Source organism: Alteromonas sp. HB246098, from assembly GCF_054890645.1.
In genome coordinates this window covers 57,672-115,342 of the sequence record NZ_JBTZUG010000005.1, presented here as the reverse complement: position 1 = coordinate 115,342, position 57,671 = coordinate 57,672, and the positions used below count along the sequence as shown (strand labels likewise).

Sequence of the window (57,671 nt, the reverse complement as noted above, 5' to 3'; positions counted from 1 at the left end):
CAGACTCGGCGCTCATCACTTTGTAGCCTTCCACTGCTGCACCTATATTAACGATACCCAGCGTATCGAATAGGGCTTGGGGCACAGTATTTTTACCCGCAACCGTTATTCCCCTGTCATTGTTCGCCACCACAAAGAGCGCTTTAATTGGCGTATTGAACGCTAAGGTTTTATCTGCGTACCGCGCTTTTTGTTGCTCTACCTTCTTTTCAATATCGTGAACAAGGGTAATGGCGTTATCACTTGCCGATAGTTTTTCACCAATATCCTGTACTAGGCGCTTTAGGCCACTTAAGTTTTTGTCTACGTTAAAGGTAGTAACCTCTACGCCAGAATGGGCTATTTGTTCAAGCGCAACATTCGGGCCTGTCGCCTCAGCGCCTAATAGCATTGTGGGCTGTTGGGCCAATACTCCTTCAGTGCTGAGCTGACGGAAGTACCCAAGCTTAGTTAAACTTGTCGCTTCTTTTGGGTACATACTGGTACTGTCAGTAGCAATTACCCAATCGCCACGTCCTAACGCGAAAACAATTTCGGTAATGCTGCCGCCAGCGGTTACTATTCGAGGCGGCGCAGTTTGCGTTTCGTTCAAAGGGGCGCTAAACGCCCCTACTGCGAACAAACTCAACCCTGCCATCACCGCAGAAATAGCTTTTGCGGCTATCGAAGAAAGTGAAAGAGCGTGTTGCAACATTGTTTACTCTCCACTTAAAGGATCAGCGCGGAAACTATAGGCACCAGATGCCCCCTCTTCATCGTAATAGCTGGTAATTTGAAGCTTGTAGGTAGAGTCGCCAGCCTGAATTAAATAAACCCCAAACTGTGAGTAAAGTAAGTGGCTGGTACTGTCGTAGAAATACCAGTTGTGTGAACTCATCGCGTACTCACTCACTGTCTCTTCACTGAAACCATAGAACTGCGCCGCTTCAGTATCCACGCCATCATAAGTTTCAGCGTCGGTGCGAAGTACGGTAGCGTCATCAGCAATAGAAAGGGTAAATTCCCCCGCCCCGTCTGCACATGGAATGGATAAGTCCCAACCGTCTGCTTGTGTAACTACTTGCTGCATATCGAAGTCAACGTAAACGGCGTCACTACAACCCACCGCGTCAACGGTCAGTGCGATTTCATCAGCAAAGGTGGATTGCCCGTCAAGAACGCTTTGATGCATAACGCCAAGGGTAATTTCGCCAATACCTCGCCCTTCAGTAACAATATCGGTAACGTGGAATTTTGTGTAGTTGCTGTCAGAGGACACAATGTAATACGTCTCTTCATTTGGCGTTACTACGTGAGTAGTAAAGTCGTAGTTGTAAAAGGTATCGCCGATCACTTGGGTTTCTGTATCTGTGCTGAACGCTTCAGCTTCTGGTATATCGCTTTGAGTAACAGCTAAGTAGTCGTCAAGTTCGCTATCAGCCGTAGCATTTAGGAACAATTCAGATACTGGCGCGCCCGTATCATCGTAAAAGTCGCTGTTATTTCCGGTGAAATAAAGACTAACAGCGGCTTCTTGGTGTGTATTTAAAAACACACTGGTACGTTTAAAACCAATATCCCATGTGGTATCTGTTGCAGCTTCTTCTTCAGTAAGCGTAAGCTGCGTTTGTGTATCCAAATCAAAGTAAACGGCAACAGGCTCTGATGTAGACCCTGTACTAAAAGGCCCGTAAATTGTTGCCTCTTCGTTTTTGCCGTCACTGCTTCCGTCATCTGAATCTCCACTGCCATCGGTTACTTGATCAGGCGTTTCAACTGAGGTGTCATCGCTACTTGAACCACCACAAGCAGTTAAACCGAATGTCATGGCAAGCAATAGCGCCAAATACGTTTTGTTCATGTGTTTTCCTTTTTTTAAAGTTCGCCGAATTAGCCAGCGGTTTTTAGTTGTTGGTTTGGGATCTGCCGTTAGGTAATTTTTGTTTTGATCTCAAACGCTGTTTTCTATGTCGGTACTTTCGTTTATGTTTTTTTCAATACTGGTAACTCACGCCCAAAAACAATCGCCTTGCAGCGATAGGTCTTGCGTCAAAGGCCCCCGCCAAAAGAGCGTCGGTTGAGCGATGTTCATCTGTGAGGTTTTCAAGCCCGAGGCGCGCTTGCCACTGAGGCGTGAACTGGTGCTGTACGACTGCGTTTAGCGTGGTAAAGCTGTCTTTGAAAACTGATGTATAGCCACTGGAAGGCGACACATTTCCCTCATGCACTCCGTAGAGCTGTAGGCTGGTATCGGTTTGGCTAAACTGATAGGTAACGGATGCTTTAACTAAATGAGTAGGGCGTTCAGGCAAGCGCTGTGAGCTGCCATCTTCAGCAATTAAATAACTGTAATTCAGTTGCCACTGCCAATTGTCGTTCTGCGCGCCGGCGCTTAAATCTGCACCGTAAAGGATGGCTTCATCGAGGTTCTGATAAACTGAAATATCTAAACCCGCCTCTTGCGATGCAGCCACGTCTACCGCCGTGGTGATGAAGTCATCAGCTTTAGTGTAATGAAGGTTAATATCAAGGTGATATAACCAGTCACCTTGGGTCGGTTCTACTTGAAGGTTAGCGCCTAAGTTTGCATTCAGCGCGGTTTCAGGGGTAAGTGCGTCGTTGCCTAGCACCATATAACCCAAGTTACTGTGGTCAAATATGTAATAGCGTTCCTTAAGGTTTGGCACGCGATAACTACTGCCAGCCCCTGCGCGAAGTTGCCACGAAGTATTCTCAGCACTAAATGACTGGCTTGCATTTGCTTTAAATGCAGCATGCCAACCAAAATCAGAATCGTTTTGTATTCTTGCGCCCGCTAAAAGCTGGGTGTCATTTTTCTGCCAGTTTCCTTGTAAATAAAGCTCGGCACTTTCACGACTTACATCGTCGACTTCAACCGTGCCCGTGCTGAGGTTTTGTTGGTCCAGCGTGTCGCCATGTAAAACAAGGCCGCCTACCCACTCAATATCTTTGGTGGAATAAATCTTTTGCGCTTCTAATTCCGCAAGCTGAATATCGGTTTGACGCAGCCCGTTGCTGTTACCGCTTTCTTCATTATGTGAAAGATAGCGTGTGTTGATATGCCAATCGTATTGCTGCTCAACGCGAATATCGTGCTGCCACTGGGTAACGTCAGAAAAATAGCTAATAATGGTGGCTTGGCCGGGTATTGATGACTGTGGTTTGTCTTTTTGCTCGTCCAGCCATTGCCCTTTGTATTGCACGCTAACGCTATTTACCAACGTCGATAAGGACATTTGCACAAAGGATTTATCTACCGCGCCACCATCTTGTGATGTAGTTTCGCCGTCGTAATCAAAGCCCGGATTGGTAATGCTTTGAGCCGTGATGCCAAGCTGCCAATCGCTTACTGCTTTGGCTGCAGTGACCCTTGACGTATGCCCGAATTCATCACCGTCAATTGCATCATCGGTAAAATAAGATGCCTCGTAGTCTGCTGAAAACTGCGACCCTTCTACCTTTTCGGTAATGATATTGATAACGCCGCCCATGGCAGAGCTGCCGTAAAGCACAGACGCAGCGCCTCGCACAATTTCAATTTGCATAATATTGGCAACGCTAATTTGGTCAAGGTCGACAGAAGAGCCTGTGGGTGAAATGATGGGCTGACCGTTAATCAACACTAATACGTGATCGCCATTGAAGCCATTTAGCTGAACGTTGTACCCGTCTTTTTGACTGCGTCTAACCACAACACCGGGCATCACTTCAAGTACTTGGCGTAAGGTACCTTTACTTAACCGAGCAATCTCGTCTTTATCAACTACGTCAACCTTCACCGGTGAAGAAGCCAGTAATTTCGGCGTCCTAGTACCAGTTACGACAACGCGCTCTAGGTCATCTTCCGCTAAAACTGAAAAAGCCAAAGGAAGTGTGGCGGCTATAACAAGTGAAGGTACAACGTAGGCTCGTTTCATTTATTCTTCTTTTAACGCAAATGATAATGATTTGCGTTTGATCTTATTTATTTAGAAACGTTTTGCAAGGCAAATTGTTAAATGCGTTTGAATGAATCTGATAAGCATCTAATAGATATAGCTTTTTAGTTAACACCTGATGGAAAAGAAAAGAAATGGAGCCGTTGAATAAACTTGGCAAGATAATTGATTTGAAAGATAGATATTAAGGTAATAACAACGAGATTTTGACACTATGCGCCTACCTACTAAACAACTTATCAATAAAATCGAAAATTTGTCTAATGGCCTAACGCCAGAGCAGTTATCAAGCTTTTTAGATATTATTGACGCCATGACGGCACTGGTTGAGGAAGCTGGAGAGTTGAAAGCTGATAACGACACCAAAACTAATAGCACCAGTACAGAGCTTTCTTTATTCCACTAGACTAAGCTTTACAGTGTTCACTTCCTTTAAGTAAGAGCGCTATAGGAAACCAAGAACGATGAATATTCGTTTTTGCTCATTTGTAGTTCGTTTATGTTCGTTTTATGATGCGTCCCAATTAAACGTACATGGGAAGCTGCGTCAGAATAAGAACTAAACGGCCTGTTAGTTAGATGAACAGTTAATACAATATTGCGCAAAACAAAACGGTTTCTGCCTTCATTTTCCCTAACGTAACTCTGTCGTTTCTTTTTCTGCACAACGTGTTGTACTGGTTAAAGCTTTAAAGGACGAATTATGTTACCTCTCAAGGAACCAACGCTTTTCCGCCAGTGTATTGCTGAATTCATAGGCACTGCAATTCTGATTTTCTTTGGAGTTGGTGCAGTCGCAGCATTGGTATTAACAGGCGCTTCTTTCGGTCAATGGGAAATAAGTATTGTCTGGGGGTTCGGCGTAGCTGTTGCCATCTATTGTACTGCTGGGGTTTCGGGTGCACATATCAATCCAGCGGTAACCATTGCGCTTGCGCTTTTTCATGGTTTTGAAAAGCACAAAGTAGCCCCCTTCATTCTTTCCCAGTTTCTGGGAGCATTCGCTGCTGCCGCACTTATCTACGGGTTATATCATCAACTTTTCATAGACTATGAACTGACTCACAACCTCTCACGCAATAGTGTAGAGGCTTTAGCAACAGCCAGCATTTTCTCTACTTTTCCTCACGAAGCACTTTCATTCTGGGGGGCCTTTGGCGTTGAATTTGTTATAACTGCAGTGTTGATGTTCGCAATTCTGGCGCTGGGCGATGAAAACAACGGTGCATCACGTGGAGCCATGAATCCGCTACTTATTGGTATCGTCATCGCTGTCATTGGCTCTTCTTTAGGGCCGTTGACCGGTTTTGCCATGAATCCTGCTCGCGATTTTGGTCCAAAGCTATTTTCCTATATTGCAGGATGGGAGCATGCGCTTGATGGGGCTAAAGACATTCCTTACTTTATTGTACCTATTGTTGCGCCTATATGTGGTGCATGCTTTGGCGCTTGGCTGTACACTATATTAATAGGTCATTCTCTTTCCCAGGATAGTCGCGCCTGCACTATTGCTAACGATTGCGAAACCTCCGTTGTTACACAAACGTCTCAAGCGAGTTTCGATAGAGGATGAACTGACTGTTGATATGCAAGCGGCGATAGCCTATTTTACGCCGCAGTTGAATTTATAAAGAAGCATAGCGCGTGTTTTATTTAATAGCAGTTACTGCCCTATGGGCATTTTCCTTTTCGCTTATTGGCGAGTTTTTAGCCGGCTCAGTAGACAGTTATTTTGCTGTCTTGACACGCATTGTGCTCGCCACACTGGTTTTCCTCCCCTTTCTTAAGTCGGCATTATTAAACCTTAAACAAAAGGCAGTTCTGGCAAGTTTAGGAGCCGTGCAGCTGGGCTTAATGTACATTTTTTTCTACCACGCATTTTTGTTTTTAAGCGTGCCAGAAGTTTTGCTTTTCACCATTTTTACGCCGCTTTATGTCGCCATTTTGAACGACGCCCTGTTTAAGCGGTTTACCCCGTTTTACTTGTTATGTGCACTTGTCGCTACCGCAGGGGCAGCCATAATTCGTTTTGACGGAATTACCGATAACTACTGGTTTGGTTTTGCCATTGTTCAAGGTGCTAACCTTTCCTTTGCGCTAGGACAGGTGGGTTATAAAAAACTGACCTCTACTGTTGAAGGCCAAATTTCCTATCACAATGTATTCGCGTGGTTTTATTTAGGCGCGTTAGTTGTAGCCTTGCCCGCGTTTTTCCTATTCGGCAACCCAAGTCAACTACCGCAAAATATCGAGCAATGGGGAGTGCTACTGTGGTTGGGTATTGTGGCTTCAGGGCTTGGCTATTACTTTTGGAATCAAGGCGCGCTAAAAGTCTCTGGTGGTACGTTAGCCATAATGAATAATGCGCTTATTCCGGCAGGGCTTGTGGTTAACTTACTGCTTTGGCAAAAAGACACCGATTTTACTCGCCTTTTTATTGGCGGTGTCATCATCGCTTTTGCGCTTTGGATGTCTCATCAATACACCAAAAAACAGAAGCAGATCTAGGCCTAAACAAAGCCAACGCTACGCAGGGCTATATTCACTTACCATAGTGTAGTCTTTGCGCGGCCCAATCACCTTCCATGTAGAGCGCCACACGGGCCAAGTAGAGAAGTCATAGCGCACTACGTAGTTGTCATCGCCGCATAGATGTTCGGCGTTCGGGTTGCTCGCGCTAAATGTATGAAAATAACGTTCATCTTCAAACAACACTTCAAACAAACCGCTTTGAGGTTGCTGCCAGAAATACCGACGTTCAGCGGGCATTACGCCCCCGTTAGGCGCAGTTACCTCCCCTTTTTCGTTATACGCTAAGGTGCTTTTTTCTTCCTGTACGCTGCCTTCCAGCCAGCTAAATTCAGCCTCGCCAGAAAAGGTAAATACATCGCCGTTTCGCTGGATAATTTTGCGCGTTAGCGACCATCGTCCAGCGAAGTCGTTTAAGGTTTTAGGAGAGTTAACGGTCATTGCGCCTCCCTTACCAAAAATAGGTAGCGGTTGCAGAGTATTGGTCGCCACGACCCGGCGTACCAGGAATTTCTTCAAAGCGCTCATCCCACAAGTTATCGACTGCCAATACCAGACTTAACCCTTCAATTTGAGCTGGTGAATACGTAAGAGCAACATGCGAGAAGAATGCTGAGTCACCGCCGTTTCTAAGCGCGTTGGTTTCTTGTTTTCGCCATTCATTGTCAATGCGCACTTCAATTGTATCAGTTGCAAACCACACCAACCCAAGGGTTGCACGATGCGGCGGATAGTTAAGTGCGTAAAAGCTCGCATCTACCTCATCAATTCGATAGTCTTCAGACTTGTCTAAGTAGGTATAGCTTGCCACCACATCTGCGCTATCAAAGCGCTTAACTGCAATCAACTCAATACCTAGGGTTTCAATATCAACCGGGTTTGCGCTGCGCGCCGAGGTAGAATCGAAGCTATAAGTCCAGTCTGTCAGTTCATTATCCCAACGATAGAACAAGGCGGTATCAACCTTAAAAGAGGATTTATCAAAAGACGCCCCAAACTCTAGGTTTTTGCTGACTTCTCGCTGTAACTGGTTGTTACTTCTAAACAGACCGCTTGAGGTACTGCCGCCTACAGCTGTGTAGCCAGCCACCTGCGTCGCTTCTGCATACGAAAGATAGAGCGTACGCGAGGCATTGCTCCCTGTTTGGGTAACCCAGTTAATATCACCCACAAAAGACAATCGGTCGTCGTCGCGATTCGTATCGTCAAACGCCCCACCTAAACGAACGGTAAGCGATTCATTGCTGTTCAACTGAGTTCGATACTCGGGTACTAGGCTTATTTTGTAGTAGTCGCGAGAGGTAAAGTTGTTCTCTAGCGTGGTTGAAGTGATATCGTCTGCAGTAAGCTGTGCTGCGTAGTTGATACCAAATTCTTGCGATACATTATGAGTACCAGAAAGCGCAAATGACTTCACTTTGGTTTCGTGAAACGCCTGAAACGCTTCAGGGTTTTCACGTGAGAATACGTAATGGTCGTCATTCTCTCTGTAGTAAGCAGAAACCTCAATGGTATTTTTCATGCTCTTTTCGCCGTAGCGCTGTTTGTGATTTAGCATAACCAAACGAGTTTGAATATCTTCTGTTTCGTTTACGTTGAAAGGCGTGTACAAGTTAGGCCAGCCAAAGAACTTTTGCTGGAAGCCATAAAACAAATCAGTTTGTGAATCGTCACTTGCTAGTTGGATACGCCCTGACGCACGTTCGAACTTATGATCGCCATTGGCAATAGTGCCATCGCTCTCAGAGCGAGAATACTCGCCTTCAATTCCTACGGACCAACCGGGTAAATCACTAAGCGCGTACTTTACTGCACCGTGTACACGCTGCAAATTGAAGTTGTTATTACCTACTCCCACGGACATACTGCCAGCAGTTTGGATAGGGCGCCAACCATAAGACACCGTACCTACAGAGCTATTTACGCCGTAAAGCGCGTTATCTACGCCCGTGAAAATACTCGGTTTCGTCAACATTTCTGGTGCAATGGGAATTTCAGCGAAATAGTGCCCCGTTTGCGGGTCAATAAGCGTTGCGCTTCCTATGCGAAAACCCGTGTTTTCGAATATACCGCCGCGAATAGTGACGTCAGCCTGCGCTTCTGCCATGTTCCTTGATTGCAAATCGACACGAGGGTCATACTCTAAATTTGAAATAGGTGAATTAAACGTGCCTACTGGCTTGTTATTCGCCGTCGCCGCCCCTTCAATCGTAATTTTTTCTACGCCTTTTTCGTTGCTGTCCACGCCAGCGTTAGCGCTTGAAGTATCAACACTTTCAGCGGCCATCGCAGCAAAAGGTACAGTACAGAAGAGTAAAGAGAGTGTTGTATGACGCATTTAGTGTCCTAGTTCAAATTCACGGGTAGCCAGCAATAAGGCGTAACAAAAACGCGAAGTGTATAGCATTGGCAGGCAGAGGAAAACGCTGCGCAGGTGAGTTTAGACCAGTAAGTTTATTTTTACTTACAGCTCTGCACAATTCTATTTATCAATAGAACAGCCTGAATATATCTCTAGCACCCCGCCAAAATCATCAGTCTCATTTTATTGTCTGCTTACCTTCCTTGCCAAAAGAAACGAGATAACATAACATTCGCAAACTCTACAAAACCTGCCAAAGACACGTAATACTTTGCTTATGCTTGACCTTAAAACACCGTTTATATTTTCTTTAGTTGCATTATCAGTAAGCGCCGCTGCGCAAAGTGATGAAAGCTCCCTTCAAGGTGCTCATGATGAACTTGAACACATTGAGGTAAAAAGACACTTTCAGCCATACCGTGGTAATGTACCGCTAATCGACACCCCACAAGCAATCGACCGAATTACTGCTGATACCTTAGCGAATGAAGGGATCACGCGCTTCATCGATGCGTTAGATTTTGCGCCCACCATTGTTAGACAAAACAACTCTGGCGGCATGTTCGATAGCTTTGCGATCCGAGGTTTTTCTGGCGATGAAAATAACCCATCGGGTTATTTAATAAACGGCTTCAACGTGCGTGGCTATAGCGGTAATAGAAGCACGGTTAACGTTCAAACCATAGAAGTAATGAAGGGTCCGGGATCAGCCTTATATGGTCAAGGTGAACCTGGCGGTACCATTAACGTTATTACCAAAAAACCTCAGTTCGAAGAGCAAGGCTATATCCAGGGTACCGTAGGTAATTTTGATAAAAAACAAGTAGAGTTCGATTACACGAACGGCATTAATTCAGACATGGCGTATCGGGTTAACGGTTCATACGAAGACTCTGATACTTATCGCGATAACGTGTTTTTCAAGAATTTGAACCTTAACCCTTCATTTATTTGGAACATTTCTGATCACACCAGCTTAAGCTATCAGATGGAAATATTGGATCAGGAAAAGCCGCTTGACCGTGGTGTGTTCATATTGAATAACGACTTTGACGCCGTAGATGCCGAAGACTTTTATGGTGATGTTAGAGACGGAGCCCATGAAGTTAAAGCCTTCGGACATCAGCTAGTGTTAAATCACGAGTTGAATCACAATTGGCATTTACTCAGTGGCTTCGCCTACAGAGACTCTTTTTTTGAAGGGCAGTCTTCAGATACTGAACTATCAGAAGGCCGTCAGCTTTTGTATACCGACCCATCTATACTTTCAAGGCAACGCAGAACCCGTGACTATCAGGCGCAAGACTTATCACTACGCTTTGAATTAAGTGGCGTGTTTGACGTGGCAGGCTTCGTAAACAACGTCTTATTTGGTTTGGACTATTACAACTACCACATCGATACCGACTATCGTCGTTGGCGCCCTGCGTGGGGTGCAGGGGATACCACTTATAGCATCGACCCTGAAAATCCAAACTACACTATTTTCAGACCTGACGTTACGCCCACTACACTTACAGCTGAAAAGCAAAAAGGGTTAGGTTTCTACGCACAAGATGTTATAGAACTTAGCGAAGCAACCAAGCTTTTGGTTGGCTTTCGCGTGGACAAATTCGAGCAAGACATTCTTAATAAGTTAAGCAATGAAGGGCAAGAACAAGACCAAACGGAAGTGACGCCGCGCTTTGGTTTTGTGTATGAAATCAACGATTCTGTTAGCCTTTACACTAGCTACGCGGAAGGTTTCAGACCCAACCCTGGTCTTGATTCTGACCGCAACGCGTTTGACCCTGAAGAGACCACCTCTTTTGAGGTAGGTGCTAAGTGGGAAAACATTGCTGATATGTTTTCAGGTAGCGTCGCTATTTTTGATGCTGAAAAGACTAATATGCTAACCGCTGAACCGAACACTGGCTTTTCAGCTACACTCGGTGAAGTTGAAAGCCAAGGGGTTGAATTTCAGTTAACGACCGACCTTACTTCAGACATTCGCCTTGATATGGCCTACGCATACATAGATGCTAAAACCGCGAATGAAGTCAATAACTTGGATTGGGGCGTGCCTATTCCTAAAGGGTCGCGCTTAATCAATATTGCCAAGCATTCGGGGTATATCTCGCTTAAGCATTTCACCAGCGTATTTGAAAAAGAAGCGTTCTTTGGTGTGACCATACGTTACGTGGGCGATCGCTTAGGGCAAACCACCGATCCAACATTCATTTTGCCGTCTTATACCCTTGTGAACTTAGCAGGGTCGGTGAATATTAGCGATGCACTTTCTATGAAATTTGACGTGAATAATCTGTTCGACAGAGATTATTTTGAGAACTCATACCATCAACTTTGGACCATGCCGGGCTCACCGACTAACTATACGGTAAGTGTTAAGTACCAGTTCTAATGCCTAGCTGAAACAGCGTTACTCGCTTAACGGCGTAAGTGTTCTTAAGCAATAAAAGCCAGAAAGATAATATCTTCTGGCTTTTATTATTTACAAATTCAAGCTAAGAATTGTGGACGTAGAAACTTACAAACTCTCTAAATCAAATGCGCCTTGCTTTGAGAGCTTTTCGTTCAATGGCTTCACTTCTTCACCAAATAAGGTTTCTAGCTGTACTTTGTACTGCTGCCACTTTGCGTTTAAGTCTTCCAAACGTTTTAGTGCACCAGCTTGTGCAGGCGCCCCTGTTCTGTCGAAGTTATCCATTAAGAAGCGGACTTGTCTGTCGAGCATATTCGGCCAGTTAATGTCATCTTCAAAAGTTTGATGTTTGGGCTGAATAACCAGCGCTTCCCAGTCGTCGATTGCACTAACAATGCGCTCGATTGAAGCCGACACATCGCTTGCCAGCATTACGTTATCTTCAGACACACCGTTTAATTGCGCTCTAACATCACGGGCTTTTTGCAGGTGAGCAAACAAATCATTCAGTAAGGTTTCTGTAGCCTGAATGCTCTTTTCAACCACTTGAAGTTGCGCTTTATCTGCTTCTTCCCTTGGGTCTGGAAGTACTTTAAACGCGCGAGTTTGTGCAAGTTCACCTACTGTGATTTTCGCTTTGTAGTCTCCAGGCATAACACGGGCGCCTTTCCAACCACCAAACAGTTTTACGTTTTCGATGCAGTTCAACGGCTCACGTCGAAGATCCCATACAAATTCGTTGTAACCCGCTTTTACTGCAGGGTGTTTAAATTTGATAGGGCTGCGAACGTCTTCGTTACCCTTCGCACACTTCTCAAATGCACTAGGTGCAGATGACAGTGTGCGAACAAGCTCGTTATTGGCATTAAATATATCAATGCGTAGCGTTTGCTCTTCTTCTAGCGCGTCTTTCAGGTAATAACGAAAGGTAGCGCCACGTGGCGGGTTTTTCGCTTGTGGCTGGTCGGTCATACCGCCGCCAGATAGCAAGCGAATGCCATCTACGGGTTCAAATTGAAACAGCGCTTCGTTATCTAACGACTTGTGCACTTCACGTAGCGGACTCATGTCGTCTAATATCCAAAAGCCTCGCCCTTGGGTTGCAATGACCAAATCATCACCTTTAACTTGCATATCGGTAATCGCCACAGGCGGAAGGTTTAAGTCTAATTCTTGCCAGTGTTTACCGTCGTCGAAACTAATAAACATACCGCTTTCTGTACCCGCGAACAGCATACCTTCGCGCTCTGTGTCTTCACGCACTACACGAACAAAGGCATCCTCTGGTAGGCCTTCGTCAATACGCTTCCAGCGCTTGCCGTAGTTGTCGGTTTTGTAAATGTAAGGCGTGTAGTCATTTAATTTATAGCCTGCTACCGCAACGTAAGCTCTGCCTTGTGCATGAGGGCTAAGTTCTATGGCATTGACCTGCGCTTCTTTTTTATGAGGGGTGATATCTTTCCAGTTTTTGCCCTCATCACGGGTTATATGCAGCTTACCGTCATCGGCTCCAACCCAAAGCTCGCCTTTGTTAACTGCCGATTCGGCAATATAGAAAACCGTGTTGTAGTATTCGGCCCCGGCTTGTTCATTGGTGATCGGCCCGCCGTTCAGCCCCTGCTTTTCAGGCTCGTTACGGGTTAAGTCTGGGCTAATTTCCTGCCAGTTCACACCGCGATCTGTGGTTTTTAAGATCATCTGCGTGCCATAGTACACGGTGTGAGGATCATGCTTTGACACTACCACAGGGGCATTCCAGTTGGTGCGGTACTTTTGATCACGTGCGTTTCTGCCAAACACATATTCAGGGTAAGGCATAATGGGCCGCGTTAGCCCAGTATCGCGGTTGTATTCGGTTAATGTACCGTTGATTGTAGTGGCGTAAATCAGCGTTGGATCGTCAGGGTTAAACGCAATATGCGCGCTCTCACCGCCGCCCACGGCAAACTGATCTTCTATTCCCATGCCGTCACCCCAGGTTTGAGAAGGCGTTGCCATGGTTGAGTTATCTTGCTGTCCGCCATACACATAGTAAGGGTTTAAATTGTCGGTAATAACGCGGTAAAACTGCGCTGTTGGCTGATTGTAAATGCTTGACCAGGATTCACCGCCGTCGAAGGTGATCGTTGCGCCACCGTCGTTAGCGTTGATCATGTTTAAGCTATTTTCAGGGTTTATCCACATATCGTGGGTATCACCGTGGGGCAGAGATTTAATTTCGAAGGTTTTACCGCCATCAATGGATTTATGCAGCTGCACATTCATCACATACAGGGTATTTTCGTCGTTAGGGTCAACTTTGATGTGGTTGTAGTACCACGCGCGGGCTTTAAGAATATTGTCGCCGTTCATTAACGACCAAGATTTACCCGCATCATCACTGCGATAAAGGCCGCCTTCATCAGCCTCGATAATGGCATACAAGCGCTTCGGATTAGACGCGGCAATATCTACACCGACTTTACCTATAAGCTTAGGGAGCCCTTTTTCTAACTTGTCCCAGCTTTCACCACCGTCTGTTGACTTATAAAGGCCACCACCCTCGCCGCCTGACTTAATAAACCAAGGCGTTCTGCCGTGATGCCACATGCTGGCATAGAGAATTCTAGGGTTAGATGGGTCGATTGCTAAGTCAGCGGCGCCGGTATCGGCGTTTACTTTTAACACATGCTGCCATGTTTCACCGCCGTCTATCGTTTTGAATATACCGCGCTCTTCATTAGGCCCCCAAATATTGCCCTGTACTGCAGCCCAAGCTATATCGGGGTTGGTGGGATGTATGCGAATTTTAGGGATTTGACCGCGTTTATCTAAACCTACCAGCTTCCAGGTTTCACCGCCGTCTGTAGATTTATAAACACCTTTTCCGTGGCTAGTGGTTACGCCTCGAATAGGGCCTTCACCAGTCCCTACATAAATAACGTTAGGATCTGAAGGAGCAACGGCGATAGCGCCAATACTGCCTACTTTGAATGTTTTATCGGATATGGCTGTCCACGATAAACCCGCGTTTTCGGTTTTCCAAACACCGCCACCGGCGGTGCCCATAAAATAAAGGTTGGTATTACCTTCAACTCCAGTAACCGCTACCGAGCGCCCACCGCGATAAGGCCCAATAAAGCGATACTCCATTTTATCGAAAAGCTCAGGGTTAACGGTATCTTCAAGTGCGAATGCAGAATGCGAGAAACTAGAAAGTGTGCTTACGCAAATAGCAAGCGCAGCCACCATTTTCCCAGAAATCAGTCTCTGTGAAACCATAAAAAGTGCCTTGTCGTGTTTTTATTTTTTATAAGAAGAACTTCTTATACTGCGTTGTTGAGGGCGTTATGGCAAAGTTTTTGTTAGAGAAAATTGGGCATTCAATGATAGATATATCTACTAGTAATCCCTTAACACACACTCGCTGTTGGAAAGTTTAGCGACAATTCGGTCGCCAAAACCAGGGAAAAACTCAATAGTAAGAGAAACCCCTTCGCCTCGGCTTTCCATTGGAAAGCCACTTAACCACTTGAGGTAGGTTTCTACTTCGCTATCTGTTAGCGCCATCGACTTATTTAGGTCATCTTTGGTTGATTGGATAGTTTCTCTGTCAAAGTCACTGCTACTATCATCTTGTTTTTCAGGCTCTGCAGCATCATTCGAATTCATATGTGGCTGTTTTTTCATGGTGCATTCTTAAAGTCATCACTACAGACTAGGTGTTTCTTTGTTATGAATATTCAGATTAAACAAAGAAACGGGTTGCCTGAATAAGCCGTTGTCTTAGCCCATTTACGATTTCGTTGTTCATCTGCTGCCTCAGCCCTTACAATGAATACATTCTGTTGTTACGGCGTTAGCATTAGTGACTCGCGCTGTTTTATTCGACACCTAATTACTAAAGAGACTTTTTTATGAGAATTCTACTTTCTATAGCTTTCGCTATTACGCTTGCAGGCTGTGCAACCCTTTCTCAATTGGCGGTTTACACTGTGTCTAATGCCGAGTTAGAACAAGTGCTTGATAGCCAAGTAAGTAAGCTTCAAAAACAAACCTCACTTGCTGGTATCCCTCTTTATTTAGATGTGGAAGATATGACAGCGACCATTGGGCCAGATGGTAGAGACGTGGTTCAGCTAGGCGCAATTGCCACGGCTCGCGTAAGTGCCTTCGGTTTGAACTACCCAGCTAAGGTCAGCCTTTCATTAGAAGGCACGCCTTATTACGACAGTGAGGAAAAGGCGATATTTGTGCGCTCGTTGTCGCTACTTGATAGCACCATTGATGCAGGCGGTTTTAAAGGTAACTTAGCACCTGTAAGCGGCGAATTTATGCAGCTTATCAACGGTTATTTAGCATCGAACCCGGTTTATCGCTTAGACCCTGCAAACAAAGCAGTAAACGTACTTTCAACCGTGCCTCTACAGCTAACCGTTGAGCAAGGTCAGCTTGCACTTCGACCTAAACAATAATCATTGTGTAACCGTACCAATTGTCGTGTACCGAGCGTCGAGTGTTTCAGCCATACTAAGGTAGACGAAGCCTCGACGCCGAAGAACAAACTTCCGCTTTAGTAAAATAGGCAGGCATAGTGACAGAACGTATCAAAACGCTAGATGAATTTGCACAGCACGTAGATTACTCATTGCTTAATACCCTTACTCCAGACCCGCAGTCGACGTGCGATGGCAACGACCATGACCCGCGCCAAGTTTTCTCGGGTCACTATGTGCCGGTTACTCCGACCCCATTAACTGCACCGACATACATTGCGCACAGCAAAACGCTATTTGCCGAATTAGGCTTAGACGACAGCTTGGCTACATCAAAAGATTTCACCCAGCTTTTTTCAGGTGATATGTCGGGTGTACCCGCCCCAATGAAACCTTACGGCTGGGCAACTGGCTACGCACTTTCCATTTATGGGACGGAATATACACAGCAGTGCCCCTTTAGAACGGGTAACGGCTACGGTGACGGCCGCGCAATTTCTATCGTTGAAGCAGTATTAAACGGCAAGCGTTGGGAAATGCAGTTAAAAGGTGCTGGTCGCACGCCTTACTGCCGTGGCGCAGACGGGCGCGCCGTATTGCGCTCTAGCGTGCGCGAATTTTTAGTCCAAGAACACATGCACGCTTTGGGAATTCCCACTTCCCGCTCTTTAAGTTTGTTTATGTCTGAATCAGACACGGTAGACAGGCCTTGGTATCGCGAAGGTTCTCATTCCTATGAACCAGAAGTGATGGTAGAAAATATAACGGCCATATCCACCCGCGTCGCTCCTTCCTTTTTGCGCGTTGGGCAAATTGAGCTTTTTGCTAGGCGTGCACGCTGCAACGAACACAGCGAAGCGTTAAACGAACTAGAAGCCATTGTTAAACACCTTATTGAGCGAGAGTATTCAAGTGAAATAGACACTACAGCGCCGTTTGACGAGCAAGTGGTAACGCTGGCTGAGCTATTTAGAAGCAGGTTAACTCGCCTAGTTTCTAATTGGGTTCGCGTAGGTTATTGCCAAGGCAATTTTAATAGCGATAACTGCGCCGCAGGAGGCTTTACGCTGGATTATGGGCCATTCGGCTTTTGTGAGTTTTTTGAAGCCGACTACCAGCCTTGGACAGGCGGTGGTCGTCACTTCTCGTTTTTAAACCAGCCCATAGCTGCGCAAAAGAACTTTGATATGTTCTGTCGCTCACTGATGCCGCTACTTGAAAGCAACAGTAAACAGCTATCTAAGCTTAACGAGATCAACGACGGTTTTTCTGGCGTGATGGAACGCGCCATGGAGAGTATGTGGGCAACAAAGCTTGGCATTGCCAGCTACGACCACGACTTGCTTATCAAGCTGCTGCAATTAATGCTGCGCACAGGCGTGGACTACAGTCTGTTTTTCCGAGAGCTATCGTCAATGCCTGAAGATATTGCGGGTTTGACGAAAAGCTTTTACTACCCACCTAAAGCAGAGGTAATGACAGAATGGAAAGCGTGGTTACAAACCTGGCGTGAGCGTATTGAAAAGGACGCAGAAGCACACGATGATGTGGCGAACGCTACTGCTGCTGTAGCAGAGAATATGCGCAAAGCTAACCCTAAATTCACTTGGCGCGAGTGGCTTATTGTGCCTGCCTATAAAGCCGCCGAGAAAGGTGACTTTACCCAAATTCACGAACTACAGAAGATACTTACCGCGCCTTACGATGAGCAGACAGAAGAGGTAGAGAATAAGTATTATCAACTGCGCCCACTTGAGTTTTTCAGTGCTGGTGGTGTTGCACACTACAGCTGCTCTTCGTAGAGCTTTGGTGCAAAAGACCTTTGCATTTTGTTTTAGCAAAGGTCTCCCTTGTTGCCGATATAACTACTTCAAATATACGGTTTTACCGGTTTTGGCACTTTCTCTAGCCGCATCAAGAATTTCTACTACCACCATATTGTTTTCCAGCGCAGATAGGTCATGAGGTGATATAGAAATTTCCTCGTTGATGAGTGCTTTGAAATAGTGGAAAGGGTCGTTATATGGCGCAGCTCGTTCAGGCAGGGTAAGTGTTGTTTCTTCAAAGTCGTCGTACCCTTTCGCAATGCGCATTCGGTAGTTATGACGATTGTCGGCATATACTGCGCCTGTCTCACCGTAAATTTCCATATCTTTGCGCCCTATTGGCCAGTTCCAAGACCCTTGCACAATGGCATTGGCGTTTTCATAGCCTAGAATAATGATAGATTCGTCATCTACCTGAGGGTTGTTTTCTGCTTGAAGCTGTTGAGTGATTGCCGTTACGCTCTGCGGTTTTCTCCCTTCCATCAGCCAAGTCATAAGGTTTGCACCATAGCAACCGAAGTCGACAATCGCGCCGCCTCCGTTTTGCTTCGGATCAACAAGCCAGTCTAAAAACTCACTGTTAATGCCAAGTTTCGCTGGCCCCTTATGACCATCGCGTACTATGACTTTGCGAATGTCGCCAACTTCGTCATTCTTTATTGCTTCATACGCTTTGTGATTGGTGGGATACCACGTGGTTTCATAGTTGGTGAGTAGATGAATGTTGTGCTTTGTGGCGAGGGCTTCCATTTCCGATGCGTGTTCCATATTAATCGCAAGGGGCTTCTCAACCATAACGTGAACGCCGCGCGGCGCCGCCTTTTGCACGACTTCTAAATGCTCGTAAATGGTACCAAACGCAGTGACTGCCTGAACGTCTTGTGCGGCGAACATGGCGTCCATCGAATCATACACTTTGTCCATGGAGTAGTTGTGCTGCGTGGCATAACGCTGAGCCAGATCTTTGTTTTGCTCAACAATGCCAACAATCTCAAATTCTCCATGCTTTTCGCTTTCGAAAATCCAATGAACATGGGTGTGGGTTAACCCAACCACACCTATTTTTAGCTTATCCGAAGCGTGTGCACTGCCAAAAGACAACGCAACCAATAGCGCACTTAAAAACCTGCCCACCGTTTTTCTCATCTTTATTCCTTTAAATGTTTTTTAGACGCTACTAAAGCGCGTCAATCGATTCGCTAGGCTCAGTAAACCACACAGGCCCTTCGTCGGTCATATAAAAGTGATCTTCTAAGCGAATACCGAACTCGTTTGGCACCACTATCATAGGCTCGTTACTGAAACACATGCCAGGTGCTAGCGGGTGAGGATTATCTTTTACTAAATACGGCCATTCGTGAATATCCATACCGATGCCGTGCCCGGTTCGATGTGGCAAGCCTGGTAAGTTATAGTCTGGCCCTAATCCGTCTTTTGCTAAGCTGTCTCGCGCGGCTTTATCCACATCGCCACAGGGAACACCAACTTTTGCAGCGTTAAATGCAGCAAGCTGCGCGCGCTTTTCGCTTTCCCATAGTGCTCGTTGCTTATCGGTTGGCTTACCAAAACAATAGGTTCGAGTGATATCAGAGAGGTAGCCATGAACCTTACAACCGGTATCAATCAATACTAAGTCGCTTTTCTTTAATACCTGCGGGTCTTTAACGCCATGGGGAAACGAGGTCGCTTTCCCAAAAAGCACGATGCAAAAATAGTTACCGCTGGCCCCTACTTTTTTATGTGCATCATTTATAAATGCTTCAACTTCTGTCGTGGTTATACCTTCATAAAGCATACTGGCTGTGGCTTTGTGTACAGCAAGGGTCATGTCCATGGCTCGCTGAATGAGCGCGAGTTCATTGCTGGATTTGTGCATACGACAGTGCGCAGTTACCTCTGCACCATTGATGATTTGCCATGGTTGTTCAAGCGCTTTATTAAAGCCATCTACAATAAAAAACTGGGTTGATTCATCAACACCCAGTTTGCTGCCACCCTCTGTATCCAGCTCACTTAACATAGATATGGCAAGCGCGTATGGGCTTTCATGTTCTTGCCAACCGATAATCTCGCCTTCTACTAGTTTAAGCTCGTTTAATGAATCTATTTCAAACGTAGGGGCCAGATATACAAGGTCACCTTTTGCAGGCAAAAGCGCGCCAACTAAACGCTCACTGGCGTACCACTGCATGCCCGTAAAATACGCTAAGTTAGTACCCGCGTTTAGATATAACGCGCCAATGCCATGCTGCTGCATGTAATGCTGCGCCTTAGCAATGCGGGCTTTAAATTCTGAAAGTGGGATGGGTGTTAGGTCACCAGTCATGTTGCAAAGGCTGTCCAGCGCCTGCTGCGGTGTTTTTGTACCTATTTCCGTGCTTATTCTTGCGCTTAGCTGTGTTTCTTTCGGAGTGCTCATACGCCCGCCTTAACTATGAATTTATTAAAACGGGCACACTGTACAATAATGGGTAGGAAAGTCGAGATAAGCGAGGGTAGCGATGCCTGTTAAATGGCGTAACTAATGCTGAACACTCACTTACTACAACTGAATTTTACAGGGCACTTTCCCACGCAGCTTCTGGAAGTAAGTACAAACCTTTCTCGCTTGTTGCACCTTCATTCACAATATAGCCGATGCCTGCAGCCATAACGGCCAAGGTTACGTCGAAGGCATTAATACTGTCACCATAACCCGCCGTTAAGTTAAACATAGAGCCATCAGCGAGAAGATACAGCGTTTTATCGCCTAGCTTATAAGCGTTAACATAAGGCATTGGCACACTGTGAGTAGCGTTATTTTTTAGGTATGGCACATCAATTTCTTGTGCCACGTGGCCTACATTTAGAATAAATGCGCCATCTTTCATGCTGTCTAAATGTTTTGAATTCACCACGCCATACGCTCCAGTTGCAGTGGCAATAACATCAGCTTGGCTAGCAGCTTCATTCAAATCGACCACTGGCCAGCCGTCGTATTTCGCCTGAAGCGCTCTTGCTGGGTCAAGTTCTGCAACTTGAACCTGTGCACCAAACGCCTTTGCCGATGCAGCAACGCCCTGCCCTACCAAACCATAACCAATAACAACCACTACTTTTTCGTGCAGGGTTAAGTGGGTGGTTTGGAAGAAGGTTTGCCATGCGCTTAAGCCCACCATGTGCCTGTTGTGAAGCCCTTCTTTAACTGGCAAGTCATCCCAGTTAAATATCGGGTAGTGTGGCGCCATACCGTTTAAGCGGTTAATGCCAGATCCTGTTGCTTCTAGGCCCGATACAATGCTTGGAACTGGCTTATTTGCTTTTATATTTTCGTGAAGTCGGGTAGTTAGATCAGCGCCCATTTCACACAAGTGGGTGGGTTGCCACGCCAACGCTTTATCGAATGACTCAGACCAGTCAGCCTCGCTCATATCACGCCACGCATGGGCCGTTGCGCCTTTATCAACAAGGTAAGCCACCACGTCATCTTGCACTGTAGTGGGGTTACACGTGGTAAGAAAAATGTCGCACCCTCGTGAAAGTAGCCCTTCAACCAAAGGTGCCATTTTCAAATCTAAATGCATGTTGCAAGCAAGTTTAACGTTCGACAGATCGGGAAGTGATGCGATGGCTTTGCGAGTGCGCGGCATATGCAGGCTGGCCCACGCCAACTCTGCTTGAAAATCTTGGTACATGAAAAGGATACTCTGAGAAATCTAAGAACAGCAATACTACGTCAGGTATCCTGCAATTCACAAGTTGTGATTATAAAAGGGCTTTTTGTATAAAAGCCCTTTTAATGATTTTATTGGTAGCTAACGTTTTTAACGCTGTATTCTTCGTTGTTAGCCCTAATTTTAGGCGTATTGTGGTGCGATACATTTTCAATAACGGTAATTGGTTCGCCGTTAGTTAAGTAAAGCGAAATTGGGGCACTGTCTGTAAGCGTAGTATCGTCGATATGAAGATTTTGTACGCCGTGGAAATACATAGATGCGCCAGTCCTATGGGTTTTACCTTTCCCGACGTTTTGCAACGTATTACCTTTAACACTTACCATTGGGCCAAATGTGCTTTCATCAAAGCCACCGCGGTACACGGTTACTACTTCCTCTTTCACATCGGTGAAGGTATTGCCTTCAATCGTAAGGTTTTCAACACTGTAAACCCCTAAATCTTCCGTTTCTTTATTCAACGAGAGTATAGCCCCTGTGATATTGCTCATGTCAGAGTTGGCGATAACAATTTCATCAGCAAACGTGCCAGGGTAAGCCTTAAAGAAGTAAAAGTAGCCGTTGATGTTAAGGTCTGTCACTTTCACATTATCTACAAGTAGCGAATAGTTGATATTCATTGAAGAGCGACTGGTTCTGATAATGCTATTGCCTTTGTAATCGGGTGAAGCGGCGCCATCAAACCAGAGGTTGTTCAGCGTTAAAGCCCCACCATTGCGAATAACGATAAAGCTTGGTTTCTCTGAACGGATAACAGGTTTAGCGCCCGGCTTTGCCATCACCGTAACCGGGTGGTTAATATTCGCAAAGCGGGTTAACAAATATTCGCCACCATTTTCCAGCACAAGCGTGTCGCCTGGCTTGCTATTTTCAAGGGCATTAGCAAGGGTGTCTATGCCCTGGCTAACCGCAATTTCTTTGCCGCTTCCAAATGCAACTTTGCCGTCTTTTTTATCGTAGTAAGGCGCACCCACCTTATCTTTCGTAACAGGCAGCTTAATTTCCCCGAAATCAATATCATCAATTAAACTTTGCTCAGGGATCATTAAGCCGTACTCGTTCTTCATTACCTTATAAGGGGCTGTCGTAAAGCCTTTGCCAATTGGGTTTTCAGACGTTTGCGTTAACACATTACCTTTAAAGTTTATGCCTGATACATCATCAAACACCGTAATGGGGGTATCGTTGTATTTACCCAAAATAATATTGTTTTGCATTTCAGAGCTTTTAGGTGGTGCTGAGCGCTCTTCATCTGCACCCGCACCTAATTGAATATAGTCACTGTCGATCACGATATTATTATTCATGACAGACTCAATTACTGGGTCGTAACGGTTAGGCGGTGAATTAGGTACGCCGTTCATAATGACGAGTGCGCCGCGAAAACGTCTGCCGGTTAGGCCATATAGGTAGTTGTTCTTTACAGTTTGGTGTTCGTTAATGATGCGAATACCGCCGGTATTTGGCTTTCTATTACCAAGAAAGTAATTATTTTCAACCCGTGTATAATGCCCATGGCGCATTGTTAACGTGCCCTGAGCTTCAAAAAACACATTGCCTAAAAAGGTGTTTCCACTCGATTTGTTAGAAATAATTTCGTGTTCTCCGCTGGTGCGATCGAAATAGTTGTATTGCACTAGTGTATTGGCATATTCGCGGGAAAAGTGACTGGTGCCTATGCGTAAGGTTTCACCACCATTAGCACCAAGCACCTGCCTTGGGCCAAAGTAGTTGTACTCTATAACGTGGTGATTCTCTCTACTTTCTTTCGAGTTCATTCTCACCGCAACTGTTACGCCACGGTTACGTTTATTAATAAACGAGTTATGGTCGATACGATTGTGTTTACCATAAATAGCAAGCCATAAATCTGAAAGCTCACGCTCTGGGTGACTAAAATCGTCAATAACAACATTCGTTAAACGGGAATAACTTGCCAGCTCTGTAGGCGAGGTTTTAAATGCAATCACTTCGCCTGTAGGTGTATGCCCGCGGGTAAACACAAGCCCATCAACCACTAAATATTTGCCCGAAAGACTCAAGTTAGACTGCCCGGTAATTATTACCTCACCGGGGGTTTGTGCATTTAAAGTTATAGGTTTGCTTTCAGTGCCTTCACCTTTAAATACAAGTTCAACGTTTGCCCACTCACCGTTCGCAAGGGTTATAGTGTCGCCTGGTTTTGCCGTTTCTACTGCTTGGTTAAACGCTTCGATATTAGAAACAAGAGTGGCAAATGCTGAGCTACTGAAAAACAGCAATAGCGCTACACCCAGAATATTTAGTCTACTTACCAATATATGATTCATTTTCTAACCTTGTTATTAACAACGCTGACAGCCTTAAATGGTTAAGGCGTTAAACATTTCGATTTATAAATTTGATAGCACTATGAACAACTTCTTCTACCGGCATTGCCACATCTATATGCTTGCCATAGTAAGGCAACTGGAAAGTATTTAGCTGCGAACGCAGTAATTTGGGATCGAAAAAGTGATCGTTACGAGAAGAAAGTCTTGAAGCCAACAAAGCCTCACTACCTGTAAGCACTATCCAATGAACAGGCAACGTTTTATTCGCACTTAGTATATTGCGGTAAGCTTCTTTCAGTGCCGAGCACGCCAGCACTGCCCCTCCAGCTTTTTCATGTTCAATAAGTAAATTGGACAGCGCTTCTAACCATGGAAATCGGTCTTCGTCATTGAGCGCTTTTCCCCGCTGCATTTTTTCTATATTTGCTTTAGAGTGAAAATCATCTCCGTCGAAAAACGGAAGTGAGTAATGCCCGGCGAGTGCTTTACCCACGGTTGACTTACCTGTACCCGACACACCCGCAACTACAATCAACATATCAAAGCCTTATACTTGTTCCAAAAGCGCTACCACGCCGTTAGCTGAAATAATCACCGCAAAAATAAAAGCCATTACTAGTAGTGTATTTAGCAACCTTCCTGGCGCATCTTTTTTCATTAAGGCTTTTTTGTTTGCCAAAATTAAGATGCCTAAAGTGACTAATGGCAATACAAACACATTGAATACTTGAGAAAGTATTTGCCCTTTTATGGGGTTGAAGCCGAACACGGGAATAATGAGTGCCACCAAACAAGCAATACCTGTTATCACTTTGAACTGTGTTGATTTGGTATCTAGCTTACCAGAGCGATAATCTGCAATAAGAAGAGGGGCTATTAGCAAACAAGGAAACACGGAAGAAAGCCCTGCAGCTAGCGTCCCGAAAAAGAATACGGTTAATGCCGTTTTGCCTGCTATTGGCTCAAGGGCATTCACCATGTCTAATACATGCGTAATCTTTTTCCCTTCGTGAAACAGTGCACCATGGGCAACAGCCATAACCGATGCGCTTATGATAAATACCAAAATGGCAGCAACAATTGCATCTTTCTTTTGCTGCCCCTGATTAGCCATGCCCCAGCCTTTGCCCTGAATGAACAAAGGGCGAGATAAAAACGTGGCAGCGGCCATTGTTGTGCCCACAAACGCAGCCACCATCATCTTTCCGCCTGGTACATCGGGTATTGAAGGTACAAAGCCAGCAACGACCTCGGCAGGAAGCGGGCGGACAACAAAGAGCGAGAATACGAAAGAAATTCCCATGCATGACACAAACATCACCAGTATTTTTTCAAAAAGCGAATATCTACCGATGAGCATAATGGCGTACATAATGCCGATGACCGACACTGCAATGCCTAATACCAACTCGTACTTATATTGGTTAAGAGCGGGGGAATAAAGCGCCAGCATCTCGAATATGATGTTTGACGAAATACCAAGAATGCCCATGAGGGAATTCCATTGCCCAAATGTCACGCCGACTATAATTAAGATGGCGATAGTACGTCCGAACTTAAGATGCTTTTTAAACGCGAAAAGTGCTGTTTCGCCAGTGACTATGGCGTAATTGCCATAGGCATATATGAGCGCTCCTGAAAACAGGCAACTTAAAAACAAAACCCACAATAGTGACATTCCGTAAGTACTGCCCGCCACTATCATAGATGTAACGCTACCTGTTCCTATGGTGTAACCTATTGCAAAGAACGCCGGCCCGAATGCCATTAGCTTTTTGAGAATCGGCAACATTGTACTACCTCTTTTTATAATTTATTCGGCACGCATCAAGCTTCGCCAGGCTTACGCCATGTATACGCCACCGTTGATGTCCAAGGTGGCGCCTGTTATAAACCCGTTGTATTCCGATGCTAAAAAGGCCACTGCGCGAGCTACATCTCGGGGATTTCCCGCACGCTTCAACGGTATTTCGCTAATGGTTTTGTTCGCTGATTCGTCGGTGGTGTGAGTTGAATGAAAGCGCGTCCCTAATATAAGACCAGGTGTAACCGCATTAACTCGAATACCTTCGCCTGCAAGTTCAGCAGCTAGTGAACGAGTGAAGGTGAGCACCGCTCCTTTTGACGTTGAATACGCAAGCGAGCCTCCATGGCCTCCCTTTCTTCCCGCTAAAGAAGACAAATTCACTATCGAAGCCCCATCGTCTGCCGATTTCAAAAGGGGAAGGAGTACACGACTAACCATCATGGTTGAGGTGACATTCACCGCCATGACCTTTTCCCAGAACGCATTGTCTATATCGTCTAGCGTATGGCGTTCTACAAGATCTCCGGTGTTATTCACTAAAATATCCAAAGAAGACGTTAAAGAGAGGATCGTTTTAGCAAACTCATTCACAGCATCTTCGTTCGTTAAATCGGCTTGGACAGGGATTATTTCTCCCACACCCGATTCCAAAACTTCTTTTTGTAGCTCTTTTACCGCATCTTCAGAACGGTAATAATGAACAATAACAGTTGCGCCTTGCGCCGCTAGTTCAGAAGAGATTGCTCCCCCAATACCACTTGCACCGCCAGTGACTAGGGCTTTTTTTCCAGACAATGAATTCACTTTGACTCCTTATTTTTATCAAATAATTTTATTGATAAACCGTTTTAGTACCTTTTCAAATTAACACAGCAATATGCCATGTCAACAAAATAGAAACACAAAAATAACATTTTAAAAAAGCGAAAAAGTGATATTAAAAATAAAAATAAGCTTAAATTTCATAGATTTAGATTAAACCTTAAAACAAGTTTAAGAGGCAAACAGCGTTATACTTTTGGCTAAAGCAGTGTCTTTTAATGCTTTAGAACGAAAATAAAAATTAGAAAATCAAATATTTATCTATTAAATACCCAGTAAGAAAGAAAATTATTCGGTGAAAAAGAAAGAATAATGTTGACTAGATTAAACTAAAGTGTAACTTTAATGTAAACATCCTGCCAGGCGGGATTTTTTATTAACATAAAACTAAACCGGTTTAGTTAACAAAAGAAAACTTCACATGAAATTTTTAATTCGGGGTTTGTGAGGTATAAAGCGGACCAGCTTTCGGAGAAGCGAAATGAATAATAAATTATCTAAACTCACTATTGCCATTCTATCTGCCTCTAGCGTGGGCTTTGCATCACAGGGGCTTGGTCAAGAAAATCAAGAGCTTGAACAAGCCGATGACGTTGAAGTTATAGAAGTACGAGGCATTGCCAGTAGTATTGCCGAGTCAGCCCGTCTTAAGCGATACGACTCTCGCATTGTAGACGCCATTGTTGCCGAGGATATCGGAAAACTACCAGACAACAACATAGCCGAAGCACTGCAACGTATCACCGGTGTTTCTATTAGCCGAGAATTCGGTGTGGGCGAGTCTGTCACCATACGAGGCATCTCACAAAACAGAGTGGAACTAAACGGCCGTTCAACTTCAGGCAGCGGTCGAGGTGGTATTAGTTTAGATGATTTTCCGTCGAGTTTTCTGAAAACCGTTGAAGTGGTGAAGTCCCCTACTCCAGAGATGATTGAGGGTGCGTTAGGTGGAACCATAAATATGACTACGGTCAGACCGCTAGAGCTTAATGAACCTCTTGTGGCTTTCACTCTCGATGGAGAGTACGCCGACAAAGCGGAAAACTGGGCACCTATATTCTCCGGTGCTGCTGGCACCAATTGGGATTTAGGTGATGCCGGTACCTTTGGCGCTTCCGTGGTTATGTCGTATCAGGACCGTACTTTAAGAAGGGACGAATTTTTCAACCTTGTAACGCCTACCGAACTGGATCTAGATGGCGATGGTACAAGTGATCAAGCGAATACTCCTAGCGGAAATTACCTTGTACGCAGCCAAAATACTGTAGAGCAAAAAACGGAGCAGCGAGAGCGAACCGCTTACGGTCTTTCGTTGCAGTGGGCGCCTAAAGATACCGATGCATTTGTTTATTTAGACATTAACACCACCGAGCTTGATGGTGGCCAGGAAGCCTATTCTGTACTTAACGATAGTAAGGACTATAGCGACCTGATCCTTGATAACGCTTATGGTGATGCGGAAGGACAACTCAATGACTTTGGTTCAGGTAGTGTATTTGTCCAACCTAAAACTTGGGCTGACTTTACTACCAATGAGACTTCTTCTAACGCACTGGGCGGGGAATGGTTTGTTACGGATAAGCTTAAAATATCAGGTGAAATTGCTTATACAAAATCTGAAAGTTTGCGAACGAATTCAGAATTTAACCTACGTCCAATATCTAGAGCGCAATACGAGGAAGACGGTACCGTTACAGAGCACCTGTTTACCCTGACAATGACAGGTGATGGCTCGCAAGTGCCTGGCATCGCTTTTTCAGATCCTGACGCGTTATTAAACCCAGATAACCTTGCTATAAGGCAGTTCACACACCAACGCTACTACGAAGAAAACGAGGAAACCGCCGTCCGCTTTGACGTAGAGTACCTTGAGCCCATTCCAAGTTTTAGCTTTTTAACCAAAATAAAGGCCGGTGTACGCACTACAGACAGAGATTATGAGCTAGACAGATACGACCTGCGAACCAATGGTAGTGAACTGAAAAACCTACAAACCAGTGTTACATATGATGGTGTACTTCGACCAACTTGGGTAGATGAATTTAATGAATCATTTGGCGGCTTTAAAGAAGTTAACCATAGTAATTCGTTCGATCAATCCGGTATTTCGGGTAACAATGCTCTTACCCATTACTATGTGTACGATGGTGCAGCGCTTGCCTATGATATAGACGGCACCTATGCCCGTGTACAACAAATGCTTGAGGGGAGTAACTATGAACTCGTCGGCAGTCTTGACGATAACATGGTTCGCAACACTGGCTCTTACGCACAAATTAACGAAGAAACGCAAGCGCTGTATACACAGTTTCATTTAGATTTCGACAAACTGACGGCGGTAGTGGGTGCAAGGTATGTCAAAACAGATCTCGTTTCAAATACGTTTGATCAAAGTGGCGAGTACGATTATTCAGACTTTCTGCCAAGCTTAAATGCCACGTATTCACTAACAGATGAAACTATTCTTCGCTTTGCGGCCGCAAAAGTGATGAGACGACCTGAATTTGGCGAGTTAAGTCCTGCGCTTAATGTCGACAACTCATTAGTAACAGGTACGCAAGGCTCTTATCAGTTAGACCCCTATCGCGTTACTCAATATGATTTTTCAGCGGAACACTACTTTGGTGACGGCGGTATGGTGTCTGCGGCTATCTTTTACAAAGATGTTGAATCCTTCACCGTTGCTAGCAGTTCATGTCAAGCAGACCCGAACACGATAGAAGGGCAAAACGTCACTGAGTATGTAAACGTATGCTTGCTTGATACCGCGGGTGTTAGCCAAGCCGATGTGAACTACGTAACGGGCGACCAAGACCTTGCTTATGTTGAAGCTCAGCGTGATGCAGGACTAACAGGTATTGTTATAGATACTGACGTAAACGGCGGTAGTGGTGAAGTTACAGGTATCGAGCTTGCCTACCAGCAACAGTTCAGCTTTTTACCTGGCATGTGGTCTGGGCTTGGCATAAGCACTAACTACACTTACGCAGATAGCGAACAGCCCGACGGTAACCCTTTGTTAGATATTTCTAACAATACATTCAATGGGCAAATTTATTGGGAACACGCCGGCTTCCAAGTTCGTCTTGCTTACAACTGGCGTGACAAATATCTAGACTCTCAGGATGAAAAACGCGTTCGTCCAGTTGGCGCACTAGCCACAGGTATTTACAACAGAACTAACCCTGACGAACCTTTCTTCGATCCGACATTGGGCAATAATTACCGTGAAGCTAGAGGTCAATTCGACTTCTCAGCGAGCTACGATATAAACGAAAACATAACGTTAGTCGCCAATGCGGTGAACTTAACTGCAGAACCCATTACTCAAGTAACAGAGTTGGGCAGTATTTGGCAGTACAGTGAAGCAGACCGTCGTTTCACATTCGGAGTAAGAGGCCGCTGGTAAGAAGCGCGCCACCTTTATTAGGCGCTGTAGCCTGCTGCAGCGCTAATTTCTCTCTCCCAATCTATAACGAACACCCTAGGTTAATTCTATGAAAATAAGAACGCCATTGGTTGCGGCTAACATACTTATTACTTTCACTATTGTGGGCTGCAATGGCAACGCACTATCTGAAGACAAAGGGGATTCCGAGCGAGTACCCGGTGATAAATTCGATTTGAGTGGGTGGAATATTATGCTTCCCGTTGATGAAGACGGTGATGGTGCTGCAGATCGAGTTAACAATGACGCACTCAAACATTATCAGCACGATACATTCTTCTACTTAGATAACAATGACGATATGGTATTTGTGGCCCCTAACAAAGGCTTCACGTCACCCACTTCAACAAACACACGTAGTGAACTTAGACAAATTTATACCAGCGAAAATGGGCAAGTACCGAGTTATGAAAGCCCTCGTAATTACTTCGCGTTAACCTCCACACCGAATAGTGAAAACTTTGCTGCTATAGGCGGGCGAATGCAAGCCACACTAAAAGTTAATCACGTGTCGTTAAACGCAAAGTATGCCGATAAACCACCCGCCTATTCCGTGGTAGTGGGCCAGATACATGCTGCCAAATTAAATGATGAAAAATCGGAAGATGCTGGCTTTGGTTGGGGTAATGAGCCTCTAAAAATTTACTACAAAAAGTACCCCAACCACGAAACAGGAACCGTTTTCTGGAATTACGAGAGGAATCTTCCTGAGAGCCATCCAGAGCGCATTGATATTGCTTATCCGGTGTGGGGAGATGGTTGGAACGATGACACTGACCCTGGCAGCGAAGGCATAGCCTTAGGTCAATCGTTTAGCTACGAGATTAATGTTTATGGCGATACCATGTACCTTACATTTTCAGCTGCAAATCACCCCACAGTGAAACACCAAATAAACTTGGCAGATAACGTAGATGCTAAAGGAAGTGTTGATAAGCACGACGACCCTATTGGATACAAAAACGATTGGTTGTTTTTCAAAGTTGGGGCGTATAACCAATGCAGCACAAAGGATGCGCCAACGTTTCGCTACCCTGCATGCCCCGGCACGGGAAATTGGGAGCTAGATAAAAAAGCAGGTAACTATACCAGTGTTTCATTTTCTTCTTTACAATTAGGCGACGCGGTAGCGCCTAAGTAATGCGGAAAACTATTTGTTACGTAAGCAGTTAGAGAACATAAAATGAATAAAAACAAAGTAAGACTCGTAGACGTTGCGACAAAAGCAGGCGTTTCAAAAAGTACCGCATCTCAATTTTTAAACGGTCGCTTCGATTTCATGTCGTTAGATACCCGCCTTCGTTTGCAAAAAGCAGTCGAGGAATTAAATTATGTACCTAACAATATTGCGCGTAGTTTAAAAACCAATAAAACCCGAACACTGGGCGTGATTGTTCGCGATATCGCAAGTTATTACACAAGCCAAGCGATACGAGGAATGGACGATTACTGCAAAAAGCATGGCTACGATCTGTTTATTTATAACTCTGACTTCGATCCAGCTACAGAGAAAAGTGCACTAACAACGCTATGCCAGCTTAATGTCGATGGCGTTATTATTGCGTCCTGTGGTAACAATGCGAAGCTAATCGAAGATATTTCCAACAATACTGTTCCTGTAGTTCAGTTTCAGCTTGAGCATGATGATTGCGATACGGGTATTGTTGTTGCTGATTACAAACGATCATCGTTCGAGGCTACCGAGTATCTTATCGAACTAGGCCATAAAAATATTTGCTTTGTCACTCAACAGTTTGAAACAGTAAAGTCTCGCCATGAGAAATATCAGGGCTTCGTGGACGCTCACAACAAACACACCCTACCGGTTAAAGAAGAGTTAATCCTCCATTGGAGCAGAACTGAAGGACTAGCCGCATCGCCGGTAGAGCTTCTTAAATCCGAATTAGCCCCTACCGCTTTTTTCACTCAACAAATTGCCATTACCGTTGATGTGTTGAAGGCGCTAGAACAAGCAAACATTAATATTCCCGGCGACGTCTCTTTATTAGGTTTTGAAGAAATACCTATGGCAGAATTTTTCAGAGTTCCGGTAACCGTGGTAAGACAGCAACCGTATGAAATAGGCAGTGAAGCAGCGAGTATGCTATTGAACAAGATAAAAAGCGGAAAAGCCTTTAACACCCGTACCCTAGTTCCCTGTGAACTCGTACTGAGAGAATCTTGCTCTACAGCAAAATCGACAGAAAAGCTTTAAGGAGTAGATGTTGCCGCTCTTTCGTTCCACAGCACCACCTTGTTTCGCCCGTGAGCTTTTGCTAGATACAACACAAGGCTCAACGAAATACTGGTCAATTATTGCTGGTGTTAACTTACGCCACGCTTATCAGAACGTATTGCGTACAGGTTTGCCAATCAGCACCAGATAAAGCTACTTTTTCTTTGAGGTATTACCAATTTACTTTATGCATAAGAGCATAAACTTGGCATACTATGGCTCTTTCTCCCTATTCAAAAAGCAGTAATCTACTGTTTTGTTACGCAAATTTACTCAAAGGCGTTAGTTCTTTTTATGCTTAGCTTTATTACCAGTACGCTTATTCCTGTATTGATACTTCTTTTGATGGGGTGGCTCTTCTTTCGTATTAGGTGGCTGAATGAAGGCTTTATAGAGGCTGGGTCAAAGCTGGTATTTAACGTTGCGCTTCCTGCTCTACTGTTCTTATCAATCGCCAGAGCTGACTTTTCCAAAGCCGCAAATCTATCCCTTATGAGCGTGGGAGTGATAGGAACACTTATCGTATTTGCAGCGCTTATGGTTATTTCTCATTTGACAGTACATCCGTATAAAGCCAGAGGTGTAGTTGTGCAGGGCGGCTTTCGAGCCAATATGGGTATTATCGGCTTAGCCTATTGCGCTAACACCTATGGGCAAGAGGGTCTTGCTGTAGCGTCTGTCTACATGGGGTGTATTACCATCTTATTTAATGTACTTTCAGTTTTTGTTCTTAACTTTTACCAAGGTACGTCGCGCTCCTTAATGGGCCAAGTTACCGGCATGGCGAAAAACCCGTTGATCTTATCAATTGCCGCAGCCCTGCCCTTTTCATACTTCGAATGGCAACTTCCAGATACCTTAGTGAAAACAGGGGAATACTTCGCACAGCTTACCCTGCCACTTGCCCTTATATGCACCGGCGCCTCACTGCAGTTCCGCTCTTTTTCCAGTGACTGGTTTAATATTGTACTTAGCACTACCAGTAAATGCGTAGTCTATCCCTTTGTATTGGTTGTTCTTGCCTATGCACTTGGCTTTAAAGGAATGGAGCTGGGCATTGTTCTCCTCTTAGCTATCTCACCTACTGCTGCAGCAAGCTATGTAATGGTTAGAAACTTAGGCGGGGATTATCGCTTAGCGGCAAGCATAATCGCAGTAAGCACATTGGTGTCTTTACCTATTACCGCCCTGGCTTTTGGAATACTTAGCAAATTGCAGCTTGTGTGATGAATAAGCGTTGGCACTAGCACTATTTCATAAGCTCCATTTCGCAATAGTCTTTTTCATAGTTGTTAGCGTCGATAGAAGAGCCTCCATTCTAACGAGCTGACCGGCTCAAATCTGTCTGACCAATTAAAAAACAAATTTTACCAAAATATTTAATTGGTCTGCTCCATTCTTCTTAAACTTCTGTTATTGTGTTTATTACAAATTGTCATTTTTAAATAACAACATTTTTACCCTACAACTGTTGTTGCCTGTTTTCATCAATGGCTATTTGATAACAAGGAAATAAATACAATGAACATCAAGAAATTTAGCCTTACCATGCTAGCTGTTGGTATCAGCCTGTCGTCTTTTGCTAGCGAAGCAAAAGGTCATCCTAACCTTATTCTTACCGAGCCTGGCGTAGAAAGAATGAGAGAAAACTTGGGTGAAGTTCCTCTGTTTGATAAAAGTTTGGCAACCGTTAAGCAAGAAGTAGATGCCGAAATTGCAATGGGTATCGATACGCCTATTCCAAAGGATTTCTCAGGTGGTTACACCCACCAACGCCATAAACAAAACTTCTTTATTGCGCAAAAAGCTGGCGTTCTTTATCAAGTGTTAGAAGATGAAAAGTACGCTAAATATATTCGTGACATGTTGTTTCAATATGAAGCCATGTACAAAGACTTACCCCTTCACCCGCAAGAGCGCTCATATTCGCGGGGTAAATTATTCTGGCAATGCCTAAACGACAGCAACTGGCTGGTTTACATGAGCCAAGCGTATGATGCTATTTACGACTATTTGTCTGCTGATGAACGCAAAACACTAGAGGACAATCTCTTCCGTCCGTTTGCCGATTTTATTTCATTAGAAAACCCACAATTTTTTAACCGCGTACATAACCACAGTACCTGGGGCATTGCTGCTGTAGGCATGATTGGTCTGGTTATGAACGATGAAGAGCTTATTCAACGCGCCCTTTACGGTATTGAAGACGATGGCTTAGAAGTGGGCGGTAAAGACAACGATGGCGGTACTATTAAAGTAGAAGGTCAGCGCAAGGGCTTTTTCGCTAACTTAGAAGAGCCTTTTTCTCCTGATGGCTACTATACCGAAGGCCCTTACTATCAGCGCTATGCAATGTATCCTTTTCTAATACTTGCGCTGGCAATGGAAAACAATCGCCCAGACTTAAAGGTACTGCAGCATAAAGATAATGTTTTGTTGAAAGGCATTAATGCACTTCTTAACCTTTCTGATGCCGATGGTGAATTTTTCCCGCTTAACGATGCACAAAAAGGCATGTCTTATAAGAAAGCCTCTTTAGTTACCGCTGTGGATCTCGCGTACTTTTACGGAGAGAAAGATCCTCGTTTGTTAAGCGTGGTAGAAAAGCAAGGTGAAGTACTACTACAAGAGTCAGGACTTGAAGCTGCTATTGATATTCGAGATGGCAAAGCGGTTCCCTTTGTAAAGTCTTCCGTAAATTTAAGTGATGGCCCGAACGGTGACCAAGGCGGTGTAGGCATTTTACGTTATGGCAATGAAGATCTAACCCTGGTGTTTAAATATGCCGCGCAGGGTCTGAGTCACGGTCATTACGATAAGTTATCGTTCTCCTTATACGAAAAAGGCGAGGAAGTTCTGCAAGATTATGGCCTAGCTCGCTTTGTAAATATCGGTCAAAAAGGCGGTGGTAACTATCTAAAAGAAAATACCACGTGGGCTAAGACAACCATTGCACATAATACCCTATCAATAAATGGCACAAAGCATTTTGATGGAGAGTACGACGTTGCCAGCCAGCATCACTCAGAACTTTTCACTTTTAACGCAGAAGATGACAACGTAAAAGTGGTTAGCGCAACAGAAGAAAATGCCTACCCGGGCACGTTAATGCACCGCACCATGGCGGTGATCAAAGACGAAAACTTCGAAAAGCCATTTGTATTAGACATACTACGAGTTGACACTGACAAGAAGAATCAATACGACCTGCCCTTCTATTACATGGGACAGATAATTGATAAGAACTTTACTCACGAGTCACCCACCACGTTATCACCATTTGGTGAAGACAATGGCTATCAACATTTATTCGTAGAGGGCAAGGGTAACGCGAGTGAAGGTAACACTAAGTTCCAGTGGCTTCAGCATGGCAAGTATTATACGCTGACTACGGTTACCAACGCTGAAGACGAGGTGTATTTGACTCGCATTGGCGCAAACGATCCAGACTTTAACCTGCGCCGCGACGCTGCTATTACGCTTAGACGAAATGACACTCAAGACACTTTGTTTGTTTCTGTCGTAGAACCTCATGGTTCATACAGCCCAGTGAGTGAATCGTCGATTAACTCAAGAAGCAGTATCAAAAACCTTGAGGTGGTTTTAGATAGCGACGCGTATACTGGTGTGCGTATTACCGACGTCAAAGGCGGTACACAGCTATTTATTATTGCTAACAGCAATAATGATAACAGTGCAAAACACAAAGTTGAGATTAACGGTGAGAGCTTTAGCTGGGTTGGCCCTTACTTTTATAAGTAATATGTACTTCAAAATTACACTGATGTAACCCGAAACAAAGCCTCGCAAGAGGCTTTGTTTGTTTTAAACCCTGATTTTCTACTTTTACGTTTTTTCGCCTTTGAGATCAGCCCCGTGTATACCTGCCCGCGTAGATAATTGCCCACCCAGAAGATGCTGGTAAGTTTCCTAACGAAGCGTGGGAATGCTGGAATGGTATTACTTATCAATAGCACTCGCTAATAAGGGATAGCTAATGGCTATATTTTTTAAAGAAAGCCTGCACCTATAAAAGTTGAATCACCTTTACTTAAACTGATCATTTTATCTTTAATAACCGTTCTATAATATTTTTACTATACTGGCTCTAGCTGCTATTAACTGATCGCACATATAATTTTTTAGAAAGTTGTGAATGTCTAAAATCACTGATGTTCGCCAAACTACTCAGCTTAAATGGATTTAATCGAATTACATGTCACAACTTTTTCAGACACTACAGGTAAGAGTTATTATTCTAATTTCAATGATTGCCATACCCGGCTTCATTGGCATATCTTACGACGCCTACGTGGAAAGAAAGCAAGCGATAAAAGCGGCAGTTAGCCAGGCAGTAAACACAACAAAAACACACTCTAAAATACAAGCCAACCTTATTGAGGAAACGCGATATTTTCTAAAGAATTTGGCGCAGTTCGACGCAGTACAACAACCAAGTACAGAACAATGTAGCCGTTTTCTTGCTAACGTGCTCAAAGTAAACAGTAATTATGTCAATCTAGGTGTACCAAGGGCAGACGGTGAATTGTTATGTAATGCCCGAAAATTAAAACGTTCGGTAAACGTTTACGACCGACCTTATATACAACAAGCTATCGCCACCCGTAAATTTTCGATCAGCGAATTTCAAATAGACAGGGCTACAAATTTAACCAGTATTAATTTCGCCTACCCCGTCATAAACCCAAATCAAGGTAATTTAGTCGGTTTAGTTGTAGCTGTTATATCGCTCAACTGGTGGAACGAGATACTTTCTGAGTCTTACCTACCCGATAATACCGTTGCATTTATAACTGATAGTGAAAACAAAATATTAGCAGCATTCCCCGTTAGAAAAGAACTGCTAGGCACATTGCTAGAAATAGAGGGAAAAGAAAAGGGAAATAAGAGCGAATATACGAACACATCATTAGATAATACTGTTTTTTTGAGTGAAGACCCCTACCAACGCGTTTATGTAACTCACCCGCTATTTGATGATGGGCAGCATATCAACATCACCATTGGTATTCCGCTGAAACACACGTTTGAAGCAATTGATACCAGGTTAATGACAACCACCCTTATATTAGCGTTAATCGTTTTGTTTTTCGTCGGTGTTTCAGTATGGCTAATACGAAAAAACGTTTTGATACCCATAAAAACGCTTTTGAAGTCGACTACAGCGTTGGCCGAAGGTAAAGAAGTTGATGAGACATCGACAAAGGGCAGTATAGAGCTAAGAAAACTTCAACTACGCTTTGCACAGATGGCTAGAACGCGCCTGGATGCTGAAAAACAACTTATTGATAGTCAAAATTCACTGCAGGAAAGTCGAGATATCTTAGCGAGTCATATTGAAAACACACCTTTAGGGTGCGTAACCTGGGATACTGACTTCATCTGCACTGATTGGAACAAATCGGCTGAATTGATCTTTGGCTATAGCAAGGAAGAAGCTATAGGTAAGCATGCCTCGGAGCTTGTGGTTCCAATTGAATTACGGCATGAAATAAATGACGTATTCGAAATACTAGTCGAGGGCAAAAAAACTGTTCGTAGAGTAAACGATAACCTCACTCGATTGCTCGAAACAATCACTTGCGAATGGTATAGCACCCCTATCTTAGACTTCTCTGGCAAAGTAATAAGCGTCGTTTCATTAGTTCAAGACATTACCGTAAACAAACGCTTAGAAGACAAATTAAAACTATCAGCCAGCGTCTTCTCTCACGCCAGAGAGGGCATCTTTATTACCGATAGCGAATCGAACATTATTGATGTAAACAAAACCTTTGAAGAGATAACTGGCTACTCCCGAAGCGAAGTATTAGGCAATAAGCCCAGTATGTTTAAATCTGGAAAGCAGTCTAAGGAATTTTACGAGAACCTATGGAAGTCAATTATCAATGACGGTTATTGGGCGGGAGAAGTTTGGAACAAGAGAAAAAACCACGAAATATATGCTCAATTACTAACAGTTAGTGCTGTAAAAGACGATGACGGCACGGTTAAAAATTACATTGCTATTTTTAGCGATATCTCCGAGACAAAAGAACAGCAATATCGTCTTGAGCAGATGGCTCACTACGATATCTTAACTAACTTACCTAACCGCACTCTACTCGCTGAACGTTTGGATAGTGCACTTAGGCAATGTCAAACCGATAAACGCTACGCCGCTGTTGCTTTACTTGATTTAGACGGGTTCAAAGAGATAAACGATACGTTTGGACACAGCGTGGGAGACGAGCTACTTATTACACTGGCTCACCGCTTCAAAAGCACGCTCAACCAGGGAGATACCATTTCCCGTTTTGGTGGAGATGAGTTTGTAGCAGTACTTACCAATTTAAAGCAAGCCCAAGACTTTAGGTCTACTGTAAAGAACATGCTCAAAGCAGCTTCAACCCCAGTTAAATATGGTGAAAATGAACTTAAAGTCTCAGCGAGCATTGGATTAACCGTCTACCCTACCGACGATACCGATGCCGAGCAGCTAATTAGACATGCAGACCAAGCTATGTATTTAGCGAAACAGAAAGGTAAAAACTGTTTCCACCTTTTCGATATCGAGTCAGAAGATGCGATTAAAACTCGCCATGAAACAGTTAAAAATATAGGCAGCGCGCTTAAAAACAATGAATTTGAACTTTACTACCAACCTAAAGTGAATATGCGCACAGGGGAAATCGTTGGCGCAGAAGCGCTGATTCGCTGGCAGCATTCAACCCGAGGGCTTCTTTCTCCGGCAGAGTTTTTACCCTTTATCGAAAATCACCCGCTTAGTATTGATGTTGGCGAATGGGTTATTGAACAGTCGTTGCGCCAGTATCACCAATGGAAGCAATTGGGCATAGACATCAAAATTAGCGTGAATATTTCTGCATTGCAGATACAACAAAGAAACTTCCCTACTCGTTTAGAACATTTGCTTTCAAAAGTACCCGAAACACCACCTAAAGCAATCCAATTAGAAGTACTTGAAACCAGCAAGCTATCTAATATCAAAAAGGTGTCTGAGATTATGGAAGACTGTGTAAATCTCGGTGTAACCTTTGCCATTGATGATTTTGGAACGGGTTATTCGTCTTTAACTTACTTAAGACGCCTGCCCGCTGAGGTAATTAAAATAGACCAGTCATTCGTTCGCGATATGTTAGTAGACTTAGAAGATAAAACGATTGTTACTGGTGTAATAGCACTGGCTAATTCATTTAACCGCAGTGTTATCGCTGAAGGTGTGGAAAGTGTTGCCCATGGAGCATCTTTATTAGCACTAGGTTGTGAGCTCGCGCAGGGTTTTGGCATAGCACGCCCTATGCCCTCCAAAACCCTACCTACTTGGGTGGAGCAATGGGAGACAAGGGAAGAGTGGAAATAAGCTTAAGAAGTACCTTCAATATTGTGAGGTATTAGTACTGAGCTTAGTTAAATGGTGTAAACAACGTTGGATAAAGACCAGGGAGCTCGCGCCAGTGCTCTATCGCCGGTACGCCTTCAAATGCACTCGATACTCTCCCTTCTAAATGACTCGCCCCCGTGTATTTCACTACCGACATTCCGGCACTTAACGCACCTTCAATGCCTGCATCTGAATCCTCTATCACTAAACACTTTTCAGGTGGAACCCGCATTTTTTCAGCAGCAAGAAGAAAAATATCGGGCGCAGGTTTTCCCCGTGTTACCTCTGCGCTAGTAGTCACATATCCATTAAAAACCGTTTCTAGCGCCGTTGTTTTTAAAGAAAATGAGACCCGTTCAGGATGACTACTGGTCGCAATACATTTTCTTACTACAAGGCGCTGTAAGATAGTCTCTAGGCCAGGTGTGGGAATAAGCTCTTCAGCGAACACCGCTAGAAGCGCTGTTAAATAATCATCCCTAAACGCTTCGGGGAGGCTGATATTAAAATCTTCGACTATTTGCGCTTTTGCAGAATCGTAACTCTTACCTAAAAAGTGCTTATCAAAGTAATCGTCATCTATTTTTACGCCAAGGTCATGCAGCATAGAAATCAGTACACGCTTGCACAAAATCTCGCTGTCAATAAGTACTCCATCACAGTCAAAAATAACCAACTCTATATCGGCATTTGTTACTGTTGGCTTTTTCTGCTCCATAATAATTCCTTGCTTAGTCTAACCATCTTTAGAAGGTATGCCTTTCATACCTTGCTACGATTACTGGCTAAATTGCGTTTTTAAAACGTTTTACTTTTGTAGTTTCTTTTAGCTAAGCGCTAATGCTTTAACTGCAAAGAAGTACACTATTAGTTAACGTTGGGAACCTAATAGTGTACTTGGGATGCACTCATTAAAGCCTTGCGTATCGCACTGCAGCAATGCCATTAAGCTGCCGAAGACGACGTTTTTTCACCCCAAGACAACTCAGGGATGGTTACGCCTTCTTTGTCGAAGTGCATGATTTTCTCTTGCGCTGCCGTTAAATTAATTATGTCGCCGTAGGCCACTTTGCAATCCCCGTCGGCTTTCACTGTTAATGTACCGACACCATCAACATGAACATGCAAAAAGGTTTCAGACCCTAAGTGCTCAATCACGCCAACTCTGCCAGTCCACAGCCCTTTTTCTTCGGTAATTCTAAAGTGCTCTGGGCGCACACCTAAGCTGCACGTCGGGTCACCTGCTTTGGTATCTACACTAATAAAGTTCATTTTTGGCGAACCGATAAAGCCTGCTACAAATTGATTTACTGGCTTTTGGTAAAGCTCCAAAGGCGTGCCTACCTGTTCAATAATGCCACCGTTGAATACTGCAATACGGTCTGCCATCGTCATGGCTTCAACTTGGTCGTGAGTAACATAAATCATGGTGGTATCTAAGCTCTTATGTAGCTCAGATATTTCAAGGCGCATGTTTACGCGAAGTGATGCATCTAGGTTCGACAGTGGCTCATCAAACAAAAATGCTGAAGGCTGGCGTACTATAGCACGTCCGATAGCAACGCGCTGACGCTGACCGCCCGAAAGTTGACCCGGTTTACGGTCAAGATAGTCGGTAAGGTTAAGCATTTTCGCCGCTTTTTCAATTTTCTGCTCAATAATTGCAGGCTCTACTTTCGCTTGTTTTAGCGGAAACGCAATGTTGTTTCTTACCGACATATGAGGGTAAAGGGCATAAGACTGAAACACCATAGCCAACCCCCGCTGTGCTGGCGGCATGTCTGTCGCATCCTGGTTATCAATTTCAATAGTACCGCTTGTTGTGTCTTCAAGGCCGGCAATCATCCGAAGTAAGGTTGACTTACCACAACCCGACGGCCCAACAAACACAATGAATTCACCATCTCGAATTTCTAAATCCAGCGGTTTAATCACGTTAACGTCGCCGAAGCTCTTTGTAACTTGCTTTAAGGTAATACTTCCCATTTTGAAGTTCTCCTACTTAACTGCGCCGAAGCTTAAGCCGCGCACTAACTGTTTCTGACTAAACCAACCTAGGATAAGAATTGGCACCACGGCCATGACTGAGGCGGCTGATAATTTTGCGTAAAATAGGCCCTCTGGGCTTGAGTAACTGGCAATAAATGCGGTTAAAGGCGCTGCGTTAGCTGCAGTAAGAATGAGGGTCCAAAATGCCTCATTCCACGCCAAAATAACGTTTAGTAGTAATGTTGAAGCAATTCCTGGCAGCGCTATCGGCAGCAGCACCTGGAAGATCTCTTGCTTTATTCCTGCGCCATCCATTCGTGCCGCTTCCAAGATTTCATTCGGGATCTCTCTAAAATAGGTATAAAGCATCCACACCATAATAGGCAGGTTGATAAGCGTCATTACAATGACCAAACCAATACGCGTATCTAATAATCCAAAATCGCGAAATAGCAGGTAAATAGGAATTAACACGCCTACCGGTGGAAGCATCTTGGTAGAGAGCATCCACATAAGTAGGTTCTTTGTGCGCTTAGTTTGGACAAACGCCATGGACCAAGCTGCTGGAATAGCAATAAGCAACCCAAGAAGACTAGCCCCAAGCGAAATCACAACTGAGTTCATGAAATGGTCGAAATAAGGAGACCGAGAAAGCACTTCAGCATAGTTCTCCAGAGTCCAATCGAACATAAACAAACTCGGTGAAGCGGAAATGGCCTCTGACTCTGTTTTAAAGCTTGTAATAATCGTCCAAAGAATGGGGAAGAAAATCATCCCGCTTACTGTCCACGCCGCAAGGGTGTAGATAAGTTTTGATTTATTTGTATCTTTAATCGCCATTACTTATCCCTCTAAGTTCTTGCCAATAAGGCGCATTAGGAAAATAGCGACTATGTTGGCAATAACCACTGCCACAATACCGCCTGCCGAACCACCGCCCACATCAAACTGCAAAAGCGATTGGGTATAAATAAGGTAAGTAATGTTGGTCGATGAATATCCAGGGCCGCCGCTGGTTGTCACAAGAATTTCAGCGAAAATCGATAGTAAGAAAATCGTTTCAATTAGGATTACTGCCGTGACCGCACGAGAAAGGTGAGGCAACACAATATATACGAACTTGCTCCATGGACCTGCACCATCAAGGTCTGCCGCTTCTAGCTGCTCACGGTCAAGCGATTGAATAGCTGTGAGCAAAATCAGTGCTGCAAACGGTAGCCACTGCCACGACACAATGATGATGATTGACAGTAAAGGCAGTTCAGCAAAAAAGTCGATAGGCGTTACGCCAATAAACTCAGCAAGGTGGGCAAACAGACCATTCACTGGGTTCATAAACATGTTTTTCCATACCAGCGCCGATACCGTAGGCATAACGAAAAATGGCGCAAGTACCATAATGCGTACGTAGTTTCGTCCCCATATAGCCTGGTCTAATAGAACCGCTAAGCCAACTCCGCCGCAAATGGTGATAAACAATACACCACCAACAAGCAACAGGGTGTTAAAGAATGACTCGATGAATGCGGGGTCAGTTAAAAAGAACTCGTAGTTGAGAAAGCCGATGAATTCGTTATCGCCCGGCATAAGCAAGTTATAGTCTAATACCGAGAAATAAAGGGTCATGCATAAAGGCACGATCATCCATGCTAAAAGCAAAGAGACCGACGGAAAAAGCATGATTTTGGCTAAAGTACGAGATTGTGTGGTCGCCATGACTAGCCCTCTTATAATTATTAAATGGGAAAGTGCAATAAAGCACTTTCCCTGTGGTTAACGCTGTTTATTTTGGGTAGCGCGCTTTGCGCATAGCGCGTTCAACTAAACGCTGTGAGCTTTGCAGTGCTTGGTCTACCGTCATACGTCCGGTTAACGCGGCGCTAAACTGCTGACCTACTGCGGTACCAATACCTTGGAACTCAGGAATTGCCACAAACTGAATACCTACGTAGGGCACAGGCTCTACTGTTGGGTTTTTCGGGTCTGCAGAATTAATCGAATCTAGGGTAATTTGTGCAAACGGCGCGGCTTCTAAATAAGCGTCGTTCTCATACAATGAGGTACGTGTGCCCGGAGGGACATTCGCCCAACCTTTTTTATCTGCAACTAAGTTTGAATAGCCCTTTGATGTTGCCCAGCTGATGAACTTCATCGCCGCATCGGTTTTCTTACTGCTTGATGGAATAGCTAAAGTCCAAGCCCATAGCCAATTACCGCGTTTACCTAAACCGTTATCAGGAGCAAGCGCGAAGCCTACTTTATCGGCAACTTCAGAGTCTTTTTCATTAGTAACAAAGCCACCCGCTACGGTAGCGTCAATCCACATGCCGCATTTACCGGTTTGGAACAGAGCCAAGTTTTCGTTAAAACCATTGGCTGAAGCGCCTGGAGGGCCGTATTTTTCCATTACATCTACGTAGTACTCTAAGGTGTCTTTCCACGCTTTAGAATCGAACTGCGGTTTCCAATTTTCGTCGAACCAGCGAGCACCAAAAGAGTTAGACATTGACGTTAATAGCGCAATGTTTTCGCCCCACCCAGCTTTACCGCGAAGGCAAATGCCGTATACCCCGGCGTCTTTATCGGTCATTGCTGCAGCAGCTTCTTTGATAAAGCTCCATGTAGGTGCTTTCGGCATTTCTAAGCCCGCTTTTTCCATTAGGTCAGTGCGGTACATCACCATTGAACTTTCACCATAAAACGGTGCAGCATAAAGCTTGTCGTTTACGGAAAGGCCACTGCGAATGGCAGGTAATAAGTCGTCAATATCGTAATCGTCACCTAGCCCGTTAAGTTCGGTAAGCCAGCCTTGCTTGCCCCAAATTGGTACTTCATACGTGCCAATTGTCATTACATCGTACTGCCCACCGCTAGTAGCAACGTCGGTAGTAACGCGCTGACGAAGGATGTTTTCTTCTAACGTTACCCATTTAAGGTCGATATCAGGGTGCTGCTTTTCAAACTCGCTGCTAAGCGACTTCATGGTGATCATGTCGCCATTGTTAACGGTAGCGATAGTGATAGTTTCTGCTTGCGCCGCCACGTTAATGGTTAGTGCGCTGGCTACAATTAAAGATAGTTTTTTTAACATCGGGTCTCTCCCCTTTGTACTCTTATCAGATATGACTTTCCCCTCCCCGCCCAAATTTGGTTAACGCGGGGATGAAAAAAATCAGAGGTATTAAAGTAAGTTAGGTGGTTAGGCAGCGAAGCAATTCCGTGCCTAACCTTTTGTGTTAAAACTTAGTTAGCGATTAAAACTTAACTGAAATTTCAGACGTTAGACCGTCGAAACCTGCGCCAATCTGACCGCCAGAGTTAACGCCTTCGTCTTGGTCTACGTATTCCACTTTCCAAAGGGTACGGTCGTTGATCCAATAACCCGCTGATACCTGTAGACGAGTAACTTCATTATCTGATTGCTCAATAAGGTCTGACGTATTTTCAGATTCTGCATAACGTGCAGCAACATAGAGCTTCTCTGGAATAATGTACTGCTGCGCTTCTACTACCCAGTATTCAACTGACGAATCAGCCTCAATGACCTGGTTAGAATCGAACGTAGTACCTGTTGGGTCTAACACGCCTTCATTACCGAAGTAAGTGATACCTGCAACAGCATTACCTTCTACGTCTGCAAAGGTATAATCATCAGTTGCTTTACCTAGCATTAAAATAACGCTGGTTTGGTCACTTGGCTGATACGCCAAGTTAAGCTGCATAATTGATTGATTAAGCCCTGGTAGTGCACCTACGTGAGTATCACGTTCACTAGAGGCAGACGCAGAAAAGTTATAGTTTTCACCGTCACCAAAACGATAGTTGGTAGTGGTAACGCCATCTAAGCTGGCAAGACCGTTTTCGAATACAAGTTGCTCGCCTTGATTAGCATTGAAGAAGTTAAGTCCGGCTTTAAAGCCACCTTCAAATTCCAAGGTACCTTGCAAACGGTAGTTGTAGCCGCGATCTTCCTGAAAAGCTTCACCAAAGCTTGACGTAGTCATGTGACCCGCCACATTGTATGAGCGAAGAATGCCGCTATCGAAGGTTTCGGTGTAGCTCAGCTGAATACCGTTTTCGGCAGTGGCGTAGTCGTTAATGCCGTTACCGATAAGTGCGTTACCTTGGTTGTCTGCACCGTCTTGGAAACCTTTAAATTGGAAAGGAGAGGCACCTATGTTGCCCACACGCAAAATAAGGCTAGCGTTCTCTTTTTCATAGCCAGTCAGTCCAAACATATCAAACTCGACACCGGCAAAATCTTGGTGGAATGAGAAGTCTCTGTCGCCATTATTACCGAAGTCATTAGGCTCTTCAGCGATATCAATATCGGCAGTTATGTTTTCGGTAATTTTGAACTTAAACATTAAGTTCACGCGAAGACGACCGAAGCCATCTGACTGAGTTTCATCTTCTGGACGAAACGCTCCGTCTTTGGCTTGGATAGCTTGATAATTCTGCATAGCTAAGAAGTTAACTTGCACTCGACCATCAAGAAATTCATTGGGTTCACTGGGTGGTACGTACATTGGCTTTTCTTGGCTAAGTTCTTGCGCCATACCTAACGTTGGCACAGTGGCAGCCATTACAGCGGCGGCGATCAGACTTAAAGATGCTCGTTTAGCGCACTTAGTTGATTGCATCACGTGTTTCGTTGTGTCAAGTCCCATTATGAACCCTCTTTTATTCTTTCGTAATTGTGTGGAGTGTAATTTTTGAAGAGCATTTGAATCTTGAAGACATTTGGGAAAAACATCACTAAAACCCAAATGCCCAAACAAAGATTAAATGCTCAACATGTGAGAATATGACCACCGTTTGTTATTCACGTCAACCAAAAAATTAACAAGTTTTTATCAATAACCTCCAAAAACCATATAAATTAATGTTTTAAATAACTTTTTTATTTTTAACTTAAATGTAAATTTAATAAATTAAAAATAAGATGAAATAACAATTTACATTTACTTAGCAATGACAACTATCAAAAACGACAAAATTGATAATAAAAACTGGTTAAAAAGCAACTTGAATTACAAATAACCAAAGCAAGGGCAATTGCAACTTATGCCGTAAAAGTGAGAAACATCGATGAAATTTGTACTGTTGTCGTATCTATACAGTGTCGAATAGGGAGATAAATGCAGGTGTGCCATACTGGACTTACACTTACGTTGCCCTATTCATAAGGTGATTTATGCTTAAAAATGCAAAGGTATTGCTAATTCATGGCATGCTGACATTGTTATTCGTTTCACAGGTCTCTCTTGCACAGGGAACCGACGCCAATTCGCTAACTCGCCTCGAATTTGATAAGCGCTTGAGCACGGTGGAGTATCCGTTCGAAGTAAAAATGTTTAGTTTCTCATCACAGGGAAACGACCTAGAAATGGCCTATATGTTTTTGCCTCCCAAAGAGGAAAAGCCTGTGGTAACGCTTTTTCATGGGAAAAATTTTAACGGAGCTTACTGGGAAAGTACGGCGCGTCTTCTGCAAAATCAGGGCTACGGCGTTCTTATTCCCGACCAAATAGGCTTTGGAAAATCGTCTAAACCCACCCAATATCAATACAGTTTTGCCACGCTCGCGAACAATACGCGACGATTAATGCAGTCTTTAAACATCGAGAAAAGTATTATTGTAGGGCACTCCATGGGCGGCATGTTAGCTACGCGATTTGCATTGCTTTCCCCAGACACAAGCGAAAGCCTTATTTTGATAAACCCCATAGGTTTAGAAAACTACTTGCTGTATGAAAGTTACACCGACATTGAAACGGTATACCAAAGTGAGCTTAAGAAAACGCCAGAAATGATCGTTAATTATCAAACAAAAAACTATTACGACGGTGCGTGGAACAACACATATGCCGAGCATGCCGAGTTTTTACAAGGGTGGATAAACGGCCCAGACTGGGAAACACTAGCACGGGTTAATGCGCTGACCTACGATATGATATTTACGCAGCCGGTTATTGAAGAGTTTGATGATTTAGCCCTGCCAACCACACTAATATTAGGTACCCGTGATCGCACAGCGCCCGGACGTGCAAACAAACACGACAAGGTAAGTAGAGAATTAGGACGGTACGACAAATTAGGCAAGGAAGTAAAATCACGCAATTCAAACATCCATGTTGTTGAATTGGAAGGGTTAGGCCACTTGCCTCACATTGAAGCTTTTGAGCGCTTTAAGGTGCCATTTTTAAACGCATTGCATGACTAATGTCCGCGTAGTCATTACTTTCTAGAAAACCGATAGTAAATTTCTGGGGCGCATTAAGGTATTTCTCTTTGCCTTTGCGCCCAAACCCAAAAACGGTCATATAGGGGCGACTTACATAGGTGTCGGGCGAATCATCGTCTTTGTGACTGTATAGATAAATCACCCGTTCGAGCTTTTCATCACCGAATGCAATCCACTCAGGCGAGGGTAAATCGCCGTCGAAAGGTGTTTTTATAGACTGACGAGTATCGCTATTACTGCTGTACCAAAAGTCACTACTATCCATTTCTCCGCCGGGCACTCCCTCATATTGAACCCAGTAATGATAGCCCTCACTCACGTTTAGCATAGTGAAATCGCAACGGTCGGGATAAAAGTCCCACTGGGCTTTCCACTTTCCGTTTGACGAGATAAAGTGAATTTGTACGTGCTCAGGTTTATTTACGGTAACTTCCCCCTTTGAAGGCGCTGTAGACGCGTTCATCGCGTGGAAATAACTACCATCTTGTTTGTGAACGGCATTCGGAAACCCACGGTATTCTCCTTTCCAGCCAGAACCTTTAATGTTGTTGAAACCAATCCAGTCAATGCCATCTTTGTCTAGCATACTGGATAGCCCTCCTCCTTCCCTTTCTAGGTAGTAGGTAGCATGCGTAGTGGTAATGATATAGGCAGGAACATTATCACCTGCAGTTTGATCAAACCCTTCTGTTAACATTACAGAAGATGAAGATGGCAGCACTGCACAAGCGTTAAGCCCACTTATTGAAATAGCAATAAATGCGGCTAAAAACCTTACCCTGCTGCAGCCCGATGCCAACGGTAGCCCGTCACCCTTTTTACTCAGCGCCCTATTTAAGTATTTAAACATAGCTCTTCCTTATCATTCCTGTCCCTTTCATTGCTCTAAAGGGATCGTCGCCATACGGGACGTTGCACTTGCTTTCAACAAATATCCGATTAGCAGCATAATGCCCGCACACAGCAAAAACATGAGCCTTCCCCATAGTGGGTTTGGGATCATCATCATTGCAAGCATCCCAATACTCATCAACATCACCATGACACCTAACTTATGACGCTGCTTGCTGTCATACTCATCTTGTTCAACATCAGAGATAACCGGAGTTTCCAAGTCTTCAAAGAAATGATTAGTTTCTTCACGGTTAGTATCATATTCTGCCTTGTAGAAAAGCGACGTTACGCAAAAGAAACCAGCAGTGATAATCAGGTGCGCGGCAATCATCATCATAAGGCCAACATCGATTGACTCTCTTCGCGTAAAAGCGGTCTTAAGACCTATTATTTGCGCCAAAACATCTGCTGTAAAAACGTGAGTCATAAACCACGATACGCACAGCCCTAACCCCACTGTCGCCCACGGTGCCCATTGTGGTGTTTTTCTAATAAAAAGCCCGAGAATGAGCGGTATGAGCAGTGGTACTTGTACCATAGTAGAAACGTTCATCATTAACTCAAACAAGCTCAGTTCTTTTAAGGACTTAAAGAAAAGCGCAACTAAAATAACCAATATACCGCTTATAAAACTGACCGTGCGGCTGACTTTAAGTAAGTGCTGGTCACTTACCGAGGAATTGCGCTTTTTCAATAAAGGCTGGTAGACACTTCGAACAAAAATACCCGCATTTTTATTTAGCGCGGAATCCATTGATGACATAGAAGCGGCAAAAAGCCCAGCAAGTAACAAACCTACCGTTCCAATGGGCATAGCATTACGGGTAAATACAAGATACACAGCATCGGCAGCTTTGTTGCCTAACTCTGCATAAGAGGTTGCTGCATCAGGGTATAAAATGGCGGCTGCCCAAGGTGGTATAAACCAAACAATACTACCTATCCCCATAAGTACCATTGCGAGAAGCGCAGCTTTACGCGCGTTAACCGTATCTTTCGCATTCAGAAAGCGAAAAGAGTCGTTAAGGTTCATAATAGTGATAAGTTGTTTGGCTAGAAAGAAAACGAAAGAGCCTATAAGAATTACGCCGTAATTCATGTCGGGGCCCATGACAAAATCCACTGGGAAGTCATTAACAAGGGCAATTGGACCGCCCACTTTTACTAGGGCAACAATGGCACATGCCACCGAAATAACCGCCACAATCAACGTTTGTACAAAATCAGAGGCAACCACGCCCCACGCGCCAGAAAGTACAGACACAAAAAGAACAGTGAGACCTGTAGCAATAATGGTAAGACTAATATCAGCATTGAAGACTGCGCTGGAAAATACCCCCAGTGCATTTAGCCATACTCCCGCATTGATCATGCTAAAGACAATAAGTGCCCACGAGAAAAACAGTTCGTTTTGCGTACCAAAGCGACGCTTTATCCCTTCTGTAGGTGTGTCTACACGCATTTGTCTGAACCGCGCAGAGAAATATAGCCACCCGCAAAAATAGGCAAAAGTATTGGCAAAAAACACCAGACTTATAGAAAACCCATCTGAAAAAGCTTTACCTGCAGCCCCGGTAAATGTCCAGGCAGAGAATTGCGCCATAAATGCGGTTGAGCCAACCATCCACCAAAGCATGCGGCCACCACCGCGAAAATAGTCACTGGTTGAGTTTTTCGCTAACGATTTAAACGCAAAGCCAATACCCAGAATCAGTGCAAAATAACCAGCAATGACAATGTACTCATAGACCATGTCAGCCTCCTAGGCCAAGTGTTTCACGTCAACCCAGTTGTCGTTCTGTCTAATCAAATCAATGAGGCGCTGGTATTGGGCACCCTCTTTAAAGGTCTGATAAGTAACGTTTCGTGTGCCTTCAATGTCGGCAACAAGCTCGCGGATAAGGTATCGCCAATTACGCTCGGTATCTCCTTCACCTTCGGGATTATTTTCAGCAATGTCGTTTGGCAGTGGCTGTTCGTTCCATTGCTGTGTGGTTTGGTCGTAAAGGTATAGCGGTCCGCTGGCGTAGTGCCCCTTAATGTAAATAGCGCCTTTACTGCCATAGATCACCACGTGATCTTCATTAAATCTGGGGTGTAGCCCTCCGTGTTTAAAAAGCACAGAGACAGGCTTTTGTGTAATCTCACTTTTTATCCGGGCCAGTACGGTATAGCTCCATTCAACATTAGATTCGCCCCATTCAAGTGAAGGGTCGTTAATATCTTCGGGGATAAAATCTCTTCGTTTTTTGAAGTTGTGAACACCTTTAACGATAGGCGCTTTACCCAGGTCGTCTCGCACTTCGCCCATAATAGATAAGATTTCTTCGCCTAAAATAGAGGTAACAATCGATAACTTATGGGTAAAATTGTTATTCAGGCGACCGCCCCCATCTTCCTTGCGGTGAGACCAGCCAAAGGGAATATTACGCTCTAAGTTGAAATGAGAAATACATTCGGCTTCTAAAGGTTCGCCGATTTTACCTTCAGCCACTAAGCGTTTAGCAAAAAGGACATCCGGCATGTATCTGAAGCTGGCGGCAAAAGCCGTTTTTACCCCTTTTTGTTCTGCCAATTGATAGAGGCGTGAAGCCGACTCCCCCGTTGTAGATAGCGGTTTGTCACTGAACACGTGACACCCCTTTTCGATAGCGCTGATAATTGCACTTTCGTGCGCGCCGCCAGGCGTTGCTATTGACACTATGTCTGGCTTGCACGTTTCTAGAGCATGGTCCCAATCGGTGCTGGTGTAAGGAATTGACAAATTTTCAGCAACTTCTTTTACCACAGATTCCGTCCTTCCAACTATGCCTACAACTTCTGCCCCCGCATACCTAAAAGCTTCAGCGTGACCTTGACCGGCAAACCCTGTACCTTGAATTAATACTGTTAGTGGCTTATTCATCGTTCGTTTCTCTCTCGCTCAATGTCTATAGTTACCAGTTCCACACTGTGCCATCTTCTAGTCTGCTAACCGGCAAGTAGGAGCGTTTATATGGATATTTGGATGCAGCTTCTTCGTTAAAATCTACGCCTAGCCCCGGCTTGTCGGGAATAAACGCCATGCCATTCTCAACAGTAAAATCATGAGAAAAAAGCGTGTTAAGCCCAGCATTGTCAAACCCGACAAACTCCTGAATACCGAAGTTTGGGGCATGTAAATTTAGGTGCATATGGGCTGCAAAACAGATTGGAGATAAATCGGGCGCACCATGAGGCGCCGTCTTAACATTGTGAACATTGGCAAAATCCCCAATACGACGCATACCAGTAATGCCCCCAGCATGGGTGGCGGCGGCGCGAATATAGTCAACACGCTGTTCTTCAATAAGGTTTTTGCAATCCCACAGCGTATTGTAGGTCTCGCCTATGGCTAGTGGAGTGGTGGTGTGCTGTCGAATAACGTCATAGCTATTCTGATTTTCTGCGATGGATGCATCTTCTAAGAAAAGAAGGTTATAAGGTTCCAATAGTTTACCAAGTCGTGCCGACTCGATAGGCGTTAAGCGACTATGCACGTCATGTAGCAAGTGGATGTCATTGCCGAGCAACTCTCGCCCCTTCGCAAAGAGGTTTTCGACCATATCGAAGTATTTCGCGGTGGACCAGGTTTCTTCAGGTGGAAGGGGTCTACTCCCCTGAAGTTCAAAGTAGTCTTTCTTATCGCCTAATACCCCATAAGTAACGCTTAAGCCAGGAATAGCAGATTGCAGTCTAATTGCCTTGAAGCCTTTTTTTACGAGTTCTTGGGCTTTTTCAAGCGTGCTATCTACATCTTCACCACTCGCATGGGCATATAAGTTCACGCCTTTGCGACTTTTCCCGCCTAGTAACTGATAAACAGGCAAATTGGCAACCTTGCCTTTAATATCCCACAGCGCCATATCGATAGCCGCAATCGCCGCCATATTAACGGGGCCTCTACGCCAATACACACCCTTATAAAGATACTGCCAAATATCTTCAATATCGTGGGCATTGCGCCCTATAAGACAGGGCGCGATATGCTCTTCTAGCATAGCGGCGACAGCCATTTCCCTGCCGTTTAATGTAGCGTCACCTACGCCATAAATACCGCTCTCGGTTATAATTTTTACTGTGACGAAATTACGCCCAGGGCTACTCACGAACACCTTTACCTGTTTTATATTCACCCTGCTCTCCTAATGAACAAATGCTTACGAACTAATGCGTTTCTTAACCGAATAACGAATTTTCGGGCCTACCGATAGCTTCAACCTTACGACGTGAGAAAAATTAATCACTCTCACAAAACAGAGATAAAACGTTTTAGTAAAACGTTTTAGTGGACGAAATTAGCATATGCAGGCACAATGTCAACATTGCATTAACATTTGGTTTTTGATTTTTTCATGCACAAAGCAAGACTTAAAGACGTTGCTCAACGAGCAAAAGTCTCAAACAGCACTGTGTCTCAATATTTAAATGGAAGATTCGACTACATGTCGAAAGAGACTCAGCAGCGCGTAAAGGCGGCCGTTGAAGAACTTAACTACACACCAAATCCCACAGCGCGGAATTTGAAAGGCAAACAAACTAAAATGGTTGGTGTAGTGGTGCGCGATATTACGGGTTTTGATACCAGTAAAACGATAAGAGGTATTGACGATTACTGCAAAAAGTTCGGATATAACGCCATTGTCTATAACACTGACTTTGATCCAGAAGAAGAAAAGCGAGCGCTAGAAAGTCTCAATGATATACGTGTAGATGGAATTATCATTGCGTCCTCAGGCAAAAATGAATTACTGATAAAGAACTACGATAAAAAAGGGCTTCCCATTGTTCACTTTCAACTAGAGCACGACGGAAGCGAAAAGCGCTTAGTTACTTCTGATTACTGGCAAGCGGCCTATGACGCAACGCAATACCTTTTATCTCTTGGACACAAACAGGTAAGTTTTGTTACGCAAACTTATACCAACGTTTTATCCAGGAAGGCCCGATTTGATGGCTATAAAGCCGCGCTCGAAGCAAATAATATCGAATTTAACAACGACTTAATTTTGTATTGGGACAGGAATAGAGGCTTTGAAACGTCTCCGGTTTCACTATTAGAAAAAGAAAATGCCCCTACTGCTTTTTTCTCTCAGCACTTAGCAATCACCACTGAGCTTTTGACAGAATTTAATCAGCATCGGGTATCTATACCAGAAGATGTATCACTTATCGGCTTCGATGAAATACCCATGGCAAAGTTTTTTAGTGTGCCCGTATCGGTAGTGAAACAAGAGCCTTACCAAGTAGGACAAGAAGCCGCTAAGCTATTACTAAACAGCCTTAAATCACTGGAAACGGAAAGTAAAAGAGTACGAGTGAACTGTACGCTAACCAAACGGGCATCGTGCGCACCACCGAAATAAAAGGTATCTAACTATCAATACATTTCAGGGCGTTATTTAACGCCCTGAAATGCCAGCTTTTGAACTCGTCTACCGGTATTAACTTCGGTAGTGTACAAGTTTCCTTCGCTATCGGTATCAATACTGTGTAGCCAAATAAACTGGCCTGGGTAGCGACCGTTTTTACCTATCGAGCCTAGCTTTTCATGAGATTTTCTATCGTAAATCCAAATACGCCCGTTCATCATGTCGGCAACGTACAAGTATTTTCCATCGGGTGAAAATGCTACATCAGTTGCTGTACCTAGCCCCCCAGTTTCTGGTCGTACGGCAAAGTTTTTAACAAAGCGGATATCACCGCTTTTTTCCCGTTTAAATATTTGAAGGCGGTTGTTTCGACGGTCACATACATAGATAAATCCGTCGCGGTCTTGATTTATACAATGCACGATATTCCCAAATAATGGGTTTTCCGGATCTATCCCCTGCTTTTGCGGCTGGGTGGCTTGGGACTGATCAAAGTCTCCTTCGCGAGTGGGCCCTAATGGCTTTTCTCCATAAGCACCAAGCACATGAGTCGCCCTCTCTTTCTCAACATCAAAACTTGCAATGCGCGCATTAATATAGCCATCTGCAATCACTAACTCGTTGTGATCACTGTCCATAAACATATCTGCGGGATTGCCCAATGTGACAAGGTCCATATTGCCGTTGGTCTGCCCACGCCTACCTATGCCTTTTACAAACTCGCCATCAAAAGTAAAACCTACAGACACATGGTCGTCTTTGCCATTCCCAGCTAACCAAACCGTGTCATTTTCATCAACAAATAGACCGTGTACGTTTACCGGCCATTGGTTTACGCCGTCTATTGTAGGCGCATTGCTTTCGCCGCCCCAAGCTTTGTCTACCTCGCCATTAGGCGTAAAACGGATAACATGGGGGGCAGGTTCACAACACACCGCGGTGGAGGGTGTTGCAGCAAGACCTGTATCAGTTTTGCCAAGAGAATTGGGACGCTGCAATATCCAAACATGATCATATTTATCGATAGAAAGGCCAGACACCTGCCCCAGCATCCAGGTTTCTGGCAACGATGGCCAGCTTGCATCAACGCTAAACCGAGGCAAGGGCTTGTTATCTATCGGAAAGGTAGCCATAGGGACAAGCGGGGTTGTATTGTCTGATGATGTAGTGCGATTTACTGTTTCGACACCCACTGATGGAGATATGGCTTGTGGCGTATTAGCGAGGGTTAAACTGCTAAAAAACGATGCAGCAGTTAGTGCAGTAACACAAACAGCATTTGGATGCATTCTGGTCATAGGGCTTTCCATATAGGCATGATCGGCAAAGGGTAAACACGTCTAGCATGCTGCAAGTCCGCTAAGATAATTGCAATAAAAAGCGCCAGCTTGTATGAGTTTTAAGCTAAATTGAAAAGCATTTTCACTCGTTGACTAGATGAAGAAATTCATCCTACCTAGATAGGATGAATTCAATTTTCAAAAAATATCTTCTTCTAAAGAATAGAAGCGCTTCTGTATTTAACGGAAGATACGTATTTCTAGGTCACTAGCTATTATAACGGCGACTAAAACGACGACTAATTTCCTAGGCGACTGGTAAACTGCCCTACCGCATCAACAACTTCTTTAGCCCCGCCTTGAATTTGCTCAATGACTTCACCCGCCTCTTTCGCGTAATTAAGCCCAGATTGCGCTTTTTCATCGCCTTCGTTAACAAGGTCTACCGCGTCCGTCGCTAGTGTCTGATTGTGCTTAACCACATTGATAATTTCTTCCGTCGCTTCTGTAGTACGCGATGCTAGCTGACGCACTTCGTCAGCAACAACGGCGAAACCGCGCCCTTGATCACCGGCACGTGCCGCCTCAATAGCTGCGTTTAAAGCAAGCAAGTTGGTCTGTTCAGCAATGGCGCTAATGCTGCCTATTATTGTGGCAATTTGTTGAGACTGAGCGTCTAAGGCGTTAATCCCTTCTTTTGCTCGGTCCATTTGCTGCGATAGTGAAGACATTTCAGAAAGTAATTCACGAATGACTTCTGTACCTCGTGACGCAATTTGATCGGTGTTGTTAGAAGAGTGGTAGGCGATGTCAGCTGCACTGGAAACCGCATTTTCGCGCGCTACTTGCTCAGTAATATCAGTAGCTAGTTTAACCACTTTATACATGCGACCGTGAGAGTCACAAATAGGGTTATAAGTCGCCTCTAACCAAAAGCTGTTGCCATGCGCGTCAAAACGTTCAAAGCGCCCTGCAACGAATTCGCCACGGGCTAGGCGGTCCCAAAAATTTTTATATTCCATGGAATTAGCGTATTCAGTATCGCAGAATATTCTATGGTGCTTACCCTTTATGTCGTTCAAACTGTATTTAACGGTTTTCAAAAAGGCTTCATTAGCGTCCTGAATTACACCATTAAGATCGAACTCAATCGCTGCATTAGATTTGTGTAAAGCAGCGACTAAATCTTCGTGTTCTTTCGACTTAGCGATGGTGCGCGTAAGGTCATTAAGGTTTACCGAGAATTTGTGTATCTTACCATTAATATCGAAAATAGGCTCTACTACACCACGCAGCCACGCCTCATCTCCGTTTTCACGCACAAACTCTATTGCCCCCCAGTAGTGAACGCGCTGTTCAAGAGCATCTTTTAACTTTTTAAAATGAGGAGTGTTACGTGCAATTTCAGGAACAAATTCAAAGAAGCGTTTACCTTTCACTTGAGACAGAGAGTACCCTAGTTCCTCCTCGAACATCCCGTTGACCGCGTCTATTTCACCACGCTCGTTTAGGCGAAGAAAAATCATATCTTCACGTAACCCGTCTCGCACTTGCTTGAGTATGTGTAGTTCTTCTTTAAGTGCTTCGTTTTCTTTAACTAAGTGTTTATTGAACATGGGATCTTCCCTGACAGAGAATGGCAGTAATATAATTTGTATCGGCAGTTATTTATCGTGCCTTAACTATAATTTGATAATTGTATGCAAGATTCACAAAGCGTGATGCTTAAGTTGGCTTTTCAACAATGTCTTATAACCTAGTTTAGTCATGCAATGAATATAGCCTAGACCACACTCATCACTTACGGTAAATCCAATCAGCTTTTTTCGCTTCTCCCCTGATTTTTTCACACATCTACCTAGCAAAATATAGTAGAAAAACGTCTAACTTTTTAATCGAGGAACCTTAAACGATATTTTGTAACGTTATCTATAAGCCACTTTGTGAATACTTGGAAACGCGCCTGTGAATGAGTTTCTTTATGTGTAGCCAACCAAAATGTACGCTTGATATGAATCTCGTTTTCAATGAGTCTAACTAAGCCTGGCTGAGTTTCAGCCATAAATTTAGGCAAAATGCCTACTCCTGCGCCATTTACAAGCATTTGATACTGAGCATTAATACTGGTGCTGCGAAGCGCACTTAACTGTGACAAAGCAGTCTCTTCAATGAACTTTAATTGAGGCGCATACACCAAATCGGGAACATAACTTACTAAATTGAAGGCGGTGAGCTCTTGTAATGTTCGTGGTTCGTTGTCGCTGATAAGGGACAGGTGGGTATAAAGATAAAGGTTATAGTCCGTCAGTTTTTGTGTAACCAGCAGGCCTTTACTGGGCTTTTCAAGCAAGATAGCCATATCGGCTTCTCGTTTGTTCAGGTTTAAAAAGCCGCTGGTAGCTACAAGCTCGATACTGATCCCCGGATACTGCTTTTTAAAATCGGGGAGTAATGGCGCCAAAAACCAACTGCCGAAGCCTTCAGAAACGCTTACTCTAATCGTGCCCGCTAAATGCGAACGTTCATCACCTAATTCATTTTGCGCCTCTAAAAAATAGTGCTCCGCTTTTTCGATA

Annotated in this window: 41 protein-coding genes (2 of these 41 cut by a window edge); 14 read left to right on the top strand and 27 right to left on the bottom strand. The window is 44.2% G+C overall.

The features are described 5' to 3' along the window. The 3 genes from ACYTPF_RS12280 to ACYTPF_RS12270 form a co-directional block, all read right to left on the bottom strand. Positions 1–694, bottom strand: partial view of a heme/hemin ABC transporter substrate-binding protein gene (locus ACYTPF_RS12280; RefSeq protein WP_461852398.1) — the 5' portion only. Its footprint begins 263 nt before the window's first position; 694 of the gene's 957 nt are visible here — the first part of the coding sequence; the start codon lies at positions 692–694; its stop codon lies off the left edge, out of view. A gap of 3 nt (positions 695–697) precedes the next feature. Further along, a complete protein-coding gene (locus ACYTPF_RS12275) occupies positions 698–1,840 on the bottom strand; it encodes an HmuY family protein (protein ID WP_461852397.1) in 1,143 nt (380 codons plus the stop codon). 133 nt (positions 1,841–1,973) lie between these two features. Then, positions 1,974–3,917 (bottom strand): TonB-dependent receptor plug domain-containing protein, encoded by a 1,944-nt coding sequence (locus ACYTPF_RS12270; RefSeq protein WP_461852396.1) that lies wholly within the window; start codon positions 3,915–3,917, stop codon positions 1,974–1,976. 235 nt (positions 3,918–4,152) lie between these two features. Between ACYTPF_RS12270 and ACYTPF_RS12265 the strand changes: the two genes are divergently transcribed. From ACYTPF_RS12265 to ACYTPF_RS12255, 3 genes are all read left to right on the top strand, one after another. Continuing rightward, positions 4,153–4,344 (top strand): hypothetical protein, encoded by a 192-nt coding sequence (locus tag ACYTPF_RS12265; protein WP_071959871.1) that lies wholly within the window; start codon positions 4,153–4,155, stop codon positions 4,342–4,344. 297 nt (positions 4,345–4,641) lie between these two features. Next, positions 4,642–5,511 (top strand): MIP/aquaporin family protein, encoded by an 870-nt coding sequence (locus ACYTPF_RS12260; protein ID WP_461852395.1) that lies wholly within the window; start codon positions 4,642–4,644, stop codon positions 5,509–5,511. Between the two features lie 71 nt (positions 5,512–5,582). After that, positions 5,583–6,446, top strand: coding sequence for a DMT family transporter (locus ACYTPF_RS12255; RefSeq protein ID WP_461852394.1), 864 nt, complete (start codon positions 5,583–5,585; stop codon positions 6,444–6,446). An 18-nt stretch (positions 6,447–6,464) separates the two neighbouring features. Here ACYTPF_RS12255 and ACYTPF_RS12250 read toward each other — a convergent pair whose 3' ends face one another. Both ACYTPF_RS12250 and ACYTPF_RS12245 read right to left on the bottom strand, forming a co-directional pair. Continuing rightward, the gene (locus ACYTPF_RS12250; protein ID WP_461852393.1) at positions 6,465–6,908 is read right to left on the bottom strand and encodes a DUF6314 family protein; all 444 of its coding nucleotides are present in this window, start codon (positions 6,906–6,908) and stop codon (positions 6,465–6,467) included. A 10-nt stretch (positions 6,909–6,918) separates the two neighbouring features. Beyond that, complete coding sequence (locus tag ACYTPF_RS12245) at positions 6,919–8,805, bottom strand: TonB-dependent receptor domain-containing protein (protein ID WP_461852392.1); 1,887 nt, start codon at positions 8,803–8,805, stop codon at positions 6,919–6,921. 301 nt (positions 8,806–9,106) lie between these two features. Between ACYTPF_RS12245 and ACYTPF_RS12240 the strand changes: the two genes are divergently transcribed. Beyond that, entirely contained in the window at positions 9,107–11,230 is a 2,124-nt protein-coding gene (locus ACYTPF_RS12240) for a TonB-dependent siderophore receptor (RefSeq protein WP_461852391.1), read from the top strand. Positions 11,231–11,356: 126 nt separating this feature from the next. Here the strand turns inward: ACYTPF_RS12240 and ACYTPF_RS12235 are convergent, their stop codons facing one another. Next, positions 11,357–14,512: a WD40/YVTN/BNR-like repeat-containing protein gene (locus ACYTPF_RS12235; protein ID WP_461852390.1), complete on the bottom strand. Its 3,156-nt coding sequence runs from the start codon at positions 14,510–14,512 to the stop codon at positions 11,357–11,359. A 120-nt stretch (positions 14,513–14,632) separates the two neighbouring features. After that, complete coding sequence (locus tag ACYTPF_RS12230) at positions 14,633–14,920, bottom strand: hypothetical protein (RefSeq protein ID WP_461852389.1); 288 nt, start codon at positions 14,918–14,920, stop codon at positions 14,633–14,635. A gap of 227 nt (positions 14,921–15,147) precedes the next feature. Between ACYTPF_RS12230 and ACYTPF_RS12225 the strand changes: the two genes are divergently transcribed. Both ACYTPF_RS12225 and ACYTPF_RS12220 read left to right on the top strand, forming a co-directional pair. Beyond that, positions 15,148–15,705 (top strand): DUF1439 domain-containing protein, encoded by a 558-nt coding sequence (locus ACYTPF_RS12225; protein WP_461852388.1) that lies wholly within the window; start codon positions 15,148–15,150, stop codon positions 15,703–15,705. Positions 15,706–15,824: 119 nt separating this feature from the next. Beyond that, positions 15,825–17,528 (top strand): protein adenylyltransferase SelO, encoded by a 1,704-nt coding sequence (locus tag ACYTPF_RS12220; RefSeq protein WP_461852387.1) that lies wholly within the window; start codon positions 15,825–15,827, stop codon positions 17,526–17,528. 63 nt (positions 17,529–17,591) lie between these two features. On the opposite strand, the gene ACYTPF_RS12215 is transcribed toward ACYTPF_RS12220, so the two are convergent. From ACYTPF_RS12215 to ACYTPF_RS12185, 7 genes are all read right to left on the bottom strand, one after another. Continuing rightward, positions 17,592–18,698, bottom strand: a complete 1,107-nt coding sequence (locus ACYTPF_RS12215) for a Gfo/Idh/MocA family protein (protein ID WP_461852386.1) — start codon at positions 18,696–18,698, stop codon at positions 17,592–17,594. Between the two features lie 31 nt (positions 18,699–18,729). Next, complete coding sequence (locus ACYTPF_RS12210; protein WP_461852385.1) at positions 18,730–19,971, bottom strand: M24 family metallopeptidase; 1,242 nt, start codon at positions 19,969–19,971, stop codon at positions 18,730–18,732. Between the two features lie 136 nt (positions 19,972–20,107). Next, positions 20,108–21,226 carry an adenosylhomocysteinase gene (locus ACYTPF_RS12205; RefSeq protein WP_461852384.1) on the bottom strand — a complete coding sequence of 373 codons (1,119 nt, stop codon included), beginning with the start codon at positions 21,224–21,226 and terminating at the stop codon, positions 20,108–20,110. A 110-nt stretch (positions 21,227–21,336) separates the two neighbouring features. Next, entirely contained in the window at positions 21,337–23,574 is a 2,238-nt protein-coding gene (locus ACYTPF_RS12200) for a chondroitinase-B domain-containing protein (RefSeq protein ID WP_461852383.1), read from the bottom strand. Positions 23,575–23,623: 49 nt separating this feature from the next. Then, complete coding sequence (locus ACYTPF_RS12195) at positions 23,624–24,115, bottom strand: gluconokinase (protein WP_423076896.1); 492 nt, start codon at positions 24,113–24,115, stop codon at positions 23,624–23,626. A 9-nt stretch (positions 24,116–24,124) separates the two neighbouring features. Further along, positions 24,125–25,369, bottom strand: coding sequence for an Nramp family divalent metal transporter (locus tag ACYTPF_RS12190; RefSeq protein ID WP_461852382.1), 1,245 nt, complete (start codon positions 25,367–25,369; stop codon positions 24,125–24,127). A gap of 51 nt (positions 25,370–25,420) precedes the next feature. Further along, entirely contained in the window at positions 25,421–26,188 is a 768-nt protein-coding gene (locus ACYTPF_RS12185; protein WP_461852381.1) for an SDR family NAD(P)-dependent oxidoreductase, read from the bottom strand. A 499-nt stretch (positions 26,189–26,687) separates the two neighbouring features. Between ACYTPF_RS12185 and ACYTPF_RS12180 the strand changes: the two genes are divergently transcribed. From ACYTPF_RS12180 to ACYTPF_RS12155, 6 genes are all read left to right on the top strand, one after another. Next, a complete protein-coding gene (locus ACYTPF_RS12180; protein WP_461852380.1) occupies positions 26,688–29,615 on the top strand; it encodes a TonB-dependent receptor in 2,928 nt (975 codons plus the stop codon). 88 nt (positions 29,616–29,703) lie between these two features. Next, positions 29,704–30,795: a polysaccharide lyase family 7 protein gene (locus tag ACYTPF_RS12175; RefSeq protein ID WP_461852379.1), complete on the top strand. Its 1,092-nt coding sequence runs from the start codon at positions 29,704–29,706 to the stop codon at positions 30,793–30,795. Between the two features lie 42 nt (positions 30,796–30,837). Beyond that, entirely contained in the window at positions 30,838–31,869 is a 1,032-nt protein-coding gene (locus tag ACYTPF_RS12170; RefSeq protein WP_461852378.1) for a substrate-binding domain-containing protein, read from the top strand. Between the two features lie 315 nt (positions 31,870–32,184). Beyond that, positions 32,185–33,117, top strand: a complete 933-nt coding sequence (locus tag ACYTPF_RS12165; protein WP_179984501.1) for an AEC family transporter — start codon at positions 32,185–32,187, stop codon at positions 33,115–33,117. Positions 33,118–33,411: 294 nt separating this feature from the next. Continuing rightward, positions 33,412–35,652 (top strand): alginate lyase family protein, encoded by a 2,241-nt coding sequence (locus ACYTPF_RS12160; protein WP_461852377.1) that lies wholly within the window; start codon positions 33,412–33,414, stop codon positions 35,650–35,652. Between the two features lie 454 nt (positions 35,653–36,106). Next, the gene (locus tag ACYTPF_RS12155) at positions 36,107–39,274 is read left to right on the top strand and encodes a bifunctional diguanylate cyclase/phosphodiesterase (RefSeq protein ID WP_461852376.1); all 3,168 of its coding nucleotides are present in this window, start codon (positions 36,107–36,109) and stop codon (positions 39,272–39,274) included. 43 nt (positions 39,275–39,317) lie between these two features. Here the strand turns inward: ACYTPF_RS12155 and ACYTPF_RS12150 are convergent, their stop codons facing one another. From ACYTPF_RS12150 to ACYTPF_RS12125, 6 genes are all read right to left on the bottom strand, one after another. Further along, positions 39,318–40,013 carry an HAD family hydrolase gene (locus tag ACYTPF_RS12150; RefSeq protein WP_461852375.1) on the bottom strand — a complete coding sequence of 232 codons (696 nt, stop codon included), beginning with the start codon at positions 40,011–40,013 and terminating at the stop codon, positions 39,318–39,320. A gap of 227 nt (positions 40,014–40,240) precedes the next feature. Further along, positions 40,241–41,281, bottom strand: a complete 1,041-nt coding sequence (locus tag ACYTPF_RS12145; RefSeq protein WP_461852374.1) for an ABC transporter ATP-binding protein — start codon at positions 41,279–41,281, stop codon at positions 40,241–40,243. A gap of 12 nt (positions 41,282–41,293) precedes the next feature. Beyond that, positions 41,294–42,124, bottom strand: a complete 831-nt coding sequence (locus ACYTPF_RS12140) for a carbohydrate ABC transporter permease (RefSeq protein ID WP_071959882.1) — start codon at positions 42,122–42,124, stop codon at positions 41,294–41,296. A gap of 3 nt (positions 42,125–42,127) precedes the next feature. Next, positions 42,128–43,000, bottom strand: coding sequence for a carbohydrate ABC transporter permease (locus ACYTPF_RS12135; RefSeq protein ID WP_461852373.1), 873 nt, complete (start codon positions 42,998–43,000; stop codon positions 42,128–42,130). A gap of 67 nt (positions 43,001–43,067) precedes the next feature. Continuing rightward, positions 43,068–44,375, bottom strand: a complete 1,308-nt coding sequence (locus ACYTPF_RS12130; RefSeq protein ID WP_461852372.1) for an ABC transporter substrate-binding protein — start codon at positions 44,373–44,375, stop codon at positions 43,068–43,070. Positions 44,376–44,538: 163 nt separating this feature from the next. Further along, positions 44,539–45,813, bottom strand: coding sequence for a hypothetical protein (locus ACYTPF_RS12125; RefSeq protein WP_461852542.1), 1,275 nt, complete (start codon positions 45,811–45,813; stop codon positions 44,539–44,541). 668 nt (positions 45,814–46,481) lie between these two features. On the opposite strand from ACYTPF_RS12125, the gene ACYTPF_RS12120 reads away from it, so the two are divergent. Further along, positions 46,482–47,510, top strand: a complete 1,029-nt coding sequence (locus ACYTPF_RS12120) for an alpha/beta fold hydrolase (RefSeq protein WP_461852371.1) — start codon at positions 46,482–46,484, stop codon at positions 47,508–47,510. On the opposite strand, the gene ACYTPF_RS12115 is transcribed toward ACYTPF_RS12120, so the two are convergent. The 4 genes from ACYTPF_RS12115 to manD are packed head-to-tail and all read right to left on the bottom strand — an operon-like array spanning position 47,476 to position 52,579. Then, positions 47,476–48,381 (bottom strand): hypothetical protein, encoded by a 906-nt coding sequence (locus ACYTPF_RS12115; RefSeq protein ID WP_461852370.1) that lies wholly within the window; start codon positions 48,379–48,381, stop codon positions 47,476–47,478. The genes ACYTPF_RS12120 and ACYTPF_RS12115 overlap by 35 nt on opposite strands. A gap of 27 nt (positions 48,382–48,408) precedes the next feature. Beyond that, positions 48,409–50,178 (bottom strand): sodium:solute symporter family transporter, encoded by a 1,770-nt coding sequence (locus tag ACYTPF_RS12110; RefSeq protein ID WP_461852369.1) that lies wholly within the window; start codon positions 50,176–50,178, stop codon positions 48,409–48,411. Positions 50,179–50,187: 9 nt separating this feature from the next. Next, positions 50,188–51,330, bottom strand: a complete 1,143-nt coding sequence (locus ACYTPF_RS12105; RefSeq protein WP_461852368.1) for a Gfo/Idh/MocA family protein — start codon at positions 51,328–51,330, stop codon at positions 50,188–50,190. Positions 51,331–51,361: 31 nt separating this feature from the next. Beyond that, positions 51,362–52,579, bottom strand: coding sequence for a D-mannonate dehydratase ManD (gene manD / locus ACYTPF_RS12100; RefSeq protein WP_136781776.1), 1,218 nt, complete (start codon positions 52,577–52,579; stop codon positions 51,362–51,364). 219 nt (positions 52,580–52,798) lie between these two features. On the opposite strand from manD, the gene ACYTPF_RS12095 reads away from it, so the two are divergent. Continuing rightward, entirely contained in the window at positions 52,799–53,809 is a 1,011-nt protein-coding gene (locus tag ACYTPF_RS12095; protein ID WP_461852367.1) for a LacI family DNA-binding transcriptional regulator, read from the top strand. Between the two features lie 32 nt (positions 53,810–53,841). Here ACYTPF_RS12095 and ACYTPF_RS12090 read toward each other — a convergent pair whose 3' ends face one another. The 3 genes from ACYTPF_RS12090 to ACYTPF_RS12080 form a co-directional block, all read right to left on the bottom strand. After that, positions 53,842–55,113: a beta-propeller fold lactonase family protein gene (locus tag ACYTPF_RS12090; RefSeq protein WP_461852366.1), complete on the bottom strand. Its 1,272-nt coding sequence runs from the start codon at positions 55,111–55,113 to the stop codon at positions 53,842–53,844. 281 nt (positions 55,114–55,394) lie between these two features. After that, on the bottom strand, positions 55,395–56,711 hold the full coding sequence (locus ACYTPF_RS12085) for a methyl-accepting chemotaxis protein (protein ID WP_179984509.1): 1,317 nt from the start codon (positions 56,709–56,711) through the stop codon (positions 55,395–55,397). 275 nt (positions 56,712–56,986) lie between these two features. Further along, a protein-coding gene (locus ACYTPF_RS12080) for a LysR family transcriptional regulator (RefSeq protein WP_461852365.1) crosses the window boundary here: on the bottom strand, positions 56,987–57,671 show its 3' portion. Its footprint extends 200 nt past the window's final position; 685 of the gene's 885 nt are visible here — the last part of the coding sequence; its start codon lies off the right edge, out of view — the gene reads right to left on this strand; the stop codon is at positions 56,987–56,989.

What these genes read in the sequence shown, in the direction of transcription:
- ACYTPF_RS12275 (WP_461852397.1), bottom strand. Translation starts at nt 1,840, where the DNA reads ATGAACAAAACGTATTTGGCGCTATTGCTTGCCATGACATTCGGTTTA.
- ACYTPF_RS12270 (WP_461852396.1), bottom strand. Translation starts at nt 3,917, where the DNA reads ATGAAACGAGCCTACGTTGTACCTTCACTTGTTATAGCCGCCACACTT.
- ACYTPF_RS12265 (WP_071959871.1), top strand. Translation starts at nt 4,153, where the DNA reads ATGCGCCTACCTACTAAACAACTTATCAATAAAATCGAAAATTTGTCT.
- ACYTPF_RS12260 (WP_461852395.1), top strand. Translation starts at nt 4,642, where the DNA reads ATGTTACCTCTCAAGGAACCAACGCTTTTCCGCCAGTGTATTGCTGAA.
- ACYTPF_RS12250 (WP_461852393.1), bottom strand. Translation starts at nt 6,908, where the DNA reads ATGACCGTTAACTCTCCTAAAACCTTAAACGACTTCGCTGGACGATGG.
- ACYTPF_RS12245 (WP_461852392.1), bottom strand. Translation starts at nt 8,805, where the DNA reads ATGCGTCATACAACACTCTCTTTACTCTTCTGTACTGTACCTTTTGCT.
- ACYTPF_RS12240 (WP_461852391.1), top strand. Translation starts at nt 9,107, where the DNA reads ATGCTTGACCTTAAAACACCGTTTATATTTTCTTTAGTTGCATTATCA.
- ACYTPF_RS12235 (WP_461852390.1), bottom strand. Translation starts at nt 14,512, where the DNA reads ATGGTTTCACAGAGACTGATTTCTGGGAAAATGGTGGCTGCGCTTGCT.
- ACYTPF_RS12230 (WP_461852389.1), bottom strand. Translation starts at nt 14,920, where the DNA reads ATGAAAAAACAGCCACATATGAATTCGAATGATGCTGCAGAGCCTGAA.
- ACYTPF_RS12225 (WP_461852388.1), top strand. Translation starts at nt 15,148, where the DNA reads ATGAGAATTCTACTTTCTATAGCTTTCGCTATTACGCTTGCAGGCTGT.
- ACYTPF_RS12215 (WP_461852386.1), bottom strand. Translation starts at nt 18,698, where the DNA reads ATGAGAAAAACGGTGGGCAGGTTTTTAAGTGCGCTATTGGTTGCGTTG.
- ACYTPF_RS12210 (WP_461852385.1), bottom strand. Translation starts at nt 19,971, where the DNA reads ATGAGCACTCCGAAAGAAACACAGCTAAGCGCAAGAATAAGCACGGAA.
- ACYTPF_RS12205 (WP_461852384.1), bottom strand. Translation starts at nt 21,226, where the DNA reads ATGTACCAAGATTTTCAAGCAGAGTTGGCGTGGGCCAGCCTGCATATG.
- ACYTPF_RS12200 (WP_461852383.1), bottom strand. Translation starts at nt 23,574, where the DNA reads ATGAATCATATATTGGTAAGTAGACTAAATATTCTGGGTGTAGCGCTA.
- ACYTPF_RS12195 (WP_423076896.1), bottom strand. Translation starts at nt 24,115, where the DNA reads ATGTTGATTGTAGTTGCGGGTGTGTCGGGTACAGGTAAGTCAACCGTG.
- ACYTPF_RS12190 (WP_461852382.1), bottom strand. Translation starts at nt 25,369, where the DNA reads ATGTTGCCGATTCTCAAAAAGCTAATGGCATTCGGGCCGGCGTTCTTT.
- ACYTPF_RS12180 (WP_461852380.1), top strand. Translation starts at nt 26,688, where the DNA reads ATGAATAATAAATTATCTAAACTCACTATTGCCATTCTATCTGCCTCT.
- ACYTPF_RS12175 (WP_461852379.1), top strand. Translation starts at nt 29,704, where the DNA reads ATGAAAATAAGAACGCCATTGGTTGCGGCTAACATACTTATTACTTTC.
- ACYTPF_RS12170 (WP_461852378.1), top strand. Translation starts at nt 30,838, where the DNA reads ATGAATAAAAACAAAGTAAGACTCGTAGACGTTGCGACAAAAGCAGGC.
- ACYTPF_RS12165 (WP_179984501.1), top strand. Translation starts at nt 32,185, where the DNA reads ATGCTTAGCTTTATTACCAGTACGCTTATTCCTGTATTGATACTTCTT.
- ACYTPF_RS12160 (WP_461852377.1), top strand. Translation starts at nt 33,412, where the DNA reads ATGAACATCAAGAAATTTAGCCTTACCATGCTAGCTGTTGGTATCAGC.
- ACYTPF_RS12155 (WP_461852376.1), top strand. Translation starts at nt 36,107, where the DNA reads ATGTCACAACTTTTTCAGACACTACAGGTAAGAGTTATTATTCTAATT.
- ACYTPF_RS12150 (WP_461852375.1), bottom strand. Translation starts at nt 40,013, where the DNA reads ATGGAGCAGAAAAAGCCAACAGTAACAAATGCCGATATAGAGTTGGTT.
- ACYTPF_RS12145 (WP_461852374.1), bottom strand. Translation starts at nt 41,281, where the DNA reads ATGGGAAGTATTACCTTAAAGCAAGTTACAAAGAGCTTCGGCGACGTT.
- ACYTPF_RS12140 (WP_071959882.1), bottom strand. Translation starts at nt 42,124, where the DNA reads ATGGCGATTAAAGATACAAATAAATCAAAACTTATCTACACCCTTGCG.
- ACYTPF_RS12135 (WP_461852373.1), bottom strand. Translation starts at nt 43,000, where the DNA reads ATGGCGACCACACAATCTCGTACTTTAGCCAAAATCATGCTTTTTCCG.
- ACYTPF_RS12130 (WP_461852372.1), bottom strand. Translation starts at nt 44,375, where the DNA reads ATGTTAAAAAAACTATCTTTAATTGTAGCCAGCGCACTAACCATTAAC.
- ACYTPF_RS12125 (WP_461852542.1), bottom strand. Translation starts at nt 45,813, where the DNA reads ATGTACGTACCACCCAGTGAACCCAATGAATTTCTTGATGGTCGAGTG.
- ACYTPF_RS12120 (WP_461852371.1), top strand. Translation starts at nt 46,482, where the DNA reads ATGCTTAAAAATGCAAAGGTATTGCTAATTCATGGCATGCTGACATTG.
- ACYTPF_RS12115 (WP_461852370.1), bottom strand. Translation starts at nt 48,381, where the DNA reads ATGTTTAAATACTTAAATAGGGCGCTGAGTAAAAAGGGTGACGGGCTA.
- ACYTPF_RS12110 (WP_461852369.1), bottom strand. Translation starts at nt 50,178, where the DNA reads ATGGTCTATGAGTACATTGTCATTGCTGGTTATTTTGCACTGATTCTG.
- ACYTPF_RS12105 (WP_461852368.1), bottom strand. Translation starts at nt 51,330, where the DNA reads ATGAATAAGCCACTAACAGTATTAATTCAAGGTACAGGGTTTGCCGGT.
- ACYTPF_RS12095 (WP_461852367.1), top strand. Translation starts at nt 52,799, where the DNA reads ATGCACAAAGCAAGACTTAAAGACGTTGCTCAACGAGCAAAAGTCTCA.
- ACYTPF_RS12090 (WP_461852366.1), bottom strand. Translation starts at nt 55,113, where the DNA reads ATGACCAGAATGCATCCAAATGCTGTTTGTGTTACTGCACTAACTGCT.
- ACYTPF_RS12085 (WP_179984509.1), bottom strand. Translation starts at nt 56,711, where the DNA reads ATGTTCAATAAACACTTAGTTAAAGAAAACGAAGCACTTAAAGAAGAA.